General features: G+C 36.5%; 46 protein-coding genes and 1 pseudogene (1 of these 47 only partly in view). 37 read left to right on the forward strand and 10 right to left on the reverse strand.

The features are described from left to right. The 10 genes from BN986_RS22525 to cyoE all read left to right on the forward strand — a co-directional run. On the forward strand, nucleotides 1-46 hold the end of the coding sequence (locus tag BN986_RS22525; RefSeq protein ID WP_040984397.1) for a LytTR family transcriptional regulator DNA-binding domain-containing protein. 962 nt of this gene lie to the left of the window's left edge; 46 of the gene's 1,008 nt are visible here — the last part of the coding sequence; its start codon lies off the left edge, out of view; it ends in the stop codon at nucleotides 44-46. Then, on the forward strand, nucleotides 46-750 hold the full coding sequence (locus BN986_RS22530; protein WP_187378607.1) for an ABC transporter permease: 705 nt from the start codon (nucleotides 46-48) through the stop codon (nucleotides 748-750). Before BN986_RS22525 ends, BN986_RS22530 begins: the two co-directional genes overlap by 1 nt. A gap of 333 nt (nucleotides 751-1,083) precedes the next feature. After that, nucleotides 1,084-1,998: a glycine betaine ABC transporter substrate-binding protein gene (locus BN986_RS22535; protein WP_148417194.1), complete on the forward strand. Its 915-nt coding sequence runs from the start codon at nucleotides 1,084-1,086 to the stop codon at nucleotides 1,996-1,998. Nucleotides 1,999-2,224: 226 nt separating this feature from the next. Then, a complete protein-coding gene (locus BN986_RS25935) occupies nucleotides 2,225-2,704 on the forward strand; it encodes a DUF4064 domain-containing protein (protein WP_052401081.1) in 480 nt (159 codons plus the stop codon). A 372-nt stretch (nucleotides 2,705-3,076) separates the two neighbouring features. Beyond that, the gene (locus tag BN986_RS22545; protein ID WP_040984401.1) at nucleotides 3,077-3,805 is read left to right on the forward strand and encodes an ABC transporter ATP-binding protein; all 729 of its coding nucleotides are present in this window, start codon (nucleotides 3,077-3,079) and stop codon (nucleotides 3,803-3,805) included. Beyond that, nucleotides 3,727-4,629: an ABC transporter permease gene (locus BN986_RS22550; RefSeq protein WP_081922312.1), complete on the forward strand. Its 903-nt coding sequence runs from the start codon at nucleotides 3,727-3,729 to the stop codon at nucleotides 4,627-4,629. Before BN986_RS22545 ends, BN986_RS22550 begins: the two co-directional genes overlap by 79 nt. 12 nt (nucleotides 4,630-4,641) lie before the next feature. Then, the gene (locus tag BN986_RS22555) at nucleotides 4,642-5,409 is read left to right on the forward strand and encodes an ABC transporter permease (RefSeq protein WP_040984405.1); all 768 of its coding nucleotides are present in this window, start codon (nucleotides 4,642-4,644) and stop codon (nucleotides 5,407-5,409) included. 5 nt (nucleotides 5,410-5,414) lie between these two features. Continuing rightward, nucleotides 5,415-6,095, forward strand: coding sequence for a response regulator transcription factor (locus BN986_RS22560; protein ID WP_187378608.1), 681 nt, complete (start codon nucleotides 5,415-5,417; stop codon nucleotides 6,093-6,095). A 4-nt stretch (nucleotides 6,096-6,099) separates the two neighbouring features. Beyond that, complete coding sequence (locus BN986_RS22565) at nucleotides 6,100-7,545, forward strand: HAMP domain-containing sensor histidine kinase (protein ID WP_040984409.1); 1,446 nt, start codon at nucleotides 6,100-6,102, stop codon at nucleotides 7,543-7,545. Between the two features lie 290 nt (nucleotides 7,546-7,835). Next, nucleotides 7,836-8,753 (forward strand): heme o synthase, encoded by a 918-nt coding sequence (gene cyoE / locus BN986_RS22570; protein WP_187378609.1) that lies wholly within the window; start codon nucleotides 7,836-7,838, stop codon nucleotides 8,751-8,753. A gap of 97 nt (nucleotides 8,754-8,850) precedes the next feature. On the opposite strand, the gene BN986_RS22575 is transcribed toward cyoE, so the two are convergent. Beyond that, nucleotides 8,851-9,504 carry a bifunctional transcriptional activator/DNA repair enzyme AdaA gene (locus BN986_RS22575; protein ID WP_187378610.1) on the reverse strand — a complete coding sequence of 218 codons (654 nt, stop codon included), beginning with the start codon at nucleotides 9,502-9,504 and terminating at the stop codon, nucleotides 8,851-8,853. Between the two features lie 53 nt (nucleotides 9,505-9,557). On the opposite strand from BN986_RS22575, the gene BN986_RS22580 reads away from it, so the two are divergent. After that, nucleotides 9,558-10,526 (forward strand): arsenic resistance protein, encoded by a 969-nt coding sequence (locus BN986_RS22580; protein ID WP_040984413.1) that lies wholly within the window; start codon nucleotides 9,558-9,560, stop codon nucleotides 10,524-10,526. Nucleotides 10,527-10,571: 45 nt separating this feature from the next. Here BN986_RS22580 and BN986_RS22585 read toward each other — a convergent pair whose 3' ends face one another. Further along, nucleotides 10,572-11,870: an arsenic transporter gene (locus BN986_RS22585; protein ID WP_040984415.1), complete on the reverse strand. Its 1,299-nt coding sequence runs from the start codon at nucleotides 11,868-11,870 to the stop codon at nucleotides 10,572-10,574. Between the two features lie 134 nt (nucleotides 11,871-12,004). Continuing rightward, the gene (locus tag BN986_RS22590) at nucleotides 12,005-12,661 is read right to left on the reverse strand and encodes a helix-turn-helix transcriptional regulator (RefSeq protein ID WP_187378611.1); all 657 of its coding nucleotides are present in this window, start codon (nucleotides 12,659-12,661) and stop codon (nucleotides 12,005-12,007) included. A 355-nt stretch (nucleotides 12,662-13,016) separates the two neighbouring features. Here BN986_RS22590 and BN986_RS22595 point away from each other — a divergent pair, with 355 nt between their 5' ends. Both BN986_RS22595 and BN986_RS22600 read left to right on the forward strand, forming a co-directional pair. Further along, nucleotides 13,017-13,994 (forward strand): ornithine cyclodeaminase family protein, encoded by a 978-nt coding sequence (locus tag BN986_RS22595; RefSeq protein ID WP_040984418.1) that lies wholly within the window; start codon nucleotides 13,017-13,019, stop codon nucleotides 13,992-13,994. An 18-nt stretch (nucleotides 13,995-14,012) separates the two neighbouring features. Continuing rightward, nucleotides 14,013-15,014, forward strand: coding sequence for a proline racemase family protein (locus BN986_RS22600; protein WP_040984421.1), 1,002 nt, complete (start codon nucleotides 14,013-14,015; stop codon nucleotides 15,012-15,014). 139 nt (nucleotides 15,015-15,153) lie between these two features. On the opposite strand, the gene BN986_RS22605 is transcribed toward BN986_RS22600, so the two are convergent. After that, nucleotides 15,154-16,467, reverse strand: a complete 1,314-nt coding sequence (locus BN986_RS22605; protein ID WP_052401085.1) for an aminotransferase class V-fold PLP-dependent enzyme — start codon at nucleotides 16,465-16,467, stop codon at nucleotides 15,154-15,156. Nucleotides 16,468-16,764: 297 nt separating this feature from the next. On the opposite strand from BN986_RS22605, the gene BN986_RS22610 reads away from it, so the two are divergent. The 11 genes from BN986_RS22610 (at nucleotide 16,765) to accC (ending at nucleotide 27,412) form a co-directional block, all read left to right on the forward strand. Continuing rightward, nucleotides 16,765-17,664: a LysR family transcriptional regulator gene (locus tag BN986_RS22610; RefSeq protein ID WP_040984423.1), complete on the forward strand. Its 900-nt coding sequence runs from the start codon at nucleotides 16,765-16,767 to the stop codon at nucleotides 17,662-17,664. 331 nt (nucleotides 17,665-17,995) lie between these two features. Next, a complete protein-coding gene (locus tag BN986_RS22615; protein ID WP_040984425.1) occupies nucleotides 17,996-18,754 on the forward strand; it encodes a LamB/YcsF family protein in 759 nt (252 codons plus the stop codon). Nucleotides 18,755-18,785: 31 nt separating this feature from the next. Then, entirely contained in the window at nucleotides 18,786-19,514 is a 729-nt protein-coding gene (locus tag BN986_RS22620; RefSeq protein WP_040984426.1) for a 5-oxoprolinase subunit B family protein, read from the forward strand. Then, nucleotides 19,507-20,472: a 5-oxoprolinase subunit C family protein gene (locus BN986_RS22625; protein ID WP_040984429.1), complete on the forward strand. Its 966-nt coding sequence runs from the start codon at nucleotides 19,507-19,509 to the stop codon at nucleotides 20,470-20,472. The genes BN986_RS22620 and BN986_RS22625 overlap by 8 nt, the downstream gene beginning before the upstream one ends. Continuing rightward, the gene (locus tag BN986_RS22630; protein WP_040984431.1) at nucleotides 20,473-21,549 is read left to right on the forward strand and encodes a TRAP transporter substrate-binding protein; all 1,077 of its coding nucleotides are present in this window, start codon (nucleotides 20,473-20,475) and stop codon (nucleotides 21,547-21,549) included. 102 nt (nucleotides 21,550-21,651) lie between these two features. Then, the gene (locus BN986_RS22635; protein ID WP_040984433.1) at nucleotides 21,652-22,125 is read left to right on the forward strand and encodes a TRAP transporter small permease; all 474 of its coding nucleotides are present in this window, start codon (nucleotides 21,652-21,654) and stop codon (nucleotides 22,123-22,125) included. Nucleotides 22,126-22,159: 34 nt separating this feature from the next. After that, nucleotides 22,160-23,434: a TRAP transporter large permease gene (locus BN986_RS22640; protein ID WP_040984435.1), complete on the forward strand. Its 1,275-nt coding sequence runs from the start codon at nucleotides 22,160-22,162 to the stop codon at nucleotides 23,432-23,434. Between the two features lie 141 nt (nucleotides 23,435-23,575). Beyond that, complete coding sequence (locus BN986_RS22645) at nucleotides 23,576-24,790, forward strand: pyridoxal phosphate-dependent aminotransferase (RefSeq protein WP_040984436.1); 1,215 nt, start codon at nucleotides 23,576-23,578, stop codon at nucleotides 24,788-24,790. Beyond that, nucleotides 24,787-25,227: a RidA family protein gene (locus tag BN986_RS22650; protein ID WP_040984439.1), complete on the forward strand. Its 441-nt coding sequence runs from the start codon at nucleotides 24,787-24,789 to the stop codon at nucleotides 25,225-25,227. Before BN986_RS22645 ends, BN986_RS22650 begins: the two co-directional genes overlap by 4 nt. 310 nt (nucleotides 25,228-25,537) lie before the next feature. Then, entirely contained in the window at nucleotides 25,538-26,029 is a 492-nt protein-coding gene (accB, locus tag BN986_RS22655) for an acetyl-CoA carboxylase biotin carboxyl carrier protein (protein ID WP_040984442.1), read from the forward strand. 15 nt (nucleotides 26,030-26,044) lie between these two features. Beyond that, nucleotides 26,045-27,412, forward strand: a complete 1,368-nt coding sequence (accC, locus tag BN986_RS22660; RefSeq protein ID WP_040984444.1) for an acetyl-CoA carboxylase biotin carboxylase subunit — start codon at nucleotides 26,045-26,047, stop codon at nucleotides 27,410-27,412. A 306-nt stretch (nucleotides 27,413-27,718) separates the two neighbouring features. Here accC and BN986_RS22665 read toward each other — a convergent pair whose 3' ends face one another. Further along, on the reverse strand, nucleotides 27,719-28,504 hold the full coding sequence (locus tag BN986_RS22665; RefSeq protein ID WP_040984446.1) for an IclR family transcriptional regulator: 786 nt from the start codon (nucleotides 28,502-28,504) through the stop codon (nucleotides 27,719-27,721). A 630-nt stretch (nucleotides 28,505-29,134) separates the two neighbouring features. Between BN986_RS22665 and BN986_RS22670 the strand changes: the two genes are divergently transcribed. From BN986_RS22670 to BN986_RS22685, 4 genes are all read left to right on the forward strand, one after another. Next, nucleotides 29,135-30,037 carry a fumarylacetoacetate hydrolase family protein gene (locus BN986_RS22670; protein WP_040984448.1) on the forward strand — a complete coding sequence of 301 codons (903 nt, stop codon included), beginning with the start codon at nucleotides 29,135-29,137 and terminating at the stop codon, nucleotides 30,035-30,037. A gap of 21 nt (nucleotides 30,038-30,058) precedes the next feature. Beyond that, entirely contained in the window at nucleotides 30,059-31,084 is a 1,026-nt protein-coding gene (locus BN986_RS22675; protein ID WP_040984451.1) for a zinc-dependent alcohol dehydrogenase, read from the forward strand. Nucleotides 31,085-31,165: 81 nt separating this feature from the next. Then, nucleotides 31,166-32,353 carry an L-rhamnonate dehydratase gene (gene rhmD / locus BN986_RS22680; protein WP_040984453.1) on the forward strand — a complete coding sequence of 396 codons (1,188 nt, stop codon included), beginning with the start codon at nucleotides 31,166-31,168 and terminating at the stop codon, nucleotides 32,351-32,353. A gap of 184 nt (nucleotides 32,354-32,537) precedes the next feature. Further along, the gene (locus BN986_RS22685) at nucleotides 32,538-33,866 is read left to right on the forward strand and encodes a GntP family permease (RefSeq protein ID WP_244445072.1); all 1,329 of its coding nucleotides are present in this window, start codon (nucleotides 32,538-32,540) and stop codon (nucleotides 33,864-33,866) included. Between the two features lie 309 nt (nucleotides 33,867-34,175). Here BN986_RS22685 and BN986_RS22690 read toward each other — a convergent pair whose 3' ends face one another. From BN986_RS22690 to BN986_RS22700, 3 genes are all read right to left on the reverse strand, one after another. After that, entirely contained in the window at nucleotides 34,176-34,736 is a 561-nt protein-coding gene (locus BN986_RS22690; protein WP_040984457.1) for a biotin transporter BioY, read from the reverse strand. 849 nt (nucleotides 34,737-35,585) lie between these two features. Continuing rightward, nucleotides 35,586-36,077 (reverse strand): membrane lipoprotein lipid attachment site-containing protein, encoded by a 492-nt coding sequence (locus BN986_RS22695; RefSeq protein WP_040984459.1) that lies wholly within the window; start codon nucleotides 36,075-36,077, stop codon nucleotides 35,586-35,588. A 232-nt stretch (nucleotides 36,078-36,309) separates the two neighbouring features. After that, nucleotides 36,310-36,816, reverse strand: coding sequence for a GyrI-like domain-containing protein (locus BN986_RS22700; protein WP_052401087.1), 507 nt, complete (start codon nucleotides 36,814-36,816; stop codon nucleotides 36,310-36,312). Nucleotides 36,817-37,004: 188 nt separating this feature from the next. Here BN986_RS22700 and BN986_RS22705 point away from each other — a divergent pair, with 188 nt between their 5' ends. The 4 genes from BN986_RS22705 (at nucleotide 37,005) to BN986_RS22720 (ending at nucleotide 42,050) form a co-directional block, all read left to right on the forward strand. Further along, nucleotides 37,005-37,706 carry a response regulator transcription factor gene (locus BN986_RS22705; RefSeq protein WP_040984461.1) on the forward strand — a complete coding sequence of 234 codons (702 nt, stop codon included), beginning with the start codon at nucleotides 37,005-37,007 and terminating at the stop codon, nucleotides 37,704-37,706. Further along, nucleotides 37,693-38,694, forward strand: coding sequence for a sensor histidine kinase (locus BN986_RS22710; protein WP_040984463.1), 1,002 nt, complete (start codon nucleotides 37,693-37,695; stop codon nucleotides 38,692-38,694). Before BN986_RS22705 ends, BN986_RS22710 begins: the two co-directional genes overlap by 14 nt. A gap of 99 nt (nucleotides 38,695-38,793) precedes the next feature. Next, a complete protein-coding gene (locus BN986_RS22715) occupies nucleotides 38,794-39,477 on the forward strand; it encodes an ABC transporter ATP-binding protein (protein WP_040984465.1) in 684 nt (227 codons plus the stop codon). After that, entirely contained in the window at nucleotides 39,474-42,050 is a 2,577-nt protein-coding gene (locus tag BN986_RS22720) for an ABC transporter permease (RefSeq protein ID WP_040984467.1), read from the forward strand. The genes BN986_RS22715 and BN986_RS22720 overlap by 4 nt, the downstream gene beginning before the upstream one ends. 263 nt (nucleotides 42,051-42,313) lie before the next feature. On the opposite strand, the gene BN986_RS22725 is transcribed toward BN986_RS22720, so the two are convergent. Together BN986_RS22725 and BN986_RS25940 are read right to left on the reverse strand one after the other, a co-directional pair. Further along, entirely contained in the window at nucleotides 42,314-43,030 is a 717-nt protein-coding gene (locus BN986_RS22725; RefSeq protein WP_040984470.1) for a bifunctional nitric oxide dioxygenase/dihydropteridine reductase 2, read from the reverse strand. 175 nt (nucleotides 43,031-43,205) lie between these two features. After that, complete coding sequence (locus tag BN986_RS25940) at nucleotides 43,206-43,568, reverse strand: YxeA family protein (RefSeq protein WP_052401089.1); 363 nt, start codon at nucleotides 43,566-43,568, stop codon at nucleotides 43,206-43,208. A 192-nt stretch (nucleotides 43,569-43,760) separates the two neighbouring features. On the opposite strand from BN986_RS25940, the gene BN986_RS22735 reads away from it, so the two are divergent. The 5 genes and pseudogenes from BN986_RS22735 to BN986_RS28155 all read left to right on the forward strand — a co-directional run. Further along, nucleotides 43,761-44,459, forward strand: a complete 699-nt coding sequence (locus BN986_RS22735; RefSeq protein WP_040984472.1) for a response regulator transcription factor — start codon at nucleotides 43,761-43,763, stop codon at nucleotides 44,457-44,459. Between the two features lie 23 nt (nucleotides 44,460-44,482). Next, the gene (locus tag BN986_RS22740) at nucleotides 44,483-44,920 is read left to right on the forward strand and encodes a GNAT family N-acetyltransferase (protein WP_040984474.1); all 438 of its coding nucleotides are present in this window, start codon (nucleotides 44,483-44,485) and stop codon (nucleotides 44,918-44,920) included. A gap of 277 nt (nucleotides 44,921-45,197) precedes the next feature. After that, on the forward strand, nucleotides 45,198-46,190 hold the full coding sequence (locus tag BN986_RS22745; RefSeq protein ID WP_040984476.1) for a sensor histidine kinase: 993 nt from the start codon (nucleotides 45,198-45,200) through the stop codon (nucleotides 46,188-46,190). Nucleotides 46,191-46,298: 108 nt separating this feature from the next. Beyond that, nucleotides 46,299-46,583, forward strand: a complete 285-nt coding sequence (locus BN986_RS22750; protein ID WP_040984478.1) for a type II toxin-antitoxin system Phd/YefM family antitoxin — start codon at nucleotides 46,299-46,301, stop codon at nucleotides 46,581-46,583. 57 nt (nucleotides 46,584-46,640) lie between these two features. Further along, nucleotides 46,641-46,916 (forward strand): annotated as a pseudogene (locus BN986_RS28155) (type II toxin-antitoxin system RelE/ParE family toxin); the annotation flags it as partial. Between the last annotated feature and the right edge of the window lie 357 nt (nucleotides 46,917-47,273).

Here is a 47,273-nt window from a genome sequence, read left to right on the forward strand (position 1 = left end):
ATCAAAAGGAAACTATAGTAAGCTGAAAGAGTTGATCCATTTATGATGAAAAATGAAAAAACGGGACATTTGTATCGCTTAAGAGCATTGCTTTATAAGGACATCTGTGATTTGCGCTGGAATGGGCAGGTGCTCTTTAACCTGATTACAGGTGCTATTTTGATTTCGTTGTTTGCCTTGCTTCCACACGAGGAAATTCCGGTTTCGTTTGTGTTTGCATTTGTTTTTGGTATGCTGACATTGCTGATGCAGGGAAATCTAGTAGTAGAAGAAAAGGAGCAAAGGACCATCCGGCGTTTGAAGCAGGCTGGTTTTTCGCTAAAAGAAATTCTTCTGTCTAAAATGATGGTAACTTTTACGACAACGGTACTTATATTGATTCTTTTCTTTGTACTTTATGGGGATCATCTTCTGTTTCATTTACAGCTATGTATACTTGTTTTGCCTATCATAATGATGATGTTAATTGCAGGTACTTTCTTAGGAATAAAAACAAAGAACACAATTGAAGTCAGTCTTTATGGCTCGCCAATTATGATATTCTATTTTTTCTTGGAAGGTCTTTTGATGAATAGCAGCAGGGAAGCGATGCCCTGGCTGGCAATTTTTCCTAATTATCATATTCATTATGGAATTGAACAAATCTATTTCAATGAATCCTTTTTTTCTTATTTAGCTGTACCTTTGATTTGGATGGCAGCGGTAATGATAGTGTTTATAAGCTGGTACAAAAAGCAGCAATTTAATTAGGAAAATAAATTTATTAAAACAGTAGATGAGTTATCTGCTGTTTTTTTTGGAAGTGTTTACGAAATAAGTAAAATCACGTTCAAAATTATAAGTCTGAATTATTTGTCAATTGAACAAAAAGAGTCAAATATAAGAAATAAGCATTAAATGAATGTTTTTGTACGATAAGGTGTAAATCAATCCATTATTTGCTTTTTTATACGTTTATTTGCCTGCTTACAGCATTTGAAGGAGTTGTTATAGAAAAGATAAAATGTAATCTATCATGCATAAATTCCTTTTAAAAGGGGATATAGGATTATTTTACATATGTAAGAAAGGGGAGCAATGTTAATGATGAAGAAAATAAAAGGAATTGGATTTATACTTTCTATTTTAGCTGTATTCTTACTTGCAGCTTGTGGAGGATCCGATGATGATTCTACGGAAGAGAATGGTGAAACGAATTACAGTGAAGCAGTAGATCATACGATTATCGGTATTGAACCCGGAGCTGGCATTTCTGTAGCTACAGAAAATGCTCTAGAAGAATATGACAATCTAGATGGCTGGGACGTGGAGCTCTCATCTACTGGAGCAATGATGTCTGAATTAGGAACAGCTATTGATAATGAAGAACCAATCGTTATTACAGGATGGAATCCGCATTGGATGTTTGCGCTTTATCCGGATATGAAATATTTAGATGATCCAAAAGAGATTTATGGAGGAGAAGAAACGATCAATTCATTGGCACGACTTGGACTAGAAGAAGACAATCCGGATGCTTATCAATTTATTTCCCAATTTGAATGGGATGTGGAAGATATGGAAGAGATCATGCTTGAAACAGAAGAAACTGGCGGAGATATTGAAGATATCTCAGCACAATGGGTTGAAGACAATCAGGATAAAGTATCTGCTTGGGCAGAAGGAGTCAATGAGGGCAACGGCGCAGAAATAGAGCTTGCATCTACACCATGGGATTCAGAGCGTGCTTCTTCCGGAGTCTTAAAAGCGGCTATGGAACAGCATGGTTTTGAAGTGACAGTAACGGAAGTAGATGTAGCAGTTGTGTTTGAATCGGTTGCTTCAGGAGATGTAGATGCTACTTTAGCAGCATGGTTACCGGTAACACATAGTGAATTCTATGAAGCTAATCAGGATAATTTTGAAGATTTAGGGCCTAATCTAGAAGGTGCTAGAATTGGTATTGTTGTTCCCGAATACATGGATATTGATTCGATTGAAGATTTAGAAGCAGAATAATTAAATGAAGAGAGTAACCCTTAAATGATAAGAAGCGGTAATTAGCAGCTTCTTATCATTTAAGGGTTTTTATTTTATTTATATGTTGTTAAATTATGATATGCAGCAGTAGTAATAATTCAAAAGAAGAAAAAATACTATCTAATCGATATATCCTTTTCAAATCTCCTGCCTTTGATTTAATATAGAGGGAGGATAAAAAAGGAAGCATACATAATAATGAAATATGTATGAACAGGGGGGTGCAGTTTTGCGGACAGGAGAAGCGAAATATAACTTAAGTATAGTATTTATTATCATTGCAGTTCTAGCATATAGTCTTTTAGCAATGCAATCCTATAGTGTACTAGATGATTTGGACTCGAATGGGGATTTCCGGGAATATCTAGAAGAAAATTTACAAGAAACAGGGGATGACATTGCTGGTATAACAATGGAGGAACAGATCGAAATTTTTGGTAACGTTATAACCTTTGTGATTATAGTTTCGATTATTTATATTGTTTTAGGCATTGTGGCAGCTGTGTTTTTAGCTAAGCAAAAAAGAGTTAAACTGATTGGGGTTCTGCTGATTATTTTAGGGGTAATAAGTGCTGTTTTAACATTTGTTTTAGGGCTTATAGGAGTCGTGTCTAGTCTAGGTTATCTTATTGCCGGCGTGCTTACAGTGGTAAAGCATCGGAGAGCGGGAAATTCAATGGTATAAGCGATAGTTTAAGAAGGAAGCACAAATACGAGTGATTGGTATTTGTGCTTTTTTGCACTTTAAGAAAATATAAAACGAAACTTCATTCAGTGGGAGTTTTTCGACGCACAACTCTTTATGATGGGACGAGTAATCGCATCCCCAGTCCCAGGACGTCGCGAACTTAGTCTGCTTTCTTCATTCTCCCACTGAATTAGCCTAAGTGATTCAGGAAGTTAGCGCCCGTTATCTCTCGCCTAAATCAATTTATTTTCGCTCTTTATTTTGAGGCGGGAGTTTTACGGGCGGTTCTCCGTTATAAAATAATTAATTACTCTTCTTTATAATTCCTTTATTTTTATCACTTAACCTAAACATAGGAGGTTGATACGAATGAAGGAAAATATAGTATCTGTACAACATATAACAAAAAAAGTTAAACGGAGATACCTGCTTCAAGGCATTCAATTTCAGATTGAAAAAGGGGAAATTTGTGGTTTGCTCGGGCCGAACGGGGCAGGAAAAACAACCTTGCTGCGAGTGCTTACTGGATTAATTCAGCCTGATGAGGGAGATGTTTTTATTCAAGGCAACAGCGTCATCAAAAACCGGCAGGCAGGACTTTCTGAGATTGGTGCAATCATCGAAAATCCGATTTTCTTTCCTTATATGACAGGAAGAGAGAATTTGTTCAATTTGGCTTTGCTTCATTCACAATTAACAAAGCAAACGCGAAAAGAGAAGGTAGAAGAAGTACTTCAAATTGTTCAGCTTGAAGATAGAGCGGATGATAAGGTTCGGACATATTCATTGGGAATGAAGCAGCGGCTTGGGATTGCGCAAGCTTTATTAGGAGATCCTTCTTTACTGGTTTTGGATGAGCCGGCGAATGGACTGGACCCGATGGGGATTCGCGAGTTAAGGGAGTTGATTTTAAGACTGAACGAGGAATTTGGAATGACGATTCTTATTTCCAGTCATTTATTGGATGAAATTCAGCGGGTTTGTGAGCAGCTGGTTGTTATCAGAGAAGGAGAAGTATTATGGACTGGACCAATGGAAAACCTGGCGAGGGAAGGGCAGCAGTTAGAAGATGCGTTTGTGGAGCTGGTTTCCCGATGAAATATATTTTAAACAGCGAGTGGCATCGGTTATGGAAGCGAAAAACAACTTGGATTGCATTCTTGAGTATTCCAGTTCTTTTGTTTGCAGCAGCGAGCTATTTAAACACACAGAATGCAGCAGTTAATCCTGATCTTGCTCAGTATACGGTAGCCTGGAATTTTCCTGTGCTTGGCTTATCAGAAATGCTTTTTACTGCTTTTCACGGAGTGATTTTATTGCTGGTCAGTCTATCTGTAACCGAAGAATACCGATCTGGACAGTTGCGGATGGTACTAATTCGTTCCTTCTCTTTCAGTCAAGTGATGGCAGCCAAATATATAGTTGTTATTGGAGCCATGTTTCTGTACTTTATTCTTTATTTTATCTGCAGCCATGTTATCGGATTCGTCTTTTTTGAAAAACCGGATGAATATATGCGATTCTATTACTCCGCGCCCGTGAGTGTAGCAGAGGGAATAAGTTATAATGTGGCCTTTTATGGTTTGGCTTTTCTGACGATGATTGTCATGATTACTGTGTTTTTCTTATTGGCTGTTATCAGCCGAACAACGACAACAGCTATTGGTGCTGGGGTAGGATTTTTATTATTATCCTTTACTTATCCGCAAATTTTGAACTTTTTTCAGGAGCTAATAAATGAAGGCACGTATATGCGGATATTTTTTACATCCATCCCCATGATTCAATGGGAAGGATTGACATTAATGCTTTCAGAAAACAAAGAATGGTTATATTGGAATCTTCTCATTTTGTTTATGTATATGGTTCCTTTGATCAGTTTACTTTATTTTATTTGCAGAAGAAAAAATGCTTTTATTTAGGTGGTGATTATCTTGAAAAATATATTACGAAGTGAGACAGAACGGATTTTTAAAAGGAAAAAGACATGGATTGGAATTGGTATTTATTTGCTGCTGATTGGATTTCAATGCTTATTTCTTTCGGCGTTTGGCGGAGTTGCTTTTTACAGTCCGGAAGAAGAGGTTACTTTGAATGCTTTAAATACAGCACCCTTCCTGCTCAGAGAGTTGGGTCTATTCTTCTTATTTATTCTGATTCCCATGCTTGTTGTGGACAGCTTTAATGGAGAATATACATCTGGTGCGTATCGGATGGTGTTATTAAGACCTGTTCCAAGAGGAAAGCTATTCATGGCGAAGATTATAGTATTATCTATTATTGTTTTTCTGCTGTTAATGATTACAATGGCAGCAGGTATAATCTATGGACAACTGGCATTTCCCGGTGTTACAGAAACTACTTTTTTAGATACGGAAATGCTTCAGCCGCTCGCAGCATATGGCTATGTATTTTTATATTATCTGACCGCTTTTGTTATTTTGGTTTCAGCAATAATGGCAGGGAGCTTGATCAGTACTATATTGCCAAATATGATTTTAGCTTATATTGGAATCATCGGCTTTCTGGTCGGAAGCATCTATATTTCGGATTATATGGTAATTTTCCTATCCATGGCAGATACAATTTTTGTACTCTTAGCAGGGCAGAAACGGATGATGTTTTTGGTCATATTGTTTCTTATTTTGGGAAGCTATATACTGAATATAGGAATTTGGAAAAAGCGTGACTGGATAGGATGATAAAAGTGAAAAGCAAAATTATGCTGGTAGATGATGAGAAAGATATTGTTACTTTTATGAAAGACTCCTTGGAGGATGAAGGGTACCAGGTGCTGGTTGCCTATCATGGGGAAGAAGCTTTACGTCAGCTCCCGGAACAGCCGGACTTAATCGTTTTGGATATTATGATGCCAGGAATGGACGGCTATCAACTCTGTGAAGAAATTAGGCAGCATGTCTCCTGTCCGATTCTATTTGTCAGCGCAAAAAATACAGAGCATGATCGGATTAAAGGGCTGATGGTCGGAGGTGATGATTATATTGAAAAGCCGTTCAGTCTAAAAGAATTAAAAACAAGAATTTATGCGCATTTGCGTCGGGAGCAAAGGAATGCTTATAAGGCTTATCATCGCATGCATGCGAAAAATCTTATTATTGATACATCGGCATATGAGGTGTTTTACCAGGATAAAAAGATTCCCTTCACCTATCGGGAATTTGAAATCATCACGTTTTTTGTGATGCACCCTAATCAGGTTTTTACCAAGGAACAAATCTATGAGCAGGTTTGGGGGATAGATTCTTTTGGGGATTCTACAACCATCATCGAGCATATTAAGAAAATACGTGCAAAAATTCAAAAATATGATCCGTCCACTTCATATATAATAACGGTATGGGGTGTCGGATACAAATGGGAAGGCTAGCCTTATGCAACACTTAAGGAAACAATTAAGCCGTCATTTTTACCGAATTATGCTATTTAGTATTTTGGCAACGATCCTTACCTGGGTGATTGGGCTCCTATTATTTCAACTCATCTATCAGAATAAAACGTTGAATCCTGCTAATTATTATGAAAGCCAGATACCTGAGCTTGTTGAATTTGTAAATGAACAGGAAGACGTATTGAATCCCGATAACCAAGCCGTATTAGAAGAGCGGATTCCTTTAGAAGGGATAGACTATCAAATCGTTGATACGGATGGTGTGATGCAATATGGCAGTATGCAAGATCGTTATATTGCATCGAGAGAGGATGTATTAACGGAATTGAATAATAATATTTACGATGGAGATCAAATTGTTATTTATTATCCGATTACAGATAATGAACAACATCTTCAGGGAGCGGTTGGTTTTCGATATGTGTTGTCAGTCATGTCATCCAATGCTGAGTCACAACCAGTACTTCTCAGCTTATTTATTTTCTTCTTACTTGTTCCATTTGTTTATATTTACTTATTTACGTATACCATTGGAAAACGATGGGCAAAAAGAATGGAAGAGCCGTTTAATGAAATTATCACCGGAGCCAGAAAAATAGAAAATCAAGATTTAAACTTTACGATACGCAATAATAGTAATATCAAAGAATTACATCAGTTAATCGCAGCTTTTGATAAGATGAAAACAGCATTAAAAGAAGCACTTGAAAAACAGTGGAGTTTGGAAGAAGATAGAAGAGAAATGGTTGCAGCTGTTGCGCATGACTTGAAAACGCCCTTAACGATTATACAAGGACATGCAGAAGGGATTTTAGAAAGCAATCAGGAGCTTATCAAACGGAATAGACAATATATAGAGACAATTATATTTAATTGCCAGCGCTCGATTCGTTTAATTCAGGAGTTAAATGATGTATCCAGTTATGAAAAGACAGAATTTCATTTAGAAGTGGAGCCGACAGATGTGGAAGCACTGATCCAGTCTAAAATCAAGGAGTATCAGCAGTTATGTGATACACAGGAGATCCGGCTGCAAACATCGATACATTATTCCGATGGACAGCATGATTTATTTTATCTGGATTCATTTCGGATAAATCAAATGCTGGATAATATATTAACAAACTGTTTACGGTATACACCAGAACAGGGGGTTATTACTTGGGATACGTATATAGCGGAGGAAGAACTGAAAATAGTAATTATGGACAGCGGTCCAGGATTTTCAAAACAAAACAAGAAGCAGTTGTTTAAGAAGTTCTTCCGGGAGGATAAAGCGCGGAATAGCGCGGACGGTCATTCCGGTTTGGGATTATTTATCGCTAAAGCCATCGTAGAAAAGCACCAGGGTGAAATCAGTGCAGATAATCATCCTGATAGCGGAGCGGTTTTTACGGTGATTATTCGGAATATGAAAAATAAAATGTAAGAATTTAAATCCATGCATCTATAAAGGAGTATGGATTTTTTTCATATCTGGAAATAATAAAAACCCATTATAACAGGATTTTAAAAATGAAAGTAAGAACATTATAAAAACGCGTTCTTCTAATGTTCACAAATTCTACTAATAAAATCTTCTATACAAACTGATTCATTGGAATTAAAATGGTATATGGTATATATTTTTCATAGTGCTTAAAATTTATTACTCCTATGTTCTGTTTTTTGTAAAGCAAGCATGTGAGTGGAAGATAGATAAAAGGGGATTAGATTAAAATGGCAGAAACAATCAATGGGCAAAATCAAAAAACGCCATTCATAAAGATACTTTCGCAAACAGTGAAGACAGGTATTATACGTTCCAATCTGGTTCCGATGTTTGCAGGATTGACATTATCTTTATACACGTACCAGATTAGTATTACAGACAAGCTCTGGGAAATTTTATTTGCGTTTTTAGGTTCTATTTTCGTGATAGGAGCTGCTGGAGCTTTTAATAATTTATACGATCGGGAAATCGATGCAATTATGAAAAGAACGCAAGGCCGCCCGACGGTTACAGGTGAAATCAGGCCTGGAACAGTATTGTGGCTTGGTATTATCATGGCTGTAGCTGGAATTATCCTGCTTTGTTTAACAACACCACTTGCAGGATTTCTTGGCTTTCTGGGATTGTTCTTTTATATTTTTCCTTATACGATGTGGAGTAAGCGGAGAACAGTATATAATACAGAAATCGGCAGTATTTCTGGAGCGATGCCTCCATTGATCGGCTGGGCTGCGATGTATCCGGATATTACACATCCAGCGATTTTAGGTCTGTTTGTCATTGCAGTTATTTGGCAAATGCCGCATTTCTATTCGATAGCGATTCGCAGACATGAAGAATATCAAGCAGCTGGAGTTCCGATGCTTCCTGTTGTAAAAGGAGTCAGACGGACCTATATCCAGACGAATATTTATTTAATCATTATGTTTGGTATCAGCTTTTTATTAAGCTCATTGAGTGTCGGGCTTATGCTTGTATCATTGATCATGAGTCTTGGCTGGCTTATATTGAGTATTTTCGGTTATCAGCGAATGAACCCAGAAAAATGGGCAAAATCTATGTTTATCTATTCCTTGATTCATATGACCGTTGTTTTTTCAACGGTGATTATTTATTCGTTGATGGGAATTATCTTTAAATTGTAGTGTAATCAGCTTCAAAATTATTTTGAAGCTGATTAGCAGAATATATTTAAGAAAAAACCAATTCTGACGCAGAATTGGTTTTTTTCTATACGTCTCGTCAAGGAGAGTGATCAGAATTTTGGGGAGGGTTTCTTGTTTCTAAAAATAATTGATTTCGATATTCCGTTGGGGAAACACCTGTCAGCTCTTTAAATTTTAGAGAGAAATGCGTGCTGTCGTTATACCCAGTTTCAAAGCCAGTCTCTGTCACCGACAAATCTTCTGAAAGCAGTAATTGCTTTGCCTTTTCAATTCTTATTTGATGTAAATAGTTTAAAGGGGTTGTTCCTTTAATTGCTTTAAAACAGCGTTGAATATAATAAGGATTTTTTTGCAGAATTTCGCTCAATAGGTGTAAAGAAATGGTTTCTTGATAATGTTCTTCAATATATGCTGCTGCATCTTTAGTCACCTCTTCTTTGTAGCCTTTCCAATCAATTTGATCCGCCTTGCATCTGGTACAAGGTCTGAACCCTTCTCTGATAGCAGCGTCTATACTTTTATAAATAATGACATGTTCAGGATTTGGTGTCCGAGCTGTACAAGAAGGACGGCACACTGTTTTGGTCGTCGTCAAGGCATAGTAAAAGGAACCATCATATGTTTTGTCATTGTCCCGGATTGCAATCCATTGCTCTATATTCAAAATAATCACTCCATCTAAATTCGAAGTCAATAATGACAATGCCTGATTTGGATGAGTAGTATACACTAAAAAAAGGTGAGTTGTGCACATCTGCCTCGGATATATAAAGAGGTGAGACGATGAAAATGATTGAAAAGCTTCAATCTATTATGATATTAATCGCTGTTGGGATCGGTCTGCTTTTGGGACAGATCTCCTTCTTTGAACAAAATGCAGATACATTGATTTTACCGTTTCTGCTGCTTATGCTATATGGCTTATTTTTAACTGTTCCTATAAATAATATAAAATCCGCACTTAAAAACATCAAGTTTTTAAGTATCAGTACGATGATTAACTTTGTGTGGACACCACTTTTGGCATGGGGATTAGGTGCAATTTTTTTATCAGATCAACCAGCCCTGTGGCTTGGTTTTATTTTATTTCTTGTCACCCCTTGTACGGATTGGTATTTAATTTTTACATCGATTGCAAAAGGGAATATGCCCTTGTCCACATCTTTACTGCCTGTTAATTTAATTTTACAAGTCTTATTTCTGCCAATATACTTATTCATTTTTGCAGGCGCGATAGAGACAGTTGATTTTACGACAATGATAGAAAGTGTCTTATTCGTTCTGTTTGCTCCATTTTTACTTGCTCATGTAACCCGGTATCTGTTTCGAAAGAATAAGACTTTTTTAAAAGAGAAGCTAGTTCCATTTTTTGCTTCATCACAAATTGTATTTTTATGCTTAGCCATCGTAGCTATGTTCGCATCACAAGGTGATTATTTATTAAATCATCCAGAGGTCATTTTACTTATTCTGATGCCGCTGTTGTTCTTTTTTATCATAAATTTTATAGCTGCTCAGACAGCAGGAAAATTTTTTAAATTCAGCTATGAGGATACAGTTAGTTTAAATATGACCATTGTTGCCAGAAATTCACCGATAGCGTTGGCTATTGTAGTAAGCGCATTTCCGGATCAGCCCCTGATTGCTTTAGCGCTGATTGTTGGTCCTTTAATTGAATTGCCGGTGTTAGCGATGGTTGCTCAAGCTTTACTGCTTATCCGAAAGAGGAGCGTTGTAGCGAAGAAGTGTTAATTAAATTAGAAAAACCAAACACCATCAAACAGTGTTTGGTTTTCCTTAAAAAATAATAAGCGTCAGATACAATCCAAGTAAAGCAGTAAAGAGGATAGGAAAAGTTAGTACAATACCAATCTTAAAATATTCACCCCAAGAAATGCTTATTCCTTTTTGTGACAATACATGGAGCCAGACTAAGGTTGCCAGAGAACCTATCGGAGTAATTTTCGGCCCTAAATCTGATCCGATGACATTCGCATAGATGAGAGATTCTCTAAGAACCCCCGATGTACTTGTTTCAGCAATCGCAAGGGCATCAATCATTACGGTAGGCAAATTATTCATGATGGAAGATAAGAATGCAGCAATAAAGCCCATGGCAAAGGTTGCAACAAATAAACCTTGATCGGCAGTTATCTGAATCACCTTGGTGAGCGCTGAAGTAAGCCCTGCATTTCCCAGACCATAGACAACGACATACATACCGATAGAAAAGATAACAATGTTCCAAGGCGCATTTCTAATCACTTTTCTTGCTCTCATAAAGGAGCTCCGCCTTGCTAAGAGAACAAATATTATTGCTATCGCCCCTGCAATGATGGAGACAGGTACGTGAATAAACTCACTTGTAAAGTAGCCGATAATTAATAAACCAAGGACATACCAGGAGATATGAAATATTTTCATATCCTTGATAGCTTCTTGAGGTTCCTTTAATTCAGATAAATCGTATCTTTTTGGAATGGTTCTGCGAAAATAAATCAGCAGCACGAGAATCGTTGCAAGAAATGAGAAAAGGTTTGGAATAATCATACGTGAAGCATATTCTGCAAAGCCAATTCCGAAAAAGTCAGCAGATACGATATTTACTAAGTTACTTATAATAAAAGGAAGTGAAGTCGTATCAGCTATAAATCCTCCGGCGATAATAAAAGGAAAAATCATATGTGCTTTAAAATGTAAATTTTTTACCATTGCTAGTACAATCGGTGTAAGGATAAGCGCTGCTCCATCATTTGCAAATAATGCAGCAACGATTGCTCCCAATATACTTACGTAAACAAACATCTTTAATCCATTCCCTTTGGCTAATTTAGCCATATGCAATGCAGACCATTCAAACAAGCCCACCTCATCCAAAACTAAGGAAATTAAAATAATTGCTACAAATGCTAGAGTAGCATTCCAAGTAATATCGATAACTTCCAGAACATCTCCAAAATCAACAACTCCGAATAATAATGCAAGAATAGCTCCGCCTGAAGCAGACCAGCCGATATCGAGTCCTTTAGGCTGCCAAATGACGAAAACAAGTGTTATGAAAAAAATAATTAGCGCAAGTAAAAGCGATGATGTCACGATGATTCTCCTTTGTTTTATTAACGGGAATGTACACAAGTATTGCGTAGTATTTTGATAGAATGTATCATTTATTTCTTTAATGATTATTTGATTATAACTTTTTTTATAACAGACTTAAAACATATATGATTTCATTTTATCTGTTTTAAGTAACGGTAGATGGAAGGCTCGGATACTTCAAGTAGTTTAGCAGCTTCTGTTACGCCACCTTTTAATAAAAATACGCCTTTTTCATCTAACTTTTTAACGATACGGATTTTATCGTCCACCGACATGTTTGTTGTATGCTGTAATTCCATTCTTCCTTCTTCAATAAGCGATGAAAGGATTTGTGTTAAATTATTTTCCAGGTTTTCTGTAATTTCTTCTTCAGCTCTATCTTTCTTTTCAGATGAGGAAGGAATAGAAGTACGCGGGAAAAATTGATTCATATAATCCTGTACCTTTAAAAGCTGAGAAACATCAACGTTAATACAAAGTAACCCTATTAAAGCTTCTTCATCGTCTTTTATAAAGTAAACGGAGGATCGGAGGATTTTCTCATTTCGTACGGTGGAATTATAATTAGTAAGATAATCTTTATTTAAATATGTCTTTTCCGAGACGATTCGAAGAGCAAGATCTGTCATGGGATCCCCAATTTTTCTGCCGCTTATATGACCATTAGCCATTGCGATAATAGAATGATTCGGGTCACTCACATCATGTAAAATGACCTCACATTGTTCTCCAATTATATCTGCAATAAAATTCACAAATGGTTTATACTGTTCTAATTTTGCATTCAAGTTTCTCACCCAATCTCTTTATATAAACTTCATTCATTTTACCATATCACCTTTAAAATGATTCGAAATAATATTGCTATTATGACAATCATCATGTAATATATAATACAATATTAATAAAATATTATCAAAATAATAATAATTTATTAATGGGAGGATTAAAAATATAAATTCAGTTTTTAATGAGCGTTAATTAGAATACTAATCTTAGGCGATAAAGTTAAATGGAATCTTTTGTTTGTCAATGAAGGAAGAGGTTTTTGTTATGGAATTACTGATTTTAAAATGAAAGTTGCTCTGTTACCACTATTTACATGAATAGAGGATCAAGTATTAAGCAGTTAGGAGTGTTTTTATGTTAATACTTAATGAAAACGACCAACGTGAATTGTTAGAGATGAATGAAGTTATTGAACGTACGGAAGATGCGTTAGTGCAGTATTCACAAGGGAATACAATAACTCCGATCAGAGCGTCGCTTCCATTTAATGAAGGCGAGAACTCATTTTTAGTCATGCCTTCTGTGGTTAATGCATCAAAAAATGTTGGTTTAAAAATTGTTTCCGTAGCGCCAAATAATCCCGGTTTAGGAAAGAAGACCATTAATGGTGTCGTGATGTTGTCCGATTATCAAACCGGAGAACCCATAGCACTGCTTGAGGGCTCTTATCTGACAAAAATTAGAACAGGAGCATTATCAGGAGTAGCAACGAAATACCTTTCCCGTAAAAAATCCAGAAAATTCTGTATTATTGGAACAGGAGCGCAGGCAGCGGGGCTGTTTGATGCGATCAAAGCTGTTCGTCCAATTGAGGAAGTATTTTTATATAACCGGACAAGAGAAAATGCGGAAACATTTGCTGAATACCTGCAGGAACATAATGATTTACAAGTAAGTCTATTTGATAATCCAAATGATGCTATGGAAAATGCAGATATAATTGTAACCGCAACCAATTCATTGGAACCCGTTTTTTCAGCACCATTAAAAGAAGGGACTCACATAAATGCAGTAGGTTCTTTTAAACCGGCAATGCAGGAGCTACCGTTCGATGCAATAACAAATGCAGATAAGGTTGTTGTCGAATCAAAACCAACGGCATTAGAAGAGACAGGAGATTTAATTCATCCCATCCAAGCAGGTGTTTTTTCAGATGAAGCGATACATGGCGAACTGGGTAATATCGTGAGTGGAAAGCTTCCGGGAAGAGAGCATGAGCATGAAGTAACGTTGTTTAAATCAGTAGGCTTGGCAGTGGTTGATATTGTTATTGCCAATTACTTTTACGAAAAGGCAGTAAATAAAAATAAAGGGAAACGATTTCATTTATAAAATAAAGCGGGGGATTACATGATTTTTGAAAAAATGTATACAACAGTCGATACGCATACAGCAGGGGAACCTTTACGCATTATAACAGATGGAATTCCAGAGATTAAAGGAGAGACACAACTGGAGAAAAGAGCATATTGCATGGAGCATTTAGATGATCTTAGACAGGTTCTTATGTACGAACCCAGGGGCCATGATGGGATGTATGGGTGTATTATTACTGAACCTTCCACACCTGGAGCTGATTTTGGTGTCCTATTTATGCACAATGAAGGATGGAGTACGATGTGTGGGCATGGCGTGATTGGAGTAGTTACGATGGCGATTGAAACAGGAAGGGTAAAAGTAGAAGGAAACCATCATACATTTATTGTTGACTGTCCCTGTGGTCCGGTAACAGCTTATGCAACGACAGAAAATCATGTTGTTAAATCGGTTGCTTTTGAGAACGTCCCTTCCTTTGTGTATATGAAGGATTTTCCGATCGAATTTGACAACTATCAATTCAATGTTGATATTTCTTATGGCGGGGCTTTTTACGCTGTGGTCCATACGAAAGATTTAGGTGTGCATGTAAGCAAAAAAGAATTAGATGATTTGAAGGATCTTGGTGATAAAATAAAACATTATATAGAAGCAAGAGTAGAAGTCAAGCATCCAGAGGAGGATATTGATGGAATCTATGGGGTGATATTTTCAGGCGATCCCCATAGTAATCAAGCAGATTTAAGAAATGTTACTATTTTTGCAGATAAGCAAATTGATCGTTCCCCTTGTGGTTCTGGAACAGCAGCAAGAGTGGCAACATTGTATGAAAGGGAGAAACTTAAAATAGGTGACCAGTTTATACATGAGGCTATTACAGACGAACATTTCATTGGAGAAGTTCAATCCTTAAGCAAAGTCGATAAATATCAAGCTGTGATTCCCAAGGTGACAGGTTCGGCTTATATAACAGGTTTTCATCAGTTTGTTATTAATCCATATGATGCTTTGCATAAAGGGTTTTTATTAAAATAATATGAATCAGAGTGATGGACGTATAAGTTGAAAAGGTTATAGAGTGTTTGTTTTGATTCTATAACCTATTAATAAATGTAGTGCATAAAAGAAATTCAAATACACAATTATTCTTTCGTATTTGAATTTCTTATGCTACTTAATTTTCTATTTTATTCAATTCTGAAATTGATTCCGTCATTTGCAAAAATTTTTCAATGTCAGCAATATCGTGACAATGCATCGGTGATATGCGGATAGCGCCAGGAATTCCTAAAGCAATCAGCATCCTTTCAGAATAAGGGCTTCCCATAATTCTTTCAAATACAATACAGCCTCGTTTTTCGTATTCCCTGGCGGCAGCGGTATAGTCAAGATGATTAAACCCGATTGCCACAATTAAATCTTTATAAAGCAAGCTTTCTGTATCGGTATAAACAGTAACATTTGAATTTTGTCTCAAACCTCGGACGTTTTCAGTTCCATTTAACAGGGCAGAAAGAAGTGCTCTTTCATGTAAGTGAATTTTCTCCATACCTTTCATAAATAATTCTCTCCGGTCTTTTGTATCTGAATAATGTTTTCCAATCCAGCAGACATAATCAACTATTGCAGATATACTCGCGTAATTTGAAGGCGTTGGCGAGCCTAATTCCCATTCGTCGCTTTTTTTCGCTAATAATTTATGATGGCGTAAATTCGCTAAACGGGGGGAAACCCAGCCAACCCCGATTCCACGATTTCCAAAAAATTTATATGGTGCCATCGTGACAGCATCTACTCCAGTATCTTTTACATCAATAACACCATGAGGAGCATGTTGTACAGCATCTGTGATTACATATAAATCGGGCTTGATTTTTCTAGCCTGTGCTGTAATCTCTTTCATATCCATAATAGTACCAGAAATATTGGACGCTGACATAATACTGATAAAACAGGTGTCTTTGTCTACTAAACTTGCTACTTCAGCAGCATCGATACCCCCAGTTTCCGGATTTACTTTTGCTACACGGAGCTCCATATCCATTTTTTGTGCAGCGTATGACGCAGCATCATAAGCAGAAGGATGCTCCATTTCAGAAGTTACGATATTTTTACCAGGGACATTCTCCGCAATCGTTTCTGCAATTTGAAACATTACTTGGGAAGCGGAAAGTTGTGTAATAATAGAACCATTATCAGCACCAAAAATGACTTTTGTCATATCCTCTATACCTTGTTTTTTAATCTGTTGTAAATCTATCGAGCGGGGGTGAACTCTATCAGGGCAATCGGGGAATCTTTCAATAAATTCTTTTATTTCTACAACACTTTTCAATCTGAGTGATCCACCAGAGTTTTCAAAAAATAATCGTTCCCCATAATTTGGATCATTATCTAAAAAATAGAATTTTTCTTTTATTTCTTTCTGAAGCTGAGAAGAAAAGAATTCACCCTCATACTGCAATTCTTTAACTTTTTGGACAGACATGGATAATCGCCTCTTTCTTAAAATGAGATAAAGTTTTATGAAAGCATTTGTATTTCTTATATGTAATAAGTAAGGTGAAACAAGCCTTTTAATCATTTTGAAAACACTATTATTATTGATTTTGGAGAAAGGATGCAAGTCATAGAAACATAACAAGCAATACCAAAAAATACGAAGCGAATAAATGATGCTCCAAGCTTTCATGTTAGTAAGAATTGTAACAAACGATTAAAATATAGTAAAATTAAATTTATAGTTATTAATTATTAATAAAATAGATATTTTAGGAGGATTTATGTGAATTTTAATCAAATCGAAGCCTTTTTAACAACAATCAGATTGGGCAGTCTTTCTAAAGCAGCAGATCATTTATACATTTCCCAATCAACTGTTAGCCAACGTTTGCATTCTATTGAGAAAGAGTATGGAATTATATTGTTAAATCGGGACCGGGGAGTTAAAGGGATCTCGCTGACAGACGAAGGAGAAAGATTTTATCAAATTGCTTTGGAATATGAATTATTGCATATGGAAGCAAAAAGTATGAAATTAAGAAGCGGTAATATGACAATTACTATTGGAGCTGTTGATAGTGTTCATAATTATATATTTCAAAACCTGTATGAAAAAATCACACAGGAAATACCTAATCTCCGTTTAGCAATCAGGACGTATCAGTCAAATGAAATCTATTCGCTCATCGAACAGAGAAAAATTGATATAGGGCTATCATTACAGGAGCGGTTGTTACGTCATATTCATTTAAAAAAATTATTTGGAGAACAGCTTGTCCTGATTCAATGTAAAAAGAATGGACAATCAGAAAAAATAATTGCAAATGATACGCTGCTCCCTGAAAATCAGCTTTATATTTACTGGGGAATTGATTATCAGATTTGGCAGGAAAAGCATTGGGGTTCATCTTCAAATACTTATATTCAAATAGATACAGTAAAAATGCTGCAAGACTTTATCGTTGATTCTAATTTATGGGCAATTGTTCCAGTTTCGGTTGCAAGGAGTATGTATGAGGATGGTCTTGTTAACGTTTATATGCTGGAGGATCCGCCGCCGGATAGAATTTGTTATATTGTAGAACGGGAAGGGGGAAGCCGTTATTCAAAAAGAATTAATGAAATTCTTCTACATTCTATGGATGAAATAGAAAATATCGTAAGACCCTGGGAGGGGGAATGACGAATATGGAAGAGAAAAATAAATAATTGATTTATATCATCCATACAGCATTTGCAAGGGTACCAATTTTGGAGATAATAAAACGAAATTTCATTCAGTGGGAGTTTTACGGGCGGTTCTCCGTGATAAAATTTCTGGCTTTAATAGCTAATTGAAAGTACGAGGTAAGATCTAACTTATCCATAAATATTATATTTATGAATATTTAATATTTATATATTGTATTTTACAATAAAACGATTAGAGTGTTAATATACTTAACAAATAATTATCTTTTAAAATCAACATTTTATGAATAGTTTTTGTAAGCGTATACAGGAGGTTGGAAATAATGAATTATACAATCGATATAAATACAGATATTGGAGAAGGTTTTGGCAGATACACTGTAGCAAATGATGAAAAGTTGCTTGATATTGTGAGCTCAGTGAACGTAGCGTGTGGTTTTCATGCTGGTGATCCGGTGATTATGAATCATACCGTTAAGAAGGCTGCTCAAAATGGGGTTGCTATTGGAGCACACCCGGGTTTAGCTGATTTAATAGGATTTGGAAGAAGAAAAATCAATGTAACAATGGAAGAAGTAACAACAAATGTACTTTATCAGCTTGGAGCTTTAAATGCATTTACTAAGGCACATAATACAACATTGCGCCATATCTCACCACACGGCCAATTAGGGCATTATTGTGTGCAAGATCAAGATTTTGCCAAAGCGTTTATGGAAGCCGTTAAACAATTTGATGCGTCTATCAAAATAGTGGCACTAGATGGAGAATTAGCAGAAGAAGCAAAAAAGCAGGGATATAACGTGGTCAAGCAGATTTTTTCTGATAGAGCTTATAATAATGATGGAACATTGGTAGAGAGGTCTAGAGAAGGTTCGGTCATAACAAACTATGATGAGATGGTTAGCCGAACTATTCAAATGATAAAAGAGAAAACGGTAAGAACGATTGACGGAAAAATAATAAAAATGGAAGGAGAGATTCTTTGTATTCATAGTGATACCGCTAATTCAGATATACTTGCTGAACAGCTTAAGGATGAACTAGTGAAAAATGATATCACTATTTCCCCTTCTACTTAAGGATGGTCTTACGGAATAGGTGGGTGTGAAAATGGCTGACTATAAAATTACCAGTTATGGTGATGCTGCAATATGTATTACTTTTTCAGAGGTATTTACAGAAAAAGATTGGATGAAGGCACATACTTTAGCTGCAAAGCTGAGGGAAGAGAATTACGATTGGATGTTAAGTATTATCCCTACGTATACATCGGTTATTATTCATTACAGTATTATGGTAATGGATAAAGAAAGTGTAATAGAAATTATAAAAGACACCATTAATCAACCTGATTCGGAATTAGCAATTAGACAAAGAGATACACACTTTCTTCCTGTTGTTTATGGGGGAGAATTTGGTCCTGATTTACCGGTGATTGCAAAAAGATTAAAGCTGACGGAAGAAGAAATTATTCAGATGCATCTTCGTAGCACCAGTCAGCTCTTATCTTTTGCAAGCCCAGCAGGACAGCCTTTAATGGGGAAATCTGATATTCCGGATACAATTCCTCGTATGGAAACTCCTTATGTAAAAATTCCTAAAGGTACGATTGCCATAGTCGGCAGTCAAACAACAATATATACAAAAGAGACTCCAGGAGGCTGGCGCTTAATAGGACGTACACCTTTACAAGTTACTTATCCAGAAAAAATACCGCCATCCCCGTTTAAGATAGGAGATTTTATACGTTTTTTCAAAATAGATGAAAAAGAATGGGATTTTTATAAGAATAAAAATGTAGAAGATATGCCAGATTTATTGGAGGAAAAAAATGAATGATCGACTTTTCATCTTAGAATCAACGATTGCATCTATTCAAGACATTGGGAGGTATGGGTTCGAACACTATGGATTTAGTACCAATGGGGCACTTGATCAGTTTGCATATAAAATGAGTAATGCTTTACTTGGAAATTCGCTTGAAACACCAGCAATCGAAGTGACTGCATTTAATTTTTCTTTTAAAAGTAATGTGGACATTAGTATATGTGTTACCGGTGCACTGGCAGTTGTGGAAGTAGATGATGAAGCAAGGCCACAGTGGGAAACTTTTATTTTGAAAAAAGGACAAAAATTACGTATTTCTAAAATACGTTCTGGGATGAGAGTTTATATCAATGTAGCTGGAGGGGTGAATGTCCCCTACATACATGGAAGTGCTTCTTATGATGGTATGGTAGATATCGGTACAAAATTAAGTAAAGGGGATACACTTGCATTAAATGAAGATCCCAAAGGCTATATAAGAAGTAGATTACAAATACCTGACGAAGAAATACCAAAATATAAATCTCCTTGGAAAATCAATGTTTGCCACGGACCAGATGTTGATATTTTCAAACATCATATAAAATTTTTTGAGGAGGTTAAATTTCGAGTTTCTTTAGAGAGCGATAATATTGGTATTCGGCTGGAAAAATGTAGATTAACTAAATTTTCTCTACAGCAGACTTTATCAAGAGGTATTATTCCAGGAGCCATCGAAATCACACCACATGGTCAGCCTATTATTCTGCATAGAGGCAGAGGAGGAACAATAGGATATCCAGTAATAGCTTGTATTTCTTCAACAGACTTAGACTTGGCGGGACAAATGAGACCTCACGATATCGTTCAATTTAAATTTATCTCACCAAATAAAGCAATAGAGATGTACAGAAGGAGAGAGACATATATTCATCAAATACGAGATAAGAGTCTGGAATTAAACGATATATCAACAAAAGGAGTGGTATAGGTGAGAAGATTATTGAGAAGTTTAGGTTTTTTAACAGTACTTGTTATATTTTCTTTGTTAGCAGCTTGTATTGAATTAACCGAGCCCACAATAGCGGATGAAAGCGGACCTTCCAATGAGAGTAATTCAGACAGTGAAGTAACACTTAGGCTAGGTCATGTATTTGCTGAAGACGATCCGATACATAAAAGTACAGTGATGATAGCGGATCTTGCAAAGGAATATAGTGATGGTGAACTTCAAATAGATGTATATTCAAACAGTCAATTAGGTGGGGAAAGAGAGCTAGTTGAAGGAGTACAAATGGGAATGGTTGATATTGGACTGGCGGCTAACGCTCCTGTAACCAACTTTATTCCATCCCTTGTATATTGGGATTTTCCATATCTTGTAGACAGTATTGAACATATGGAAAGAATTGAGAATGATGAGTCGATTATGGGAGCTTTACAAACGGATTTCGAAAATAATAATCTTGTAAACTTGGGAATACAATATGGCGGGTTTCGGCAGATAACAAACTCTGTACGGCCTATTGAAACATTAGATGATTTCAGTGGTATTAATATTAGACTTTTAGAAAGTGAAGTAATGATTGAAACCTTTGAAAATATACCAGGAACAAGAACATCCAATATGGCTTTTTCGGAGTTATATTCAGGTTTGCAACAAGGAGTAGTGAATGCACAGGAAAACCCTTTGAATTCTATTTATAGTATGAAGTTTTTTGAAGTCCAGGATTATTTATCACTAACCAACCATTTTTTTACTACAAGGTATTACTTGATGAATGCAGACAGGTTTGATTTGTTATCGGAAAAGCAGCAGGAAGCGTTAGTAAGAGCTACAGAAGAAGTAATGGAACTTCATAAAGAGGAGCTTTTCGCAGAAGAAGCTCAACTTCTAGAGATTTTGGAAGAAGAGGGTATGGAAATTAATGAAGTATCCGATGAATTCGTGGATGAATTTAGAACACAAATGAAAGAAACAGTATATCCCCGTTTTTATGATGTAGTTGGAAATGGTGACGAAGAAGCAGGACAAAAGTTGATTGAGGAGATTGAAGCATTAAGATAAATCCTATAAACCAATATATATCTTTAGGTTTTAACGCGAAGATATATGCAAGATTTTCAATATTTCGTAAATAAAATAAAGTCTAAGAAATAGGGTGAGGTTATGGAACGGGTTGAAAGTATATTCAAATATATTACAGTCTTTTTAATGGGAGTTATTATAGTAACAGTAACACTGCAAATCGTTGCACGAGAAATAATATATTTTCCCGTAAGCTGGACTCAGGAAGTAGCTAAATATTCATTTATATGGATGAGCTTAATTGGAGCGGCATTGGGAATTAGAAATCTTTCTCATGTAAGCATCGATGTGATTGTAAATAAGTTACCACCTAAGATAGAAAAGTTTATTCAATATTTTATAGAAGTAAGTATTATTTTATTAATGACTGTACTACTGGTTCAAAGTTTTAGATTTAGTTTATCTGCTGCCGGGCAAACCTCTCCAATAATTGGGGTGCCAATGAGTGTTGTATATGTAGCTTTAATTGTATTCTCGATTCTATCGATACTCTTTGCCTTTGAAAAAATTGTGAAGCTGAATAAAGGAATAAGCATTGAAAAAGAAGATGAATAGTTTTTTGAAGCTAATTTCAAGGAGGTAAAAGACATTGATAGCTATACTTCTTATTACATTTCTTATCTTGATTTTATTGAATATTCCGATTGCTTTTGCGTTGGCTATAGCATGTTTGTTAGCACTACTTTCTGATCCTGTACTACCATTAACACTTATTCCACAACGGGTTTTTAACGGATTAGATTCCTTTCCGTTGTTAGCTATCCCGTTCTTCATTTTAGCCGGTGCTATTATGGATAGGGGTGGTGTATCAGCAAAAATTATTAACTTAGCTAATGTATTAGTAGGTCATATCCGTGGGGGATTAGCAATGATTACAATTGTTGCTTCGATGATATTTTCTTCCATGACCGGATCATCAACAGCTGCTACTGCAGCAATCGGAAAAATTGTCGTACCTTCAATGAATGAAAAAGGTTATTCTAAAGGATTTTCTGCAGCATTAGTAGCTGCTTCCGGATCACTGGGCTCTGTTATACCACCGAGTATTACTTTGATTATTTTTGGAGTTGTTGGTGGAGCTTCAATTGGGAAGTTACTAATCGGTGGTATTTTACCTGGTGTTATTTTAGGGCTTATGCTGATGCTGGTTAGTTATATTATCGCTTTGATTATGAAATATCCCTCTGAACAAAAACATTCTATAAAGGATCTTGGCCGGTCTTTCGTTGATGCGATTTTAGCATTATTTATGCCAATACTGATGTTGGGTGGTATTTTATTAGGGGTATTTACAGCAACAGAATCTGCAGTAGTAGCCATTCTATATGGACTGATTTTAGGTATGTTTGTCTATAAGAAGATACACATAAGGGATTTACCCAAAATTTTTTATGAAACGATATTAATTTCTTCAATGGTTGTCATGATTATTGGAATTGCAGATTTATTTGGCTGGCTGGTTACTTCTCAACAGCTGCCTCAATTAATAGCTGGTTTAATCACCTCTATTACGACAAATCCATACCTAATTCTGTTCTTCATTTTATTATTATTGCTATTTGTCGGTTTATTCATGGAAGCAAGTGCAGCAATTATTATTTTGACTCCTGTGCTGTTGCCGATCACGAACTCCATGGGGGTGGATCCAATTCACTTAGGGGTTGTAATGATCTCTGCGTTAGCAATTGGTGTTGTTACACCACCAATGGGAGTTAATCTTTTTGTTGCAAGTGCCATAACAAATTTAAATGTCAGTGTCGTGATAAAACATATTTGGCCATTTGTATTAGCTATGTTTATCGGGTTGATCATCATTGCGTACTTCCCATTTACGGCTACCTGGCTGCCAACATTCCTTGATTAACGGATGATCATTATCTTAACAGCACATGAAGTATTGTAATAAATATCAGTGTGCTGTTTTGAAAAATATCTCGCAGTGTAAAAAAACAAACAATGTGAGAAGCAGCTGATTTCAAAATTTATAAATAAAGAAGGTGTTTGTATGGATTCTATAGAAAAGAAATTTTTAAAGCTTGGAGCTGAAAATGCTCCGGGGCAAGAAGGAAGACAAAATAATGATGAAATAAAATTGTCAGGGAATAAGATACCAGGTAAAAAAGTTGATTTTTCACATGGTGACGTTGATGCATTTGAACCTATTCCAGGCTCATTAGATCATTTTATAGAAGGTGTTCAAATTGGAGGCAAGCAAGCTTATACGGAGTACCGAGGCAGCGAAGAAATTCGTGAGATGACAGCAGAAAAACTTGCTGATTTTACAAGTTCAAAAATTAATCCCGAAAAGAATCTTATTATTACACCAGGTACACAAGGTGCACTCTTTTTAGCAATGGGCTCTACGATTAGCCGCAACGACAAAGTTGCTATTGTAGTTCCTGATTATTTTGCAAATAGAAAATTAGTAGAGTTCTTTGAAGGTGAAGTTGTTTATATATCAATGAACTATTTACACTCGACTTCATGTGCCGGTTTAGACTTGGAGCAGTTAGAAGAAGCCTTTAAAGCGGGTGTTAAGCTTTTTTTATTCTCAAACCCAAATAATCCGGCCGGGGTCATTTATTCACCTGATGAGATTAGAAAAATTGCTGAACTGGCACAGTCATATGGCGTACAAGTTGTTGTGGATCAGCTATATTCGCGCCAGGTTTTTGATGGGATAAATTATACTCATTTAGCAGCACAGAATATATTAGATTCTGAAAATTTAGTTACTATCATGGGCCCATCAAAAACAGAATCTTTAAGTGGATACAGGCTTGGTGTAGCATTTGGTTCATCAAAAATTATTAATCGAATGGAAAAGCTACAGGCAATTGTATCGTTAAGAGCTGGAGGCTATAATCAGGCAGTATTGAAATCTTGGTTTCATGAGCCAGAGGGCTGGATGGCTCAAAGAATAGCACAGCATCAAGCTATTCGCGATGATTTGGTTGCAAAGCTACGATCCATTAAAGGAGTTAAGGTAAGGAGCACAGAGGCAGGTAGCTATTTGTTTCCTAGGGTTCCAGAATTGACAGTGAGTATGGAGGAATTTATTAAAATTCTCCGTATTCAAGCCAATGTTATTGTAACTCCAGGAACAGAGTTTGGTCCTGAATTTACTAGCAGCTTCCGTATGAATTTTTCACAGGATCATTCTGCCGCAGTTGAAGCAATAGATCGTATTAAAAAAGTTGTAGAGGAGTATCGAAAATGAGTCTTTCTAAATCAGATGATAATCCTATTCCGCAAGGGAAGTACGTACCTTCTTCGCGTTTTGGAGATTTAATCTTCACATCTGGCATGACTCCAAGACGTAGAGGGATTCTGATTCAACAGGGAAAAGTAAGTGAGGAAGAGCCTTTAGAAAGTTATAAAGAAGCAGTTGAGCAAGCAGCATCCAATGCACTGAGTGCTGCGAATAGCATGCTTGATAAACAGGAAAAGTTAGAAAAAATTATATCGTTAAATGTCTATATTTATGCAGAAGAAAATTTCCAAGCACATTCCAGTTTGGCTGATTTTGCTTCAGAATATTTTTATCATAAGCTGGGACAGCATGGAATTGGAAGTAGAGCAGCTATCGGGGTTTCATCTTTGCCAGATAGTGCCCCATTTGAAATTCAGCTAATTGCTGCTTGTGCTAAATACTAACTAACGATGAACTATAACCATAAATAAGAACGTAGGATAGATGATAACGATTAATGTTGTTTATCACGGAGAACCGCCCGTAAAACTCCCTCCACAAAATAAAGAGTAAGAATGAATTTATTTAGGCGTGAGATAACGGGCGCTAACTCCTTGAATCACTAAGGCTAATTCAGTGGGAGAATGAAGGAAGCAGACTAAGTTCGCGACGTCCTGGGACTGGGACTGCGATTACTCGTCCCATCGTAAAGAGTTGTGCGTCGAAAAACTCCCACTGAATGAAGTTTCGTTTTATAAGGGAAGGAAGTAGCGAATGTTAAAAGTAGAAGAGATAAATTCACTGATAAAATTAATAGATCAAACTTCTATCAGTGAGTTTACTTATGAAGCAAATGGAACCGTCCTATCAATGAAAAAAAATAATGAAATGATCTCCGCTGACCAACAGGGAACAGGGGGAATAATTTCTGAGCAGCTATCTGAAAAAGAAATAATAGAAAAAAATACTTCAGCTATTTCTGAGAAAATAAGTGCAGTAACAGAAACTGAAGAAACAATAGATGATAATTATGAAATTGTTTCTCCGATTGTAGGAACACTTTATATGTCTCCATCACCAGATAGTGAGCCTTATGTTTCAGAAGGAGCCATGGTAAAAAAAGATACGGTTGTTTGTATTGTAGAGGCAATGAAGTTATTTAATGAGGTGGAAGCAGAGATAGCCGGTGAAATAGTAGAAATTTTAGCCGAAGATGGCGAAATGGTTGAGTATGGTCAGCCATTATTTAGAGTAAGGGAAAAATAAGGACGTGGAATATAAATGATAAAAAAAATATTAATTGCTAACAGAGGAGAAATTGCTGTTCGAATTATACGTGCATGTAAGGAGTTGGGGATTGATACGGTTGCTGTTTATTCAGAAGCTGACAAGGAAGCGTTACATGTTCAGCTGGCGGATGAAGCATACTGTATTGGCCCGGCATTGAGTAAAGATAGTTATCTTAATTTCACAAATATCATAAGTGTTGCAGCTCTTTCCAAGGTACAGGCAATTCACCCGGGCTATGGTTTCTTAGCAGAGAATGCTGATTTTGCGGAAATATGTGAGGAATGTCATATTACATTTATTGGCCCGCCTAAAGAAGCTATTCAAAAAATGGGGATAAAAGATGTTGCCAGAGAGACAATGAAAGAAGCTGGTGTTCCGATAGTACCTGGGTCCGACGGAATTATAGAAAGAGAAGACGAAGCAAAAGACATCGCTGAACGTATTGGTTATCCAGTTATTATAAAGGCAACTGCCGGTGGAGGCGGGAAAGGTATCCGAGTTGCTAGGACGGAAGAAGAACTGATAAAGGGGATCCGTGTTACACAAAAAGAGGCAGAAACAGCATTTGGAAATCCTGGTGTGTATCTTGAAAAATACATTGAGGATTTTAGGCACATCGAAATTCAAGTTTTAGCTGATAACCATGGGAACGTTGTCCATTTAGGTGAAAGGGACTGTACCATACAAAGAAGGCTGCAAAAGTTAATTGAAGAGTCACCTTCTCCAGCAATAACTCCAGAGGTACGTAAGGAGATGGGGGAAGCATCAGTCCAGGCAGCAAAAGCTGTAGATTATACAAGCGCCGGAACGATCGAATTTATTTTTGATCGAAATAGCAAGGCTTTTTATTTTATGGAAATGAATACAAGGATTCAAGTAGAGCATCCAGTTACTGAAATGGTAACCGGTGTAGATTTAATTAAAAAGCAAATTAAAATTGCAAATAATGAAGTAATGTCATTCAAACAGGAAGATATCAAGTTTGAGGGATGGGCAATCGAATGTCGAATTAATGCAGAAAATCCTTTTAATAATTTTATGCCATCAGCGGGTGAAATAGAAATGTACCTGGCTCCGGGCGGGCTAGGTGTAAGAGTCGATTCTGCTGCATATCCTGGTTATCGGATACCTCCCTATTATGATTCTATGATTGCCAAATTAATTACATATGGTAGCAGCCGTAAAGAAGCCGTTTATCGTATGAAGCGGGCGCTGGATGAATTTATAATAGAAGGAATCCATAATACAATTTCATTTCATCATTCCATTATGGAGCATGAGGTTTTTATGGAGGGGGATTTTAATACGAGTTTTTTGGAGGAGCATCCGATTTTGGAAAAAGAGATGGTGAAAGGATGAATTAGCTGAATTCAGGAAAAATTGATAAGAAGATTAATGAACAGTTAATTGACAAGTCGAAAAAATAATAATTTATTGAGCTAAGTAAGCATGAAATTATCATAGTAGTTGATTATTTCATGCTTACTTTTTAAATTTTATATTTATTCATTGGAGTAAAAGCCAATCAATAAAAACTCAATATGTTTGATATCAAAGCATTTAGTGGACTTCGAATAAATTGACTTTTAGTCTGGAAAACCTGGTGTTGAAACTTTTTGATAAAATATAAAAGTTTCCTTGTAAGTCAGTTTGAAATCAAAGTTTTTAATTATTTTGTGTTTGAATTGTTGCAGTAGCCCCGCCATTTTCAGATAGCTTATTTGCTAATTTAATAATTTCTTCTGTTGCTAACTCTCTCTTTTTCTTCCAACTATGCTCAGTCATAGTGAAACTAACTCCATATACAATTTCATTACTAAGGTCGTAAACTGGTGCGGCTACACAATAAAAACCTTCTGCGCCTTCTTGTTCCTCTATCACATAATTGTCTTTTTTTGCTTGTTGAATTTGTTCCCATAATTCATCTACATTTCGTACTGTGAATTCTGTTTTCCTTTTAAACTCATCTTCTGGAAAAATTGTTTTTAATTCATCGTAATTAAATTTTGATAACTGAATTTTTCCTATTGCAGATGCGTATGCAGGGTAGCGGGTTCCTGGATCTGTCACTAACCTCACAGGTGAACTTCCTTCTTCTCTTCCAATATAAAAAACATCACTACCAATTAATTTTCCAAGTTGAATATGTTCATCTACTCGTTCAATTGCTATTCTAGCCTCATTTGAAAATACTTCCAAAATATTGAATTGATTTAAATAAGTTGAGCCAATAAATCCTAATACAGAACCTAATGTATAAGTTTCACTTTTCTGTTTTGTTACCCATCCTAATGTTTCCAATGTATGTAGTATCGAAAACATAGAACTCTTATTTATTTCTAAACGATTTGATAAATCGATTAACCTCAATTGATTTGGGTATTTTGCAATTTGTTCAATAATCGTATTTGCCCTCTCTAAAGCCGGCACCCAATACTTCTTTTTGGTCATTTTCTTAATTCACCTCATATCTTTATGATGTTAAACTAAGTTTTTTATTATAAACTAAATTATATTTTATCATTAAATTCATGCAATTGTAAAATATTTTTTAATTATTCTCCATATTGAATAGCTTTTCTACATTTTTTTATCACGGAGAACCGCCTGTAAAACTCCCGCCACAAAATAAAGAGCGAAAATAAATTGATTTAGGCGGGAGATAACGGGCGCTACCTCCCTGAATCACTAAGGCTAATTCAGTGGGAGAATGAAGGAAGCAGACTAAGTTCGCGACGTCCTGGGACTGCGATTACTCGTCCCATCGTAAAGAGTTGTGCGTCGAAAAACTCCCACTGAATGAAGTTTCGTTTTATTACGTGTTATTGGTTAGAAAATTTATTAAGATAACAGCCACGAACTGAAAAGAACAAAGTATAAACAATAAGAATATTTGAAAATTATTTGACAATTAAATCCTCTTAAATTATAATCGGTTTATCCAAAAAAACTTAGTTTTATATAATAAACTAATGTTGTGGTGCTTAGATTAAGTAGTATTTAAAAAGTGTAAATCACTACTTAATATACTTTTTCTGTAGACTATTATTTTTTCAAATTTAGAAAGGGGTTATGTGTGAAATGAGATTACTTACGTTTCAACAAAATGAGCAAACAAAAGTTGGGATTCAAGAAAAAGAAAGCGTTTACGATTTGAAGGAGCTTATTGAAATTTTTAACCAACACAATGGCGAAAATGTCTCAATCAAAGGTGATTTAGACTTTATTGTTGTTCATAATGAAGAAGTTATGGAGACTATTGAAAAGGTTTGGAATTGGGCACAGGCAAAGAAGGAAGATGTGTCTCAAGTTGCTCATAAATTAGAAAATATAAAAGTGTTACCACCGGTTTCTCGTCCAGGAAAATTAGTTTGTGTAGGAAATAACTATATGGATCATTGTATTGAACAAAATGTAGAACCACCAAAAAAACCAATGATTTTCTCTAAATGGCCATCATGTATTGTAGGACCTAATGATGTTATTAAACTGCCTGAGGATTCAGCACAAGTAGACTATGAAGCTGAACTTGCTGTAGTAATAGGTGAAAAGGGAAAGAACATTTCAGAAGAAGAAGCACTTAATTACGTATTTGGTTATACTATCTTAAATGATGTAAGTGCTAGAGATATACAGTTTGAAGACGGGCAATGGGTACGTGGGAAATCTTACGATACATTCGCGCCAATTGGTCCTGTGATTGTAACTAAAGATGAAATTGAGGATCCTCATAATCTAGAAATTACATTGGAGCTTAATGGTGAAATATTACAAGACTCAAATACCAAGAATTTAATTTTTAATATTCCTTACCTTATCTCTTATTTATCTAAAGGTTTTACATTTGAACCTGGAGATATTATTGCAACGGGTACACCTCATGGAGTTGGAGTATTCCGTGATCCACAAGTATTCTTAGAATCTGGTGATACATGTAAAATTCAAATAGAAAATATAGGGGTGCTAGAAAACCCTGTGCGCTAATAGAGAACTGGGGGGATTTTGATGAAAGTTTTATCATGGAATGGTCCAAAAAAAATGGAAATTGAAGAAAAACAAATACCAGAACTAAAACAGAACGAAGTATTAATTAAGGTTGAGGCAGTAGGGCTTTGTGGATCAGAGATCGAGGGTTTTTTAGGTCATAACAGCTTGCGTGTTCCTCCACTAGTTATGGGACATGAGTTCAGTGGCCATATTGCAGATATAGGGAAATCTGTTACAGGTGTGACAAAAGGAACTAAAGTAGTGGTGAATCCATTACTAATTTGTGGAACTTGTAAGCAATGTCGTCGAGGCAATGAAACACAATGTGAAAATAGACAAATTATTGGGATTCACCGTTCAGGAGCCTTTGCAGAATATGTAGCTGTTCCAGCAAGTGCTATTGTTGAAGTTCCGGAGAAACTTGATTCTTTTGCAGCTTCTTTGGCTGAACCATTAGCATGTACATTTAGAGCAGTCAGACGCGCGATGGCCGCACATACTGTTCCCAATATTCTGGTGTATGGAGCTGGAGCAATCGGATTATTAAGTTCATTTGTGGCGAAAGAACTTGGTGCAAATAAAATTATCGTTGCTGATATCAATGAAGACCGTTTACAGACACTTCAAGAAGTTGGCATTGAGAATACGTTAAATAATAGTAAAGATGATTTTGAAGCAAAACTAGAAGAAATTGTAGGTTATAAGGGAATTGATGTTGTGATTGATGCGGTAGGATTCCAAGCAACTCGTACACAATCTGCAAAAGTTGTTAATCCAGGTGGAATGATTATGAATGTTGGTCTTGGAATTGATGAAACAGTTGTTCCAATTAACCACTATATCCGAAGTGAAATTACAATTCTTGGATCGTTCTGCTACTCAAGACAAGATTTTCAGGATGCTGTTCAGCTTCTAGTAGAAGAGAAAGTAACTCCTAAAGGATGGACAGAAGTCCGTACATTAGAAGATGGACAGCAATCATTTATGGATCTAGTAAATGGCGAAGTTAAGAATAGTAAAATTTTTCTAGATTTAAATAAGTAAAATTGCATTGAACTTAATGAATTGGATTAAAGTACTAGTTACATCGATTAAAAGAAAAAGACCTTAAAGGAGGAAAACATAATGAGTGTAACTGAACAAAAAATTGTTGATATTCGCGCGTATGTTGTTGGTGGTGGCGGTGGCGATTATCACGATCAAGATCAGGAGCATTGGATTGTAAATCAAATTGCCACACCAATGAGTATTTATCCCGAATATAAAAAAACACGTACTAGTTTTGGAATTAATGCATTAAAAACATTAGTAGTTGAAATTGAATCTGATAACGGTGAAATTGGTGTCGGAATCTCTACGGGAGGTTATCCAGCAGCCTGGATTGTGATGAATCACTTAGACCGTTTTATTGTTAAACAGCCTGTTACAGCAATAGAAAAAATGTGGGATCAAATGTATCGGTCTACTATCTATTATGGCCGAAAAGGTATTGTTATGAATGCAATTTCTGCAGTTGATTTAGCATTATGGGATTTACTTGGGAAAGTAAGGCAAGAACCTGTATATGCAATGATTGGCGGAAAGGTTCGTGATGAAATTTCTTGCTATGCAACTGGCCCCCGTCCCGATTTAGCGAAAAAAATGGGTTTTATTGGTGGGAAAATGCCACTTGTATATGGCCCTGCTGATGGCGAAGACGGTTTAAGAAAAAATATCGAACGATTAGCTGATATGCGTGAAAAAGTTGGAGACGAATTCATGCTTATGTGGGATTGTTGGATGGCACTAGATTTACCTTATGCACAAAAACTAATGGAAAAATCCAACGAATATGGACTTAGGTGGATAGAAGAATGTTTTAACCCAGATGATTACTGGGCATATCGTGATCTGAAAAAACGTGCTCCAAATAATATGATGATAACTGGCGGTGAGCATGAAGCAACCCGTTATGGATTTAAAATGTTGTTAGAATTTACGGATATAGATATTGTACAACCAGATGTAGGCTGGTGTGGTGGTTTAACAGAGCTTATAAAGATCGGTAATCTAGCAGAAAGCCACGGTAAATATGTGATCCCACATGGTAGTGGGGTATACAGCTATCACTATGTAATTACAAAAACGAATAGTCCGTTTGCGGAATATTTAGTAATGAGCCCAAATGCGGATGAAGTAGTTCCACAATATTTTCCTTTGCTGGAGGGGGAAATCATTCCAGAAAATGGCAAGGTGAAAATAAATGATAAGCCAGGTTTTGGAGTAACGTTAGCCAAAGATGCTAACTTAGAGCAAATTTTAAAGGATGCATAAAACGAAACTTCATTCAGTGGGAGTTTTAAGGGCGGTTCTCCGTGATAAAGAAGAACATGACTGATTCAACTATATTAGGCGCTTACTCAATAATGTCGATGGATAACCAACACTGTTGACGATATTTAGAGAGGAGAAAAGCGCCTTTTTTAGAAAAGGGAGAAAGTTTATGGGGGCAGATATAATGTTGATAGTATATTTGGTAATAGCTTTAATGATCATGCTTGGACTTGTTGTGTTTTTTAAATTGAATGTTGCCATTTCCTTGGTAATAGCTAGTTTATTCATGGGGATTGCTTCTGGTTTGGGGTTGGTTGGGACTATCGAAGGGATTTCTGATGGATTCGCTGGTATGATGCGTGATCTTGGTATTCCTATCGGGTTAGGTGTTATTTTAGGTAAATTGATTTCTGACTCAGGTGGTGCTTATTCTATTGCTCATGCAATTGTAAAGAAGACATCTGAAAAACTAGCGCTGTACTCTATTGGACTTGCTGCATTCGTATTAGCTATTCCCGTATTTTTTGATGTTGCTTTTTTAATTTTGGTACCGCTTGCAGTACAAATTGGGAAACAGCTTAATAAGTCACTACCTTATCCAGTAGGTGCTATTATAATCGGAGCAGCACTTTCACATACTTTAGTACCGCCAACGCCCAATCCATTAGCAGCTGCAAGTATTCTAGAATTTGACTTAGGTCTTATGATTCTGGTAGGTACGATTGTTGGATTTATCGCAACGCTATTAACGATAAAAATGTATTTTTGGTTTCTTGATAAAGGATTTTGGAAAAAAGAAACAGACGAAGATGCTACTGTGGAAAATCCGTATGGTAATTTAGATATTCCGGAGAATCCACCATCTGCATGGTTGGCACTGATTCCAATCATTTTACCAAGTATCATGATTTTGTTGGGTTCAGTTGGTAATGTTATCTTTGAAGAAAATCCAGAAATTATCACATTTTTAAGTGATCGAATCATAGCTTTATTAATTGGTGCACTTGCAGCATACTTAGTTGCAGCAAAAACCTTAAATAAAGAACAAAGAGATGCATCGTCTTCAGAAGCAATGCAAGCAACAGGTATTGTATTATTAATTACTGGTGCGGGTGGCGCTTTTGGTGCTATCATTCAAGGTACTGGCATTGACCAAGCTATTTTAGATATCTTTGTAAGTGATGCACAATCTACATTAAGTATTATCTTATTATCATTTTTTATGGGTGTGCTATTCCGTACAATAACTGGTTCTGGTACTGTTGCAGGGATTACTACTATGACCATTATGGCTGGTGTTGTTGCGGGGACAGATGTTCAACCTGTTTGGGTGGCGATGGCTTCCTTATCAGGTGGTTTAATGCTTGGGCATGTGAATGATAGTGGATTTTGGATTACTACTAAAATTGCTGGTTTAACTGTTAAAGGTGGTTTGAAAACATATACTACTAGTGAAGCACTTGCTGGTATTATTGTGTTATTAATTACTTTAATTGGCGCTCATATTTTCTAATAGATTGAGTTGAAAATACTTGAAGTATAGAGTAATAATCACTGCTCTATACTTCAAGGTGTGTTTTAATTAATTTATGTGGATGTAGATACTATTTCACAAGAATGATAAAGTGAAAAAATAAGTCTTCTTATTTGAAATTGTTGATATCCATATCTCAAAGAATCAGTTTAATAACTCACATACAAAATTTTATATAAATTTTTGTTTTCACTTTATTTCCTGCTATAAGTTCTTACAATGTTACACAATACCACCTCTAAATTTTCCCTGACTAGATGAGATATTATATAAATTATGCTTCCAATCTCAATATGTAATCCGCTGCCCTCTATCAATCAACGGATAAACCTGATTTATTTTGATAATAACAGCACTGGCAATTAGCGCCTTTAAAACATCCCCGGGTAAGAATACAAGAGCTGAGACGGCGGTCGGCCCCCATGGAAGATTAGACAAGATAGATAGATAGGTAACACCGATGATATTAACAATAATAACCCCGCCGAAAGTAGTAATTAATACAAGCTTCCAATAGGTTAGAGAATGGATATTTTTTTCTGTAAAATATCCGATAATCCAGGCTGCGATTGGCCAGGATAGAATATAACCTCCAGTTGGTCCAACCAGAACCCCTAAACCACCCCGTCCGCCGGTTAGTAAAGGAACTCCAACTGCAATGAGAAAAACAAAAAGGAGTACGCTGAGGCCGGCACGTTTTGCGCCAAGTATTCCGCCAGCCAGCATGATGCCGAGTGTTTGTGCGACAACTGGTACAGGAATAACCGGAACTGGAATAGGAGGGAAAATAGCTAAAACACCGATAATTGCTGCAAATAGTGACATAAACATCATATCTCTTACTCTCAATTTATTTCCTACTTTCTTGTTGTAATAATAATAGAATAAGAGAATATATCCTTATTGTCAACTTATTTTATTTAAGGTTGACAATGTGGGCGGATTTGTTAAATACCAGTGTTGTTGTAAATGCTGTCTTAAATGATGAATTAGCTTGATTTATAGGAGTGTTGTTTCTGTAAGGTAAAAACACTTCGAGTGTAAATCACTAGAAGCGTTATTACCTATTTGACTAGTAAATTACTAATCTTACTTTCCCAATTTGAAATAATATCTCGAATTTATCATTTTGATCGAGAAAACTCCAGCCTCAAGCGAAGCTAGGGTGGAGATAAATCGTTTTTTTGTATACAAACATACGTTCTTGTGATACTATATCAATATACGAAACAGTCTTTGAGAACTGGATATACAGGGTTGTGACAAGAAATGCTTTGTCACGTAAAATATCCAAGCACTACTTGACACGCACACACTGAAATTGCGAAAACCAAGCTAAAACAGGATGTGCGGTGAAACCGTCGTATAAAGTATTAAAGTGTTCACCGTAGAGACTACGGGTAGAGCCTGCTAAAATAACTGATGGTTGCATTGGTGTTCGTAGGAATCTCCATCTTCAGGTTTTGCTTGAAATCAAGATGGAGTAGTTCAATGTATATTACTAGGGCTATATTCCAAATAACCATAATTTTTCAAGGAAACAATATTTATACCAAAAAGAAACATGCTAATGATAAAAGTAAAAATTTCACTTTTTTATGCAATTTAACCCTTCAATATTTTTAGAATACTACCAAAGTTAATTAATAAGGTTGATGTTTAAAATAAGATAATCATTTATCCATTTGTTCTGACCTGCTATTCAATTTCAAGATCGGGTACAATAAAAACGGTATTATACATTTCATCATTGTCGCCTTCTATCAAATTTACATTAAATTGATGATATTCTTCAAATTCGTCTGTTTCAAATCGTAAATGGATTCCATCGTCTGTCTGTTCTTCGTTTACTTCTTCTGCATCCTCAGGCATATGCTTTTTTGCTTCTTCCAGTGCTTCTTCATAAGTCCGTTCAGGTTCATCCGTTTCTGAAAAATTAAGTCCAAAGGAATATACTATATCTTCTTCTTCACTTATTCCTGCAGCGATATAAGAGGTTTCATCATTGTAATTGAAGTAGGGCTGTGAAAGAGACGCATTTTCTGGGGCATTTATCGGTTCATAATCATGTTCGCCATATTCTTCATAAATTTCATCCGGTGTACTTAAATACCCTGGCATACTTCCTGCTTCGCTGCTGCATCCTGCAATGACGAGCAAAGAAAAAAGAAGAAAGATATACCTCTTCATTTTCCGCCTCCTTACTTTATGGAAGTTAATCGATTAGTTATTATGATTGTTATCTTATGCTGTTATCTAGTGAATACCCTTTATTTAACATATTAAACGTATTTTTTATATAGTTATCACTGAAAAACAAAAATCATATTTTACTAAACAGCTAAGACATAAGTCTTGAAAAAGATAAACCCGCTTTGAAATATTCAAGTCTAGTGTGTGTAAAAAATTCAACTGGTTGAATCTAGACGAATTTTCTTATTTGATCATTAAAAATGCTAGACCTACCCCTGCACAGGCAAGCAAATTTCACAAACGTGTTTTCCAGCATGGACTTCGTATACCGCTCTATAATTGGTCTAGCCTCATCTAACTGATAGCAGGCCTCAGTTAATTCAGTGAAAATATCCTGCCAGGCCCTGTTCATTGCTTCCGCTGTATGATCAATAGTAAAAACAGCATAATTGCCTCCTTGTAACATACCCTTTTGAACACATGCATCATCTATTTCTTGCTGCTCAGAAAGTACCAATGCTGTATCATATCGGCATGCTTCAGGAGAAACAAGAGCCGGATCATCATGGATAATTCCTAATATAATTGCGCTATCTGTCAGTAAATTATCCTGTGAAGTATTGTTATAGGTCATCCAATGTTTAAACGCAGCCATCAGCTGTTGATTTTCCTCCCCATATGCCCCTGTTCTCCGCATATAGACAATTGGTAAATCTGAAATTTGTTCTATTTTCATCTGAAACACTCCTAAAAATTATAAGTACGCCGGCGCCTAAAAACATCATAAGTTCCTTTAAAATGAAAAACAACCATTATTTTAAAAATAATCAAATAATTTAAAAAATAATTTGAAATATGTAACTTAGTTTCATCTGTTTGTATAATAGGTATGTAGAAAAGTAACAAGAGGACGGAGGAAAAGTTATGAAATTACTTATTGTAGAGGACGATAAAACAATTGCATCCGGTTTAGAGTACTCCTTAAATCAGGAAGGTTATGAAGTGATTGTCTGTCATCATACGCAGGGAGCGGAAGAAGTTATCGAAAAAGAGCTAAGCGGCATTTCTCTATGCTTATTTGATCTATCCTTGCCTGATGGAAGCGGCTATGATTTATGCCGCCGGGTGAAGGAGAAGACGGATGTTCCTGTTATTTTTCTGACCGTTGCCGATGATGAAGTGAACGTGGTAATGGGTCTGGATATGGGTGCGGATGATTATATTACCAAGCCATTTCGCATCCGTGAACTAAGCTCGCGGATTAAAACCGTCCTCAGACGCTATCAGAAAAGTAAAACCCATGAGAAAGATTCTATCCAGCTTCATTCGGTAGAGGTTTACCCGTTGGAGGGAAAGGTTTATAAACAGCAGGAGGAGCTGGTCTTAACAGCTTTGGAATACCGTTTACTTATGATTTTTATCAATCACCGCGGCCTGATTCTGTCCCGTGAACAGCTGCTGGAGCAAATATGGGACGCAGCCGGTGAATTTGTCAATGATAATACGCTCACGGTATATATCAAACGGCTCCGCAAGAAAATTGAGGATAACCCGCAAAAACCGGCGTTAATAGAAACAGTCAGAGGACTGGGATACAGGATGGCGGCTGAAGATGTTAAGAAATAAGGAAATCCGTGTTTTTGTTATTTCCACTGTACTGATTTTAGGGATTGGAGTATTGCTGGGCTATATCCATTCACCTGTCACCGCTTTATTTATTGCTGTTGTGGGCGGGACCTTGGCTGTTTGCTATATTGTATGGATGGTCTGGCGTTATCAGAAAATGATTCAGCTATCCAGTTATTTACGAAAAATAATGGCAGGTGATACCTCGCTGGATGTCCGGGATAACCGGGAAGGTGATCTTAGTATATTAAAAAATGAAATCTATAAAATGACAAGAATGTTATCGGAACAACAGGAAGGATTGAAGAAGGATAAAGAAAAGTTAACAGATGCGATTTCAGATATTTCCCATCAAATCAAAACACCGCTTACTTCAATGACGGTCATGGCTGATTTATTAAGCGAGCCAGATTTAGAAGTTGAAAAACGACAGGAATTTACATACCATATCCGCAGGCAATTAGAAAGGATGGAGTGGCTTGTTTCTTCGTTATTAAAGCTTTCCAAGATTGATGCAGGAACTACGTTATTCCATAAGGAAAAGATAGAAGCGAAACAGCTTGTTAAAGAAGCAGCAGCACCGATGGAAATTCCTCTTGAACTGAAAGAAATAGATCTGGAAATAGAAGGGGAGCCGTGCACTGCATTTATTGGGGATAAAAATTGGACGAAAGAAGCTTGTATCAATATATTAAAGAATGCGGTCGAGCATACACCGAACGGCGGAAAAATAACGATCTCTTATGAAGAAAATGCGATTTATACAGAAATACGAATCAGGGATAATGGACAAGGAATTGAAAAGACAGAGATCCCGCATATTTTTAAACGTTTTTATAAAGGAAGTCATGCGGCAGATGGAAGTGTTGGTATTGGATTAGCGATGGCTTATTCGATTGTCACCAATCAGCAAGGAGATATTGAGGTCAACAGTGAGCTGGGGAGAGGCACTACTTTTATTCTGAAATTTTACAAGCAGGTTGTTTAAGCCAAAGTGACAATTTTGTCACCGGCGGCATTGTCACTGTTCCGTCATTTTAGACAAGTAGAGTAGAAAGTAAAGGAAAGCAACAAGGAGGAAAACGGAATGGTATTAATGCGGATTGAAAATTTGTCTAAAGTGTATGGAAAAGGAGACACGGCAGTAAAGGCATTAGATAATGTATCTTTTTCTGTGGAGCAGGGGGAGTTTGTAGCGATTATTGGACCTTCTGGTTCCGGAAAATCGACTCTCCTGCATTTGTTGGGAGGTGTGGACAAGCCAACGAATGGAAAAGTGTTTATTGAGAAGACAGATATTTATGGATTAAATGAAACACAGCTGGCGATCTTTCGGAGACGACAAATTGGTTTAATTTATCAATTTTACAATCTATTGCCAATTTTAACAGTGGAAGAGAATATTACCTTGCCGATGTTATTAGATGCACATAAAGTAGATCAAAAGCATTTCAAAGAAATTGTGGAAATTTTGGGGTTGCAAAAACGTCTCGATTATTTGCCGAACCAATTATCCGGCGGTCAGCAGCAGCGTGTTTCAATTGGCAGAGCATTAATCAGTAATCCATCTATTATCCTTGCTGATGAACCAACCGGAAATTTAGATAGTAAGAATAGTAAAGAAATTATTGATTTGTTAAAGCTGTTTAATAAAACTTATAATCAAACATTGGTAGTTATCACGCACGATGATCGTATTGCCCTGCAAGCGGACCGGGTGATTTCGATAGAGGACGGAACGATTGCCAAGGACGAGGTGATCCGTCCATGAATATTGTCAATAAAGTAACGCTGAGGCATCTCAAGGAGAACAAGCGGAGGACGCTCGTTACGATCTTTGGGGTGGTTATTTCTGTCGCAATGATTACAGCTGTCGCCGCATTAGGCGCTTCTATTATAGACATGCAGCAGCGGGATGTTATTTCTTATAGAGGGGACTGGCACTATGCCGTAGAAGACGTAGATAAGGAACAATTAAAAGCCATTCAGGCTGAAGAAAATACGGCATCCATTGGCCTTATGGAAGAATTAGGCTTTGCCCCGCTAAGTGATCAATCAATGAAAAGATACCTTTACGTCCGGTCAATGGATGAAACAGCTATGAAACAGATGCAGGTGGAATTGACAGAGGGAAGACTGCCGAGAAATGATAATGAGGTTGTTATTTCGGAGGCGTTAAAGAAGGAGGATGTTGATTATCAGATAGGGGACACGATTGAGCTGGATATTGGCCAGAGATATGCACTGAATGAAGAAGAGGATCGTCCCCTGGCTCTGGATGAATCGCTTTATGAAGGAGAAAATGGATTAGAGGAAGAATTACGTGATCAGGAAGAACACAGCTTTACGATTGTCGGCGAGATTGCGGAGCCTATTTGGGAACCCGCCTGGGCAGCAGGATATACGGTGCTTTCTTATACAGATGGTTTAGCTTTGACAGAGTTTGATCAGGCGTATGTCAAAGTAAATGAATTAAACAGTACGCTGTTTGATGATTTAGAAAAATTAAGAGAAGATTTGGGAATTGAAGTTACAGAAACGGCAACGAATACCGATTTGCTCGATACGCATTTAATCTCCTTGAACGGCGGTATGGTGGCAGCACTTTCCGGTCTTCTTACGGTTATTATTGTGATTATTATGGTTGGATCAATTGTATTGATTTATAATGCTTTTGCAATATCCGTATCAGAACGATCCAGATATTTAGGCATGCTTTCCAGTGTCGGGGCAACGAAAAGACAAAAGCGAAATTCTGTATTATTTGAAGGGTTTATTATTGGTCTGATTAGTATCCCGGTTGGAATAGGGGCAGGATTACTTGGAATAGGTATTACACTTCATTTTATTAGTGGAATGTTAGCAGGGGCCGGTTTTAATTCGGATATTCATCTGGTTGTAACCCCGTCGATATTTATAATTGCGATCGTGGTATCGTTGCTTACCATTATGATTTCCGCATGGATACCTGCTGTCAGAGCATCTAAAATTACAGCGATCGATGCGATTCGTCAGGCAAAGGATATTAAACTTACCAAAAAGAAAATCAAAACAAACCGGTTTGTTCAGAAATTATTCGGTTATGAAGCAGAAATTGCCTTGAAGAATTTAAAAAGAAATAAGAAACGTTATCATGTGACCGTATTTTCTTTAATGATCAGTATTATATTATTTTTGTCAGTCACCTTTTTTACAGACACGTTGACCAGATCCTTTGAACTGCAGTCTGAGGAGATGAATTATGATATTTCTGTCCAGGACAATTCGGTTGATAAAGAACTGGCTGATTTTTACCCGGAGATAGAAAATATGGATAATATAAAAGAAGTCAACATGTATCAGCAAATAAAAAGTGGTGCTCAACTGCCTGAAAAGATCGCAGGGGAAGAAGGCTCTGATTCAGAAATGGTGGATGAAAATCCGGGGAACTACACCATTCAATTAATCGGCCTCTCACCGGAAGATTGGGGAGATTATCTGCGTGATAATAATATTTCAGCAGCTTCTGATGAAAATCTTTCAGCTGTTTTGGTAAATAACGTCTCCTATAGGAATCATGAGAATAAATATGTGGAAGCGGAAATGCTGGATGTGGAGGAGGGAGATTCCCTGCCGTTTCAATTTGAATATTTTGATGAGGAAAAAGGAGACTTGCAATTAGCAGGGGAGGAAGAGCTTGAACTGATAGGTCTTACGGACAATTTCCCATTAGGAGAATTTTATCCTTCCTCCAATACGTTATTTGTTATTGTTAATGAAAACACATTTGATGACATAATGGAACGTACTCCTGCAAGTCAATATGCAAGTTCAGAATTATATCTTACATCGGATGATGCGAATCAGGTGCAGGAAGAGCTGGAAGCACTTGAAATGAGCAACGGAATAGAAATAAGGAATATCTATGAATTCCAGCAGCAGGACAGACAATTAGTCTTAGCGTTATCGATCTTTATTTACGGATTTATTACGCTAATAACCTTAATTTCCATTGCAAATATATTTAATACGGTTTCAACCAGCGTTGCGTTAAGAAAAAGAGAGTTTGCGACCTTAAAATCGATTGGTATGACACCAAAAGGCTTCAACAAAATGATCCGATTTGAAAGCTTGTTCTACGGGATGAAGTCGTTAATCTACGGATTACCTATTAGTTTTGTTGTGATGTATTGGATTCATTTACAAACCAGAAATGCATTCGAGTATCCGTTTCAATTACCTTGGCTTTATATTGGAATTGTTATTTTAGCTGTCTTTATCATTGTAGGGGCTGCGATGCTTTATTCGACTTCGAAATTGAAGAAGGATAATATTGTAGATACGTTGAGACAGGAAAATATTTAAATAAAACAAATGGGCTATCTTAGATGAGGTTATCTGAGATAGCTTGTTTTTTGAATTAAAAATGAAGGTTTTACTACTACATCTTATATTTGTAAATGCTTGATGCTTAATTTTTACCCCATTGTTCATGAATCCCATACATATTAGTAGATATATTATTACTTGAGATATTTCCTGTAGCGATACCGAAAAAAAGAGATACTGCTTTTTGCACTATCTCTTCATCTTGAATCTATTTTTATCAAAATACTATTTCAGATCCCTTAAATTGGCATATCAGATGATAAAAAAGCAGGTAGCTGTTGTTCATGTTTATCGAGCATAATCTGCTCCGGCTTGACACCTTGTTCCCGCAGTACTTCTATATTTTGTGTAAGGAATTCATCACTGCCAACTACATAGAACAGCCCATCCTTGTCTCCAGCAAGATTTTCCACTTCTTCATAGTAGTCTTTACGATTATCAACGAACTGTGATGTGAATTTCTTGTCAGGGGTGGACTCAAAAATATTCGTGAATAAGTAATCCCTGGATGAATCAATATTTAAAGAATGAATTTGGTTGACGTTATCAGCACGTTCAAAATAATCTAGTACAAGCGGTCTGAAAGTTGCCAGGCCGACGCCGGACGATAGCAGGTAAACATTTTTATTTTCTCTTTTAAGCGGTACATTCGAGTGTGTTTTAAATATGGCAACTTCATGGCCAACTTCCATATTTCTTAAAATCTGTTTAAATTCAGAGCATTCTTCTCTAATGCGTGTTGTGATCCCAATAGAATTTTCATGCGGTAATGTGGTGATGGACATATGGCGAATCAGACTGCGGTTTGGTTTATCACCGGCATTAAACCCTTCAAATGCAAAGTGGGTGTGAGAACCTTCTTCCCAAGTAAAGCCTTCCGGACAATCGAGCATATACGTTTTAACCTCTGGCGTCTCTTCTATAATACTATTTATTTTAGTCCAATATATTTGCATTATTATCAATTCTCCTTATTTCATTATATGTTTGTTACCATCTAATATACACCAAATGATAATAATTCTCAATTAAATGGACCGATTATTTTAAATGATTTATGTGAAATAAGTCCATTGAAAAACAATACCTGAATGAATAGTTTTGTTTTTCACGTTGTCAAACTTCCAATTCTTAATTTAACTGCGACAACGCTTCTTCCGGAACTTCCTCTTCCGTGATTTCTACCCAGCCCTTTCCGTAACTTCCTGATGTGTCAATCCGGAGAAAAGCATCTGTCCGAAGCTCTCTATCTATCACTTTCGTAATTTGCTGCTCATCGCCTTCTTCATTATATCCTGAAAAGACATACTTATAATTTCCGGTCCATAGCTTCTCATAATTATCCTCTGTTGTTTCTACGTAATAGGTTTCTACAGGATGCTGTAATAACCAGTCTGTTATGGGAATAATCCCGGCTGTTGTCTTTTGAATGGCAACAGCTGTAATGGTTAATATAATAAGCACTCCAATGAATATCTTTACTGCTTTTTTCATATGCGGACACTCCTTTTTATGTTCTTTATTCTAATTGTTATTGTAAAGAACAAGGCTGATAGCAAAAATCGTTTTTACTTACAAGAAGCTTACACTTTTGTAAGGTGAAAATGCTTTCTCTATTTTTGTAGTTCCATTCAATCTGTGCCATAATGATTTAAAAATATAGAACGCTTGAAAAGGGGAATATAGATGCAGACCATTATGATCGTAGAAGATGATCCGAAGATTTCAAAGCTCTTGCAGGATTATATTGAAAAATATGGTTATCAGGTATCTTTTATTACAGATTTTGAACGAGTTATGGAAGTGTTCCAAGAAACAAAGCCTGACCTGGTGCTTTTAGATATTAATTTACCAAGTTATGATGGCTTTTATTGGTGCAGGCAAATCCGTACAGCGTCTACTTGCCCAGTGATTTTTATATCGGCACGTACGGGTGAGATGGATCAGGTAATGGCACTGGAAAATGGAGGGGATGATTTCATCACAAAACCGTTCAGTGCGGAAATTGTAATGGCTAAAATACGGAGCCAGCTCCGTCGCGCATACGGAGAATACGCGCAGGACGTGAAGGAGCGCTTTTTGGAAATAGAAGGACTAAAGCTTTTGCCGGAACGTCTGGAATTAACTTTTTCCGGAAAGGACACATTTTTATCCAAAAAAGAAGCAGATATTATGGAAACATTAATGAATCGCTATCCGCGTGTTGCCGGCAGGGAAGATTTGCTGGAAAAACTATGGGATGACCAAACTTATGTCGATGAAAACACATTAAACGTCAATATAACTAGAGTGCGGAAAAAATTGCAGTCTGTCGGAATAGAGGATGGTGTTGAAACTGTCAGGGGCGTCGGTTATCGGTTAAAAAGTCTGTTGAAAGAAGAATAAGTAAACATAGGGGAAGTGTCAGGATGCAATTTAAAATTGTTGAAGAGAATGATTTGATTTCATGCAGTAAATTATTTGTAACTGTTTTTAACAAGGAACCGTGGAATGATGAATGGACGTTAAAAAAAGCTGGTAAATATCTGTCAGATTTTTACCGGACTCCCGGTTTTTTAGGCGTCTCAGCAGTAGAAAATGGGAAGGTTATTGGATTTATATTTGGAGTACGCCGGGCATGGTGGAGCGGAGATGAGTTATTTATTAATGAAATGTGTGTAGACACGACTAAACAGAATAAAGGAATTGGCAAAGCACTGATCAATGATTTAATAAATAAATTGGATTCCAATACGATTACCACTATTTCACTTTTAACGGATAGAGGAATACCCGCAGAAGATTTTTATAAAAGAAATGGCTTTAAAGAAATTGAAAGACTTGTTTTTCTAAGTCGTGATGTTTAAACAAAAAGACATTCATTTTATCACGGAGATAACGGGCGCTACCTCCCTGAATCACTAAGGCTAATTCAGTGGGAGAATGAAGGAAGCAGACTAAGTTCGCGACGTCCTGGGGTTGGGGCTGGGACTGCGATTACTCGTCCCATTGAAAACCATTGTGATTACTCGCCCCATCGTAAAAAGTTGTGCGTCGAAAAACTCCCACTGAATGAAGTTTCGTTTTATATAGAAATACGATTAAAAAGTAATGAAATGTCTCATGATTCAAAGGAGATGTACAATGAAGTTATTTTTGAAAGAACATGCTTTGCTGATTACGCTCAATATATTGCAATTTAGTGCTATTTTACTTATTTATTGGCTGGATGGTTACCGTAATCTGCTGCCGGCATTGTATGCCATTTTTATTGGTTTCTTTTTACTTACCTGCTATCTGTTTTATCAATATCTCAGCCGGCGGGCATTTTATCAACGTTTAAGCAGACCTTTGGAAACATTGGACGAATCATTGCAGAAAACTAGCCAGCACCCTGTTTCAGAGGCTTTGAATGAGCTTTTGCGGAGTCAGTATAAACTGTACCGGCAGCAGATCAATGCCATTGAAAAGGAGAGGGAAGAACATCTGAAGCTGATGGATCAGTGGGTGCATCAGATGAAAACGCCGATTTCTGTTATTGAGCTTACCGCACAGGGCCTGGATGAGCCGGACTCCTCCAGTATCCGGGAGGAAACAGAGCGGATGAAATCAGGCTTAAATACAATTCTTTATATGGCGAGGCTGCGGACGATTGAGCAGGATTTTCATATCAAACCGATCCATTTGGAGTCATTAGTCCATGAAGTAAATGGAGAAAATAAACGCTTCTACATACGCAATAAAGTCTATCCGAAAGTGGAGGAACGAACAGAAGGATTAACGGTACAGACAGATGAAAAGTGGCTTTTTTTTATTCTGACCCAGCTTATTTTAAATGCAGTAAAATATTCTTCCGGAAAAAGTAATACCATTCTTATTTCGATCTATGAAAGGGAAAAGGAGGCTGTCCTGGAGGTGAAGGATTTTGGCGTCGGAATTCCGGAAGCGGATAAGAAGCGTATATTTGATGCTTTTTATACCGGAGAAAACGGCAGGAAATTCAGAGAATCTACCGGGATGGGACTGTATTTAATTAAAGAGTCGGTGGAGCACCTTCACCATCAGATTGAATTTGAGTCAAAGGCAGGAGAGGGAGCAACATTTCGGGTTGTTTTTTCGGAAACGCAAAAGTTATGAGTCATTATAGCTGAAATATAAGTTATGGAAGAAGTACAGCAGAATATTAAATTGAAATTTTATCATGATTATGATGAAATAAAGATAATATCATGAAGGAGTGAGGATATGGTAAACATTCGACCTGTTTCAGATTTAAGAAATAACTTTACAGATATTTCAAGAATCATACATGAAACATCCGAACCGGTGTTTTTAACCAAGAACGGATATGGTGATATGGTTGTCATGAGTATAGAAGCATATGAACGGAAAATATTTGAAAGTGATATTTATTTAAAATTGAAAGAAGCAGAAATAGAGGCTAAATCAACAGATAAAAGATATACACATGAAGAAGTGTTTTCAGAGTTAAGGTCCAGAATAAAAGATAAGGATACAGATAATGTATAAGGTAATTTATTTACCTTTAGCAGTCAGTGATTTAAGGAATATTGTAGATTATATTCAAACACACTAAAAGCATCTGAAGCAGCAATAGATTTAGTTAATCAATTGGATAACTCTATAGCAAGGTTAGAACAGTTTCCTTATTCGTGTAGAGTTTATCAGCCTGCTAAGGAATTAGAAGATGAGTATAGGCTATTACAGGTAAAAAATTATATTGTCTTTTATACAGTAAAGAATGATAAAGTAATGATTTATCGAATAGTTTATTCTAAAATGGATTTAACAAAAGTTTTATCAAGTCATGTTGATTCACAAGAATCCCCTTATAATGAATAAAGTTAAACCGTTTAAGAGAAGGAAATGACACTTCTCTTTTTTATTGATTTAAATTATAATCATCTCCGAACCTGTAAGTTTTCTAAAATACTGTTTCCCTCCTCCTGATCATTTATCACGGAGAAGCGCCCGTAAAACTCCCGCCACAAAATAAAGAGCGAAAATAAATTTATTTAGGCGGGAGATAACGGTCGCTACCTCCCTGAATCACTTAGGCTAATTCAGTGGGAGAATGAAGGAAGCAGACTAAGTTCGCGACGTCCTGGGGTTGGGGCTGCGATTACTCACCCCATCGAAAACCGTTGTCGCAACGTCTGCACTAGCACATCCTGGGACTGGGACTGCGATTACTCATCC

It is taken from the genome of Oceanobacillus jeddahensis (assembly GCF_000750635.1).
GTDB lineage: Bacteria > Bacillota > Bacilli > Bacillales > Amphibacillaceae > Oceanobacillus > Oceanobacillus jeddahense.

What these genes read in the sequence shown, in the direction of transcription:
- BN986_RS22530 (WP_187378607.1), top strand. Translation starts at nt 46, where the DNA reads ATGAAAAATGAAAAAACGGGACATTTGTATCGCTTAAGAGCATTGCTT.
- BN986_RS22535 (WP_148417194.1), top strand. Translation starts at nt 1,084, where the DNA reads ATGATGAAGAAAATAAAAGGAATTGGATTTATACTTTCTATTTTAGCT.
- BN986_RS25935 (WP_052401081.1), top strand. Translation starts at nt 2,225, where the DNA reads ATGTATGAACAGGGGGGTGCAGTTTTGCGGACAGGAGAAGCGAAATAT.
- BN986_RS22545 (WP_040984401.1), top strand. Translation starts at nt 3,077, where the DNA reads ATGAAGGAAAATATAGTATCTGTACAACATATAACAAAAAAAGTTAAA.
- BN986_RS22550 (WP_081922312.1), top strand. Translation starts at nt 3,727, where the DNA reads ATGGACTGGACCAATGGAAAACCTGGCGAGGGAAGGGCAGCAGTTAGA.
- BN986_RS22565 (WP_040984409.1), top strand. Translation starts at nt 6,100, where the DNA reads ATGCAACACTTAAGGAAACAATTAAGCCGTCATTTTTACCGAATTATG.
- cyoE (WP_187378609.1), top strand. Translation starts at nt 7,836, where the DNA reads ATGGCAGAAACAATCAATGGGCAAAATCAAAAAACGCCATTCATAAAG.
- BN986_RS22580 (WP_040984413.1), top strand. Translation starts at nt 9,558, where the DNA reads ATGAAAATGATTGAAAAGCTTCAATCTATTATGATATTAATCGCTGTT.
- BN986_RS22595 (WP_040984418.1), top strand. Translation starts at nt 13,017, where the DNA reads ATGTTAATACTTAATGAAAACGACCAACGTGAATTGTTAGAGATGAAT.
- BN986_RS22600 (WP_040984421.1), top strand. Translation starts at nt 14,013, where the DNA reads ATGATTTTTGAAAAAATGTATACAACAGTCGATACGCATACAGCAGGG.
- BN986_RS22605 (WP_052401085.1), bottom strand. Translation starts at nt 16,467, where the DNA reads ATGTCTGTCCAAAAAGTTAAAGAATTGCAGTATGAGGGTGAATTCTTT.
- BN986_RS22615 (WP_040984425.1), top strand. Translation starts at nt 17,996, where the DNA reads ATGAATTATACAATCGATATAAATACAGATATTGGAGAAGGTTTTGGC.
- BN986_RS22620 (WP_040984426.1), top strand. Translation starts at nt 18,786, where the DNA reads ATGGCTGACTATAAAATTACCAGTTATGGTGATGCTGCAATATGTATT.
- BN986_RS22625 (WP_040984429.1), top strand. Translation starts at nt 19,507, where the DNA reads ATGAATGATCGACTTTTCATCTTAGAATCAACGATTGCATCTATTCAA.
- BN986_RS22635 (WP_040984433.1), top strand. Translation starts at nt 21,652, where the DNA reads ATGGAACGGGTTGAAAGTATATTCAAATATATTACAGTCTTTTTAATG.
- BN986_RS22645 (WP_040984436.1), top strand. Translation starts at nt 23,576, where the DNA reads ATGGATTCTATAGAAAAGAAATTTTTAAAGCTTGGAGCTGAAAATGCT.
- BN986_RS22650 (WP_040984439.1), top strand. Translation starts at nt 24,787, where the DNA reads ATGAGTCTTTCTAAATCAGATGATAATCCTATTCCGCAAGGGAAGTAC.
- accB (WP_040984442.1), top strand. Translation starts at nt 25,538, where the DNA reads ATGTTAAAAGTAGAAGAGATAAATTCACTGATAAAATTAATAGATCAA.
- accC (WP_040984444.1), top strand. Translation starts at nt 26,045, where the DNA reads ATGATAAAAAAAATATTAATTGCTAACAGAGGAGAAATTGCTGTTCGA.
- BN986_RS22665 (WP_040984446.1), bottom strand. Translation starts at nt 28,504, where the DNA reads ATGACCAAAAAGAAGTATTGGGTGCCGGCTTTAGAGAGGGCAAATACG.
- BN986_RS22670 (WP_040984448.1), top strand. Translation starts at nt 29,135, where the DNA reads ATGAGATTACTTACGTTTCAACAAAATGAGCAAACAAAAGTTGGGATT.
- BN986_RS22675 (WP_040984451.1), top strand. Translation starts at nt 30,059, where the DNA reads ATGAAAGTTTTATCATGGAATGGTCCAAAAAAAATGGAAATTGAAGAA.
- rhmD (WP_040984453.1), top strand. Translation starts at nt 31,166, where the DNA reads ATGAGTGTAACTGAACAAAAAATTGTTGATATTCGCGCGTATGTTGTT.
- BN986_RS22685 (WP_244445072.1), top strand. Translation starts at nt 32,538, where the DNA reads ATGTTGATAGTATATTTGGTAATAGCTTTAATGATCATGCTTGGACTT.
- BN986_RS22695 (WP_040984459.1), bottom strand. Translation starts at nt 36,077, where the DNA reads ATGAAGAGGTATATCTTTCTTCTTTTTTCTTTGCTCGTCATTGCAGGA.
- BN986_RS22700 (WP_052401087.1), bottom strand. Translation starts at nt 36,816, where the DNA reads ATGAAAATAGAACAAATTTCAGATTTACCAATTGTCTATATGCGGAGA.
- BN986_RS22705 (WP_040984461.1), top strand. Translation starts at nt 37,005, where the DNA reads ATGAAATTACTTATTGTAGAGGACGATAAAACAATTGCATCCGGTTTA.
- BN986_RS22710 (WP_040984463.1), top strand. Translation starts at nt 37,693, where the DNA reads ATGTTAAGAAATAAGGAAATCCGTGTTTTTGTTATTTCCACTGTACTG.
- BN986_RS22715 (WP_040984465.1), top strand. Translation starts at nt 38,794, where the DNA reads ATGGTATTAATGCGGATTGAAAATTTGTCTAAAGTGTATGGAAAAGGA.
- BN986_RS22720 (WP_040984467.1), top strand. Translation starts at nt 39,474, where the DNA reads ATGAATATTGTCAATAAAGTAACGCTGAGGCATCTCAAGGAGAACAAG.
- BN986_RS22725 (WP_040984470.1), bottom strand. Translation starts at nt 43,030, where the DNA reads ATGCAAATATATTGGACTAAAATAAATAGTATTATAGAAGAGACGCCA.
- BN986_RS25940 (WP_052401089.1), bottom strand. Translation starts at nt 43,568, where the DNA reads ATGAAAAAAGCAGTAAAGATATTCATTGGAGTGCTTATTATATTAACC.
- BN986_RS22735 (WP_040984472.1), top strand. Translation starts at nt 43,761, where the DNA reads ATGCAGACCATTATGATCGTAGAAGATGATCCGAAGATTTCAAAGCTC.
- BN986_RS22740 (WP_040984474.1), top strand. Translation starts at nt 44,483, where the DNA reads ATGCAATTTAAAATTGTTGAAGAGAATGATTTGATTTCATGCAGTAAA.
- BN986_RS22745 (WP_040984476.1), top strand. Translation starts at nt 45,198, where the DNA reads ATGAAGTTATTTTTGAAAGAACATGCTTTGCTGATTACGCTCAATATA.
- BN986_RS22750 (WP_040984478.1), top strand. Translation starts at nt 46,299, where the DNA reads ATGGTAAACATTCGACCTGTTTCAGATTTAAGAAATAACTTTACAGAT.